Origin of the sequence: Butyrivibrio sp. INlla14 (genome assembly GCF_900102515.1) — a bacterium.
Taxonomy (GTDB): Bacteria; Bacillota; Clostridia; order Lachnospirales; family Lachnospiraceae; genus Butyrivibrio.
The window spans coordinates 115,343-173,013 of the sequence record NZ_FMVS01000002.1 but is presented as its reverse complement, the minus strand read 5'-3'; the positions used below and the strand labels follow the sequence as shown (position 1 = coordinate 173,013).

48 protein-coding genes (2 of these 48 running past the window's edge) are annotated in these 57,671 nt (G+C 40.0%); 43 read left to right on the top strand and 5 right to left on the bottom strand.

From position 1 onward, the window contains the following. The 3 genes in view from BLO53_RS00735 to BLO53_RS00725 are tightly spaced (at most 3 nt apart) and all read right to left on the bottom strand, a layout consistent with a single transcriptional unit that may run on beyond the window. Positions 1-291, bottom strand: partial view of an AAA family ATPase gene (locus tag BLO53_RS00735; protein WP_092058291.1) — the 5' end (the start) only. Its footprint begins 1,548 nt before the window's first position; the window shows 291 of its 1,839 coding nt (coding positions 1-291); its start codon is at positions 289-291; its stop codon lies off the left edge, out of view. Then, positions 284-751 (bottom strand): ABC-three component system middle component 2, encoded by a 468-nt coding sequence (locus BLO53_RS00730; RefSeq protein ID WP_092058290.1) that lies wholly within the window; start codon positions 749-751, stop codon positions 284-286. The genes BLO53_RS00735 and BLO53_RS00730 overlap by 8 nt, the downstream gene beginning before the upstream one ends. A 3-nt stretch (positions 752-754) precedes the next feature. After that, positions 755-1,693, bottom strand: coding sequence for an ABC-three component system protein (locus BLO53_RS00725; RefSeq protein ID WP_092058288.1), 939 nt, complete (start codon positions 1,691-1,693; stop codon positions 755-757). A gap of 455 nt (positions 1,694-2,148) precedes the next feature. Between BLO53_RS00725 and BLO53_RS00720 the strand changes: the two genes are divergently transcribed. The 8 genes from BLO53_RS00720 (at position 2,149) to carB (ending at position 10,677) form a co-directional block, all read left to right on the top strand. Continuing rightward, on the top strand, positions 2,149-2,793 hold the full coding sequence (locus BLO53_RS00720) for a Rha family transcriptional regulator (RefSeq protein ID WP_092058286.1): 645 nt from the start codon (positions 2,149-2,151) through the stop codon (positions 2,791-2,793). An 11-nt stretch (positions 2,794-2,804) separates the two neighbouring features. Next, positions 2,805-3,383 (top strand): hypothetical protein, encoded by a 579-nt coding sequence (locus BLO53_RS00715; protein ID WP_092058285.1) that lies wholly within the window; start codon positions 2,805-2,807, stop codon positions 3,381-3,383. 1 nt (position 3,384) lies between these two features. After that, positions 3,385-3,594, top strand: coding sequence for an excisionase (locus BLO53_RS00710; protein WP_092058283.1), 210 nt, complete (start codon positions 3,385-3,387; stop codon positions 3,592-3,594). A 110-nt stretch (positions 3,595-3,704) separates the two neighbouring features. Continuing rightward, positions 3,705-4,979 carry a site-specific integrase gene (locus BLO53_RS00705; protein WP_092058282.1) on the top strand — a complete coding sequence of 425 codons (1,275 nt, stop codon included), beginning with the start codon at positions 3,705-3,707 and terminating at the stop codon, positions 4,977-4,979. 174 nt (positions 4,980-5,153) lie between these two features. Next, positions 5,154-5,771: a low molecular weight protein-tyrosine-phosphatase gene (locus tag BLO53_RS00700; RefSeq protein WP_242875261.1), complete on the top strand. Its 618-nt coding sequence runs from the start codon at positions 5,154-5,156 to the stop codon at positions 5,769-5,771. 54 nt (positions 5,772-5,825) lie between these two features. Further along, positions 5,826-6,818, top strand: coding sequence for a radical SAM protein (locus BLO53_RS00695; RefSeq protein ID WP_092058280.1), 993 nt, complete (start codon positions 5,826-5,828; stop codon positions 6,816-6,818). A gap of 5 nt (positions 6,819-6,823) precedes the next feature. Next, positions 6,824-7,312, top strand: coding sequence for a hypothetical protein (locus BLO53_RS00690; RefSeq protein WP_092058278.1), 489 nt, complete (start codon positions 6,824-6,826; stop codon positions 7,310-7,312). Positions 7,313-7,428: 116 nt separating this feature from the next. Beyond that, positions 7,429-10,677 (top strand): carbamoyl-phosphate synthase large subunit, encoded by a 3,249-nt coding sequence (gene carB / locus BLO53_RS00685; protein WP_092058276.1) that lies wholly within the window; start codon positions 7,429-7,431, stop codon positions 10,675-10,677. Positions 10,678-10,953: 276 nt separating this feature from the next. On the opposite strand, the gene BLO53_RS00680 is transcribed toward carB, so the two are convergent. After that, positions 10,954-12,531: a helicase HerA-like domain-containing protein gene (locus tag BLO53_RS00680; RefSeq protein ID WP_092058274.1), complete on the bottom strand. Its 1,578-nt coding sequence runs from the start codon at positions 12,529-12,531 to the stop codon at positions 10,954-10,956. A gap of 524 nt (positions 12,532-13,055) precedes the next feature. On the opposite strand from BLO53_RS00680, the gene BLO53_RS00675 reads away from it, so the two are divergent. From BLO53_RS00675 to BLO53_RS00665, 3 genes are all read left to right on the top strand, one after another. Beyond that, a complete protein-coding gene (locus tag BLO53_RS00675; RefSeq protein ID WP_143003188.1) occupies positions 13,056-13,493 on the top strand; it encodes a hypothetical protein in 438 nt (145 codons plus the stop codon). Between the two features lie 432 nt (positions 13,494-13,925). After that, positions 13,926-14,690 carry a flagellin gene (locus BLO53_RS00670; RefSeq protein ID WP_176757093.1) on the top strand — a complete coding sequence of 255 codons (765 nt, stop codon included), beginning with the start codon at positions 13,926-13,928 and terminating at the stop codon, positions 14,688-14,690. A 303-nt stretch (positions 14,691-14,993) separates the two neighbouring features. Continuing rightward, positions 14,994-15,932 (top strand): hypothetical protein, encoded by a 939-nt coding sequence (locus BLO53_RS00665; RefSeq protein WP_092058268.1) that lies wholly within the window; start codon positions 14,994-14,996, stop codon positions 15,930-15,932. 64 nt (positions 15,933-15,996) lie between these two features. Here BLO53_RS00665 and BLO53_RS00660 read toward each other — a convergent pair whose 3' ends face one another. Further along, positions 15,997-17,940 carry an asparagine synthase-related protein gene (locus tag BLO53_RS00660; RefSeq protein ID WP_092058266.1) on the bottom strand — a complete coding sequence of 648 codons (1,944 nt, stop codon included), beginning with the start codon at positions 17,938-17,940 and terminating at the stop codon, positions 15,997-15,999. 184 nt (positions 17,941-18,124) lie between these two features. On the opposite strand from BLO53_RS00660, the gene BLO53_RS00655 reads away from it, so the two are divergent. The 32 genes from BLO53_RS00655 to BLO53_RS00505 form a co-directional block, all read left to right on the top strand. Further along, positions 18,125-18,352, top strand: a complete 228-nt coding sequence (locus tag BLO53_RS00655; protein ID WP_092058264.1) for a hypothetical protein — start codon at positions 18,125-18,127, stop codon at positions 18,350-18,352. A gap of 158 nt (positions 18,353-18,510) precedes the next feature. Continuing rightward, positions 18,511-20,154: a SulP family inorganic anion transporter gene (locus BLO53_RS00650; protein WP_092058262.1), complete on the top strand. Its 1,644-nt coding sequence runs from the start codon at positions 18,511-18,513 to the stop codon at positions 20,152-20,154. 272 nt (positions 20,155-20,426) lie between these two features. Beyond that, entirely contained in the window at positions 20,427-21,818 is a 1,392-nt protein-coding gene (locus BLO53_RS00645) for a PhoH family protein (RefSeq protein ID WP_092058260.1), read from the top strand. A 202-nt stretch (positions 21,819-22,020) separates the two neighbouring features. Beyond that, the gene (locus tag BLO53_RS00640) at positions 22,021-23,064 is read left to right on the top strand and encodes an ABC transporter ATP-binding protein (protein WP_092058258.1); all 1,044 of its coding nucleotides are present in this window, start codon (positions 22,021-22,023) and stop codon (positions 23,062-23,064) included. A 22-nt stretch (positions 23,065-23,086) separates the two neighbouring features. Next, positions 23,087-23,962 carry a carbohydrate ABC transporter permease gene (locus BLO53_RS00635; RefSeq protein ID WP_092058256.1) on the top strand — a complete coding sequence of 292 codons (876 nt, stop codon included), beginning with the start codon at positions 23,087-23,089 and terminating at the stop codon, positions 23,960-23,962. A 12-nt stretch (positions 23,963-23,974) separates the two neighbouring features. Then, positions 23,975-24,814 carry a carbohydrate ABC transporter permease gene (locus tag BLO53_RS00630; RefSeq protein WP_035789095.1) on the top strand — a complete coding sequence of 280 codons (840 nt, stop codon included), beginning with the start codon at positions 23,975-23,977 and terminating at the stop codon, positions 24,812-24,814. A 111-nt stretch (positions 24,815-24,925) separates the two neighbouring features. After that, a complete protein-coding gene (locus BLO53_RS00625) occupies positions 24,926-26,251 on the top strand; it encodes an ABC transporter substrate-binding protein (protein WP_176757092.1) in 1,326 nt (441 codons plus the stop codon). 151 nt (positions 26,252-26,402) lie between these two features. Then, positions 26,403-27,713 (top strand): MBL fold metallo-hydrolase, encoded by a 1,311-nt coding sequence (locus tag BLO53_RS00620; protein ID WP_092058252.1) that lies wholly within the window; start codon positions 26,403-26,405, stop codon positions 27,711-27,713. A gap of 241 nt (positions 27,714-27,954) precedes the next feature. Next, a complete protein-coding gene (locus BLO53_RS00615; protein ID WP_092058250.1) occupies positions 27,955-28,167 on the top strand; it encodes a FeoA family protein in 213 nt (70 codons plus the stop codon). A 124-nt stretch (positions 28,168-28,291) separates the two neighbouring features. Next, positions 28,292-30,283 carry a ferrous iron transporter B gene (feoB, locus tag BLO53_RS00610; protein WP_092058248.1) on the top strand — a complete coding sequence of 664 codons (1,992 nt, stop codon included), beginning with the start codon at positions 28,292-28,294 and terminating at the stop codon, positions 30,281-30,283. A gap of 39 nt (positions 30,284-30,322) precedes the next feature. Continuing rightward, a complete protein-coding gene (locus BLO53_RS18905; RefSeq protein ID WP_143003187.1) occupies positions 30,323-30,478 on the top strand; it encodes a FeoB-associated Cys-rich membrane protein in 156 nt (51 codons plus the stop codon). Positions 30,479-30,915: 437 nt separating this feature from the next. Further along, positions 30,916-32,319: an argininosuccinate lyase gene (gene argH / locus BLO53_RS00605; protein WP_092058246.1), complete on the top strand. Its 1,404-nt coding sequence runs from the start codon at positions 30,916-30,918 to the stop codon at positions 32,317-32,319. A gap of 4 nt (positions 32,320-32,323) precedes the next feature. Further along, the gene (gene asd / locus BLO53_RS00600) at positions 32,324-33,409 is read left to right on the top strand and encodes an aspartate-semialdehyde dehydrogenase (protein ID WP_026487969.1); all 1,086 of its coding nucleotides are present in this window, start codon (positions 32,324-32,326) and stop codon (positions 33,407-33,409) included. A gap of 77 nt (positions 33,410-33,486) precedes the next feature. After that, positions 33,487-34,863, top strand: coding sequence for an ATP-binding protein (locus BLO53_RS00595; protein ID WP_092058244.1), 1,377 nt, complete (start codon positions 33,487-33,489; stop codon positions 34,861-34,863). Further along, a complete protein-coding gene (locus tag BLO53_RS00590; protein ID WP_092058241.1) occupies positions 34,856-37,039 on the top strand; it encodes a DNA topoisomerase in 2,184 nt (727 codons plus the stop codon). Before BLO53_RS00595 ends, BLO53_RS00590 begins: the two co-directional genes overlap by 8 nt. A gap of 115 nt (positions 37,040-37,154) precedes the next feature. Next, on the top strand, positions 37,155-37,829 hold the full coding sequence (locus tag BLO53_RS00585) for a UDP-N-acetylglucosamine pyrophosphorylase (protein ID WP_092058239.1): 675 nt from the start codon (positions 37,155-37,157) through the stop codon (positions 37,827-37,829). Positions 37,830-38,306: 477 nt separating this feature from the next. Then, positions 38,307-38,810 carry an acetolactate synthase small subunit gene (gene ilvN, locus BLO53_RS00580; protein ID WP_026487965.1) on the top strand — a complete coding sequence of 168 codons (504 nt, stop codon included), beginning with the start codon at positions 38,307-38,309 and terminating at the stop codon, positions 38,808-38,810. Positions 38,811-38,894: 84 nt separating this feature from the next. After that, complete coding sequence (ilvC, locus tag BLO53_RS00575) at positions 38,895-39,938, top strand: ketol-acid reductoisomerase (RefSeq protein WP_255363856.1); 1,044 nt, start codon at positions 38,895-38,897, stop codon at positions 39,936-39,938. Positions 39,939-40,049: 111 nt separating this feature from the next. After that, positions 40,050-42,515, top strand: a complete 2,466-nt coding sequence (locus tag BLO53_RS00570) for a YfhO family protein (protein WP_092058237.1) — start codon at positions 40,050-40,052, stop codon at positions 42,513-42,515. 81 nt (positions 42,516-42,596) lie between these two features. Continuing rightward, positions 42,597-43,868 carry a 3-isopropylmalate dehydratase large subunit gene (gene leuC / locus BLO53_RS00565; protein WP_176757091.1) on the top strand — a complete coding sequence of 424 codons (1,272 nt, stop codon included), beginning with the start codon at positions 42,597-42,599 and terminating at the stop codon, positions 43,866-43,868. Between the two features lie 15 nt (positions 43,869-43,883). Continuing rightward, positions 43,884-44,375: a 3-isopropylmalate dehydratase small subunit gene (gene leuD / locus BLO53_RS00560; protein WP_026487962.1), complete on the top strand. Its 492-nt coding sequence runs from the start codon at positions 43,884-43,886 to the stop codon at positions 44,373-44,375. 20 nt (positions 44,376-44,395) lie between these two features. After that, positions 44,396-45,379: a glycosyltransferase family 2 protein gene (locus tag BLO53_RS00555; protein ID WP_092058234.1), complete on the top strand. Its 984-nt coding sequence runs from the start codon at positions 44,396-44,398 to the stop codon at positions 45,377-45,379. Positions 45,380-45,426: 47 nt separating this feature from the next. Further along, positions 45,427-46,236, top strand: coding sequence for an Mrp/NBP35 family ATP-binding protein (locus BLO53_RS00550; protein ID WP_026487960.1), 810 nt, complete (start codon positions 45,427-45,429; stop codon positions 46,234-46,236). 35 nt (positions 46,237-46,271) lie between these two features. Next, positions 46,272-47,696 carry an AI-2E family transporter gene (locus tag BLO53_RS00545; RefSeq protein WP_092058233.1) on the top strand — a complete coding sequence of 475 codons (1,425 nt, stop codon included), beginning with the start codon at positions 46,272-46,274 and terminating at the stop codon, positions 47,694-47,696. Positions 47,697-47,820: 124 nt separating this feature from the next. Further along, positions 47,821-48,852: a branched-chain amino acid aminotransferase gene (locus BLO53_RS00540; protein ID WP_092058231.1), complete on the top strand. Its 1,032-nt coding sequence runs from the start codon at positions 47,821-47,823 to the stop codon at positions 48,850-48,852. A 209-nt stretch (positions 48,853-49,061) separates the two neighbouring features. Further along, positions 49,062-51,539, top strand: a complete 2,478-nt coding sequence (locus BLO53_RS00535; protein WP_176757090.1) for an InlB B-repeat-containing protein — start codon at positions 49,062-49,064, stop codon at positions 51,537-51,539. A 117-nt stretch (positions 51,540-51,656) separates the two neighbouring features. Next, positions 51,657-52,289, top strand: coding sequence for a Holliday junction branch migration protein RuvA (gene ruvA / locus BLO53_RS00530; protein WP_092058227.1), 633 nt, complete (start codon positions 51,657-51,659; stop codon positions 52,287-52,289). Positions 52,290-52,349: 60 nt separating this feature from the next. After that, positions 52,350-53,381: a Holliday junction branch migration DNA helicase RuvB gene (gene ruvB, locus BLO53_RS00525; RefSeq protein WP_092058225.1), complete on the top strand. Its 1,032-nt coding sequence runs from the start codon at positions 52,350-52,352 to the stop codon at positions 53,379-53,381. A 54-nt stretch (positions 53,382-53,435) separates the two neighbouring features. Then, positions 53,436-53,849: a cell division protein ZapA gene (locus tag BLO53_RS00520; protein WP_026487955.1), complete on the top strand. Its 414-nt coding sequence runs from the start codon at positions 53,436-53,438 to the stop codon at positions 53,847-53,849. A gap of 59 nt (positions 53,850-53,908) precedes the next feature. Continuing rightward, entirely contained in the window at positions 53,909-56,206 is a 2,298-nt protein-coding gene (locus tag BLO53_RS00515) for a peptidase U32 family protein (protein WP_092058223.1), read from the top strand. A gap of 79 nt (positions 56,207-56,285) precedes the next feature. Beyond that, on the top strand, positions 56,286-57,662 hold the full coding sequence (locus BLO53_RS00510) for an FtsW/RodA/SpoVE family cell cycle protein (protein ID WP_242875260.1): 1,377 nt from the start codon (positions 56,286-56,288) through the stop codon (positions 57,660-57,662). Continuing rightward, positions 57,619-57,671, top strand: the beginning of a protein-coding gene (locus BLO53_RS00505) for a peptidoglycan D,D-transpeptidase FtsI family protein (protein WP_092058219.1). The gene runs 1,405 nt beyond the window's last position; 53 of the gene's 1,458 nt are visible here — the first part of the coding sequence; the start codon lies at positions 57,619-57,621; its stop codon lies beyond the right edge, outside the window. Before BLO53_RS00510 ends, BLO53_RS00505 begins: the two co-directional genes overlap by 44 nt.

Here is a 57,671-nt window from a genome sequence, read left to right as displayed (position 1 = left end):
ACCACTAACGTATATTCTGGGTTCCCCAATTGCTCTTCGTAGTGTGACATCGCCTTTTGCGGTTGATAATATTAGTGAAACGTTATCATAACCATTATTGTTTTCTACAATTGCTGATGGATTATTTGATTTAGGAGTAAAACCAAATACATAGTCTATGCAAGCCATTACAAGGCTTTTTCCGGTGTTGGAAGGACCAAGAATGAAATTAAGAGCAGGCCCAAATTCTATAATGGAGTCTTTGTGATTGGGACCGGAAACTATAAGCTTTTTTATATGAAATCTATTCATTTAATGTCATCTCCTTAGTAGAAAGGTTTATTATTCTGATTATTTCTTGGTACATATCTTTAAAATCAGCACCCTCAAACTGACCTATTACAGCTTTTACTGCTATAGCATATTCTTTTGCATAGTTGTTATGTATTTTGTGTATAAATGCTTTTCCTGAATCAGTAATAGCATAAGTGAATCCGGATGAATTAGCTGCAAGGGTTACATATCTGCATAGTATCAGTTGCTTTAAGGCATTTGATATGAGAGTTTTCCTTGCTGGGTATTCACTGAATCTATAGTTTCCATATCCGTGAAGGTTTTCATCGAGAATATTAAAATCTGCGGCGTATATGGATATGAAATCGATAGCGGCTATTTGGTGTTCATCCAACTGCATGTCTGAAAGCGTATTCAGCATTAGAAGAATGCGTTGTGATATTTCAAAAGTAGATCCTATAACAGTAGTTTCGTTCATTTCTTAATTATCCTTATTTTCTGATCTTACCCATTTGATTTTCCCATCGTTAACCAAGTGATGGCATACTCCCTTTTTGATTTTTGCGCTTATCCAGTATGGGGATTTACCAAGCAAATAGTTTTCTGAAGGTATTTTAACCGACTGCTCCATAACAGAGAGCATGCGTTCATAGCCGTCGGAATATTTCTTTTTGGCAGTGTCTTTTACTCCGTTATATGTTGAGTCTTTAAGAATATCAAATTGATCGGCTAAAGAAGGTGTTTTTAGTTCTTGGACACCACGACGTATTGATTCAGCAGCATAATAATCTATACGCCTTTCATCAAGGTCTTCAGCGTAATCTGGATACGAGGCAAGGTCTTCTCTTGTAAATGGAGTTATTTTTCCTGCATCTCCATAGGCTTTATAAAGTTCGTTTATGTATGGCTCCTCTTCTTTGGTGGCTTGAACTGGAACATCTACTTGAGTAGGAGCACGTAAAGTTCTTATCCTGTTTTCAATTTCTTCTATGAGCTTAAGGTCAAAATCATTTGTATCTTTGTTTGATGTGACTGCAGCTTTTTTATTTGCTATGCTTATAAGAATTTTTTCTAAAAGATTAGTACATTCTTTCTGTGGATCAATACCAGGCTGGCCATTATTGGTTAGCCAGTCACAAACAGCATCTACGGAGTCGCTTTCAAAAATTCTTTGATCAATCCATTTTTCAAATCTTGATAAATTGCGATTTTCATATATGTACTTAGCAAATTTTGGAGAGAGGTGGCGAGCGCCAACAACGTACCTGTACTGGGTATCGGGCTTCGTATTGAGAGGTTTGCATGCATCTATTGCAGATACTTTTATAAAGTGTCCGATCATTTCTGCGAAGTATTCAGATTCACTGACCCCATTTGAAAGATATGGATATAATCCATTTGCATAATCAGAAAAAGTCATAATACTTAAGCCTCCCCCAAAAAAAGTATTAGTCATTTTGTCCAGAAGCGTCCATGAGCGTCCGATCCGTCCGAAGTTTTAGTTAGACATTTTTATAAAATACAGATAAAGGTGACAGAAACAAGAATACAGCAATTCAATGTCACTAAAAGCAAAGGAACTGGAAGTAAATAATTCTAAAATTAATTTTATCATTGATGCTTTGGTAGCTCAACAATATCGATGATAAAGCATATTAGTACATATTTACTTCCAACAATAGTCTCATTGCCTGAGATGGCCATTAAGGCGGTGGGATGCAATAAGAAGCAGATATATGGAGAAATCTATTATCACTTCTTGAGCATCCACCGTAGCTTACTGTGCCATCTCTTTTTGTGCAAGTAATCGGTGGATATAAAAAGGCTCCTATTTGCATCCTGCCGCAGGTGGTCACGGGCGGAAAGGAAGGATAAATGAAAGATTTAGTACCCCGTAATCAATATGGTCTATTCGCAGACAAGAATGGAGTCGCAAGGATTGACAGCATGACTGTGGCAGAAATATTTGAAAAACGCCATGACAATGTAGTCAGAGACATCCGCAGTCTTGATTGCTCCAAGGAATTTCTGCTCCTCAATTTTGAGGAGCAGACCTACATTGACAACAACGCTCACAGACAGATCTGCTACAACATGACCAGAGACGGTTTTGTGTTCTTGGTGATGGGCTACAGAGGCCGAAAAGCAGCGGCTTTCAAGGAGGATTACATTCGCAGATTCAATGAAATGGAGCAATTCATTAAGTTTCTATTGGAGGCAAGGTCAGAGTTTCCACTCCTTACAGCAAACATACAGCTAATCGAGGAGAACCCAAAGCCTTACCACTTTTCTAATGAATGCAACATGCTCAACAGGATTGTACTTGGAAAAACCGCAAAGGAAGTTAGAGAGGAGCATGGCCTCAAAACGGGAACAAGTATCAGACCTTACCTGACAAAGGAACAGATAGAGGCAATAGACCTACTTCAGAGAGTAGATATTGGACTTTTGATTTCTACACCGGATTTTCAGCAGCGTAAACAGTACCTTGAGTGGTTTTACATGAAGAAGTTTTCTTGAGGAGGTGCTGTATGGCTTTGAAGATAAGAGAGACAGATTTGCTTAACAGCTACAAGAAAGCTTCCCCTGAAAAAAGATTATCGTTGATGTTTGAGTATTACAGGGAGTTTCCGGGAATGCTGAATAGGATTGAGAGCGAAACAAAGTATTATATCAAAAGCGAACAGCTACGTATCAGAAGTAAACGCCGGGCAGAGCTGGATATTAGAGTGCAGACATCAAATATAAGCAATCCAACAGCGGATGAAGCCATGAATAATGCGACGATTGATGAAGCTTTTAATACAGGTGAAATAGACATGGCAATACTTAAGGATATGCAGGGGGCAGCGGAATACGTAGAGACAATCATGATGGTAAGTGTCATGAAGATGGATTATCAGCTTCTGAATGATATTATCAGCGGATATATCGATGAGGATTCTGTGATTATTCAGAAACACTTGGTAGAAGGCAAATCCTATAATGCTATAGCAACCGAAAAAGAATGTTCAAGTGACAAGATAAAAAGAAGATTCACAAGAATCCGAGAGGAAATTTCAGAAGAAATGCTTAAATGCATCCAGATGAATTGCAGGGGAGGTAACTAAGATGTCTGAAGAAATGAAAGACATGCCGCTTAGTGAGAAATATACTCTCTCTGTTGATGAAGCAGCTCTTTACTTTGGAATAGGTCAGAAGAAACTTAGACGGCTTATCTCATTTAATCCTGGCGCTGATTACCTAATCATGATAGGGCAAAGAGTTGCCTTTAAGAGAAGAAAATTTGAACAGTTCATTGACGATGCAACCTGCATCTAAGCGGATAAATACTGACAGAATTGACGTTAATCAATGGCAGAAGGCTCCAGGTTATGGTATCATTTTAATTGCCATATTGGAGCCTTTCTTTTTGAAAGGAGTACCAATATATGAGCGGAAAAAGAAAAGACAGCCGTGGTCGTGTGCTACGAAACGGCGAGATACAAGAGAGCAATGGTCGATACAGATACAAATATGTAGATACTTTTGGGGAATCTAAGTATGTGAGGTCATGGAGGCTTGATAAAAATGATCCTATGCCTGCCGGAAAACCTTTTGAGATATCACTTAGAGAACTTGAAAAGCAGATATCTGCGGATCTCATCGATCAGATTGTTCCAGAAGGAGGCAAGCTTACAGTATCAGATTTAGTGGAGAAATATGTCTCATTGAGAAAAGGTGTACGCCCCAGTACAGAAGCTGGTTATAAGACTGTAATGAGTATCTTAAGAAAAGATCCATTTGGAACAAAGAGGATTGACAAGGTTAAAACTATAGATGCTCAGGAGTGGCTTATACAGCTTCAGAAAAATGGAAGAGGATACAGCTCTATCCATGTTATCAGAGGCGTTCTCAGACCTGCTTTTCAACTTGCGGTAGATAATGATTTCATCAGAAAGAATCCCTTTGGATTTGGTCTCAGCACTGTTATATATAACGATAGCGTGACTCGTGAGGCTATATCTCGTGATGATGAGAGGAAATTTCTTAAGTTTGTTAAGGAAGACAGGCACTTTTGCAAGTATTATGACGGTATTTACATTTTGTTTAATACAGGTCTTCGTATTTCAGAATTTGTAGGTCTTACATTTAATGATCTTGATTTTGAAAATATGAAGATAAATGTAGACCATCAGCTCCAGAGAAATAATGGTATTGGATATAACATCAGAGATACCAAGACTGAGGCTGGAGGAAGGTTCGTTCCGATGACTACAGAAGTAGCAGAGTGTTTCAAGCGCATCATTGCTAATCGCAAGACACCTAAAGTTGAGCCTATGGTTGATGGGTATGTAGGATTTCTTTTCCTTGATAAGGATGAGCATCCTATGGTGGCAATGCATTGGGAGAAGTATTTCCAGCATATTGTTGAGAAATACAACAAGATCTATAAGGTGCAGATGCCTAAGGTTACTCCTCATGTATGCAGACATACATTTTGCAGTCGTATGGCAGCTGCCAGAATGAATCCTAAGACTTTGCAGTACATCATGGGACATTCAGATATAGGTGTTACGCTTAACACATACACTCATCTGGGATTTGATGATGCTTTGGATGAGATGACCCGTATATCCAAGGAAAAGAATACCGCTAAATCTAAAAAAGATACTGATGTTTTAACGGATTTTTCTGAATATAGGGACAAGGCATCTAACGAATAAATGGCTTAAAAAAGTCGAGGTGCAAGTCAGAACGATTTGCACCTTTTTTTGCACCTTTTGCCGGTCAAAATATGCCAAATATTGCCAAGGATTGCCACGAAAATGAGAAAAATACGTTGGACAAAAATAGGCTTAAAGCCAGTAAATACGTGAGAATAGAGGTTTTTTACTAAGATGATAAAGATTTTATTCGTCTGCCACGGCAATATATGCCGTTCTACAATGGCAGAGTTTATTATGAAGGATATAGTTAACAAGCAGGGCCTGGCAGAGGCATTTCACATAGAGTCTTCTGCGACGCACACAGATGAAATATGGAATGGTGTTGGAAGCCCGGTGTATCCGCCTGCCAGAGCTAAGCTTAGAGAGCACGGGATCGGAACTGATGATAATGAGCTTGGAGTTAGTCAGAAGAGGGCAAGGCTTACTTCCAGAACTGACTATGATAAGTTTGATTTTATTATCGGGATGGATAGCGCGAATATAAGAAATCTTAACAGCTTATTTGGCGGAGATCCGGATAAGAAAGTATATAAAATGCTGGAATTTGCCGGTAGAGAAGGAGATGTAGCCGACCCATGGTATACAGGGAACTTTGATGCCACCTGGAGAGATTGCAGCGAAGGTTGTCATGGATTATTTAGACAGATATTGACTGATCCTAGATTTGTAGAGGTGCTGACGGGTTTTGCAGATGACGGTGAATTGAGCGACAGCATGATATCAGACTATACCGCCACCGATTCCGACCCCCGAAACAATCTAAAATATGACGACTTTCCAAGAGGTTGACAATCTAGTATAATACCACTGATTTTATTATTGATTATTAGATTGTGAGAAGTTATGCATTTTTATAGTGATTACAACAACTGGGCGCAGCAGTTGGCGGCTAGAACCAATATAGATATTACCCAGAGAGGTTACGGCAAATACCTTTCTTTTACACCATATATTTACAATGAGTGTAGTGCAAGCTGCAGATTCTGCTCTGAGAAACTCATCAGAGACGGCCAGGCCATGGTCTGTGAAGGTATCTGTGACGGTTACAGGGAGATGCTTGAGAAGGCCTTAGCCTATGCGGGAGATAGGGAGATTTTTTTATCATTGTCGGGAAAAGAACCCTCGGAGAGTCCACACCATCTCGAACTGATTGCAGAGGCTGTAAAAAACGCAGAGTGTAACGGCAGTGTGATCAAACCAAGGGTTATGTATTCTAATCTGTCGGGTTTTGTAAAAAACTGGGACAGACTGCTGAAGGTAATAAAAGCTCTTAATGTTACCAGAATTGAGTGTTCAAGGCATTTCTACGAAGAAGACAGAAATCAGAGAATTGTTCAGTTTAAATCCGGCGAGACAATAAAAGAGAATACGGTGTTCGAGGATGTGGTAAAAAGACTCGGGCAGCAGGTGCCTCTTAAGATGGTCTGTGTTTTCCAAAAAGGCGGAGTTGAGAACGCAGAGGATGTTGTGAGATATCTTGATTTTGCAAGGAGCCTCGGCGTTACGGGAGTGGTATTTCGTGAGCTCTCTGTATTCGCGGACGGCGTGGATGCAGGACCTGTTCAGCAGTATATTACCGACAGTCGAATTGAACTATTGGATATTCTTGAGAATCTACCTGAGAGTGAATTTGCCATTAGCTCAATAAACAGAGGCTATTACTATTTCTCATTCCAGTACTGTTACAAGGACATGGAGGTTTCCTTTGAGATGTCCGATTATGAGGAGATGATCAAGAACCATACAGGTGGTGAGTTACACAAGCTGATCTTTTATCCAAATGGAATGCTTTGCCGCGACTGGAATATGCAGGGCGAGATCAAGGACTGGAGGTGAGCTTCATGGATAGTGAAGAACAGCTTTTTCAAGAACGATATCCTGAAATGCTGAAGATGGCTCAGCTACTGACTTCGAAGACTGATGCAGTGCTGATTGGGAGCCTCGGTACCTACCTGACATATCCTCAGGTGCTAGCTGCCAGGCCTCATGACGTTGACCTTTTTGTGGAGGGAAGCTTTGATAATATCAAAAAAATCATCGCAATCCTTAAGGACAATGGCTACACTGTCTATTCCTGGCAGGATGAGATTAGTGAGAATTTTGACTTCAGCATTCTTTCGGGACGCTTTTATATTCGTGGTATCAAGGACGGTCTGTATATTGATGCTACCTATGAGATAGTAGGACTTGCCTTTGAAGAGATCAGAAAATATGTTGTTTCATCAGAAAACATCCTTGCACTTAACAAAGAAGGGCAGATAATAGTGCTTGATCTCTGCGATAGAGAGGACACAGCAAAAAGAGTGAGTCTTTTGAAAAAACTGATCTGACATAAATAGGATGATCCCGAATTATTTTTTGACTTTGTAAAAAAATTTCTTGTGTTAACAGGTGCCTGATAATAAAATGGTAAGGATGAAAAAATGAAAATATTTGGAGGAGTATCATGGCACAGAGAACTGATATACACAAAGTTTTGATTATCGGCTCGGGACCGATAGTTATTGGGCAGGCGTGCGAATTTGACTATTCGGGCACGCAGGCATGCAAGGCTCTTAAGAGTCTCGGGTATGAAATTGTTTTAGTTAACTCCAATCCTGCAACTATTATGACTGATCCGGAAATGGCGGATAAGACATATATCGAACCACTTAATGTGGACCGCGTAGCTGCAGTTATTGAAAAGGAAAGGCCAGATGCTCTATTACCTAATCTTGGTGGTCAGTCAGGCCTTAATCTTTGTTCTGAATTATACAAGGCCGGAATTCTCGACAAATTCAACGTAAAAGTTATAGGTGTCCAGGTTGACGCTATTGAGCGTGGCGAGGACAGAACAGAATTTAAAAAGACAATGGACATGCTTGGCATTGAAATGGCTCGTTCCAAGGCTTGTTACAGTATAGAAGAAGCTCTCGCAGAAGCGGATGAGCTCGGATACCCTGTTGTGCTTCGTCCTGCTTATACAATGGGAGGCGCAGGTGGCGGCCTTGTTTATAACAAGGAAGAGCTTCAGACAGTGTGCGCAAGAGGCCTTCAGGCGTCTATTATTCACCAGGTTCTTGTTGAGGAGTCAATTCTTGGCTGGGAAGAACTTGAGCTTGAGGTTGTTCGTGACAAGGACAACAACATGATAACTGTCTGCTTCATTGAGAACGTTGACCCTGTTGGCGTTCATACTGGTGATTCCTTCTGCACAGCTCCTATGTTGACTATATCTGAAGATCTGCAGAAAGAGCTTCAGCGTCAGGCCTACAAGATTGTTGAGCACATCGGCGTTATTGGTGGAACCAACGTTCAGTTTGCTCACGACCCTAAGACAGGCCGTATTATTGTTATTGAGATCAATCCACGTACTTCACGTTCTTCAGCCCTTGCAAGTAAGGCTACAGGCTTCCCTATCGCTCTTGTTTCAGCCAAACTCGCTACAGGACTTACTCTTTCAGAACTTTCTGATTCTAAATTCGGTACCCTTGATAAATACGTTCCAAATGGCGACTACGTTGTAGTTAAGTTTGCCCGCTGGGCCTTTGAGAAATTCAGAGGTGTAGAGGATAAGCTTGGCACACAGATGAGAGCTGTGGGCGAAGTTATGAGTATCGGCAAGAACTTCAAGGAGGCTTTCCAAAAGGCAATCAGATCCCTTGAAAAGGACCGCTATGGCCTTGGCTGCATCAAGAAGTTCGAGGATATGGACAAGAATGAGCTTTTAAGACTCCTTAAGGATGCTTCCTCAGAGAGATACTTCCTTATGTATGAAGCTATGAAGAAGGGCGTTACGACTTCTGAGCTTCATGAGATAACTAAGGTCAAGGAATATTTCTTAAATGAGATGAAGGAGCTTGTTGATGAAGAGAAAGCTCTTTTGAATGAGTTTAAAGGCACTGTTCCGGCAAAAGAAATACTGGTAAAAGCCAAGAAAGATGGCTTCTCAGATAAGTACCTCTCAAAGCTTCTTGGAGTGTCTGAGGATGATATCAGAAATAAGAGACAGGAAGCTGGCCTTTTAGAAAACTGGGATGGCGTTCATGTTTATGGCACAGATGGAAGTGCATATTACTACTCAACTTATCAGGATGAGAGCACACTTGAGCATCCAATGAAGCTGACAGAGGGTGATAACAAGAAAATCATGATACTGGGCGGTGGACCAAACAGAATAGGCCAGGGTATCGAGTTTGATTACTGCTGCGTTCATGCTGCTATGGCCCTCAAGAAGCTGGGCTTTGAGACAATTATTGTAAACTGTAACCCTGAGACAGTATCTACAGACTATGACACATCAGATAAACTCTACTTTGAGCCACTTACACTTGAAGATGTTCTTCAGATTTATCGCAAGGAGAAGCCTCTTGGCGTAATTGCTCAGTTCGGCGGTCAGACACCTCTTAACCTTGCAGCCAAGCTCAAGGAAGAAGGAGTCAACATTCTGGGCACTACTCCAGAAGTTATCAATCTTGCAGAAGATAGAGACCAGTTCCGCATGATGATGGATAAGCTTGGAATCCCAATGGCAGAGGCAGGCATGGCATCAGATGTAGAGGGAGCAAAAGAGATTGCGGCTCGCATAGGTTACCCTGTTATGGTTCGTCCTTCATTTGTATTGGGCGGCCGCGGAATGGAAATTGTAAGATGCGAAGAGCAGATGGAAGAGTACATGAGAGCAGCTGTAGGAGTAACTCCTGACAGACCAATTCTTATAGACAGATTCCTCCATAATGCTCTTGAGTGCGAAGCTGATGCTATAAGCGATGGACAGCATGCCTTTGTTCCTGCAGTAATGGAGCACATTGAGCTTGCAGGTATCCATTCAGGAGACTCAGCTTGTATTATCCCTTCCAAGCACATTTCTGAAAAGCACCTTAAGACAATTGAGGAGTATACCAGAAAGATTGCAGTAGAAATGAATGTAGTTGGTCTTATGAACATGCAGTACGCTATAGAGGACGATACTGTATATGTTCTTGAGGCTAACCCACGTGCGTCTCGAACAGTTCCTCTTGTTTCCAAGGTTTGCGGCATCAGGATGGTTCCTGTGGCAACCGATATCATTACATCTCAGCTTACAGGCAGACCTTCCCCAGTAGCTGACCTTATCGCCAACAAGAAGACAAGCGAGCCACCTTATTATGGGGTAAAAGAGGCAGTGTTCCCATTTAATATGTTCCCAGAAGTTGACCCTGTACTTGGGCCAGAAATGCGTTCAACAGGAGAAGTTCTTGGACTTGCAAAGACTCCAGGAGAAGCTTTCTTTAAGGCTCAGGAAGCAGCTGGTAGTAGACTCCCTCTTGAAGGCGCAGTTCTTATTTCACTCAATGAAGAAGATAAGCCTCACGCAGTTTGCCTTGCAAAGAGCTTTGTAAGGGATGGCTTTAAGATCTATGCAACAGGTAAGACCTATGAACTTATCACTGAGGCAGGAATTGAAGCAACAAAGATTTTAAAGAACTACGAGGGCGGAAGACCAAACGTAGAGGATATTATTAAAAATGGAGATGTTCAGCTTATTATCAACACCCCAATTGGCCGAGGCGCTGAGCATGATGATGGATACCTTAGAAAAGATGCCATAAAGGCCCGCATTCCATACATCACAACAGTTGCTGCAGGAAAAGCTGCTGCAGAAGGCATTCATGAGGTAAAAGAGAAGGGCTGCGGAAATATCAACTCCCTTCAGGAGTATCACGATAAGCTGTAACAGAATGTGTTGCTAGTCTGCAGAAATGCTTGTTTTCGTCTGCGTCGTAATTCATTAGAACTCATATACAAAGAACCATCTGACTTTCAACCTTGTTCAAAACAGTCAGATGGTTCTTATATATTGCAGAGCCGCTGATATGAAATATGTCAGCTAAGCTGACCAGCGGCTCGCAGACGAGTAGGAAGACTGACCGTCTTCTACTCGATTTGTTCTATGAATTATCTCCTCGTCCGAGAACTGCACATTACTGCACACTAGCAAACTCTTCAATTTTCAGGACTTGAAGAATGTTGAAAGGATTCCTCTTCCAAGGCTTGCACCAAGGTTTCCTCCAAGAGTCTTACCAAACTTACCGAATTTGCCGCCAACAGTTTTACCAACTTCGCGGCCTACAGTACCGGCAACTGCGTTTCCAACGCTCTTTGCAGCCTGCTTCTTTTTGCGAGCCTCCGCAGCCTCTGCCTTTTCCTTTGCCTTTGCAGCTGCGGCTTCCTCTTTTTCTTTTGCCTTGGCAGCTTCTGCCTCGGCCTTTAATCTCTCGGCTTCCTTGGCATCAGCAAGTCCCTTTCTCTCAAGGAACTCGTAAGCTGAATCAGGATCTACAGGCTCATAGTACTTGCTGTAGAGAACGCTTCCCTTGATTTCTTTGTCTCTTGTTGCAGAGTCAATACCGCCCATAAGAGACTGAGGTGGGAGAATTTTAACTCTCTGCACAACTGAAGGAGTACCATCTTCCTGCAGGAAGGATACAACAGCTTCGCCGGTTCCAAGCTCCTGAATAACATCAGATGTCTTAAATTCAGGATTTTCTCTAAAGGAGTCAGCAGCAGCTTTTACAGCCTTCATATCTGATGGAGTATAAGCGTGGAGCGCATGCTGGATTTTATTGCCCAGCTGAGCCAGAACACCATCTGGAATATCTCTGGGGTTCTGAGTTACGAAATAAATACCAACACCCTTGGATCTGATGAGCTTGACCACCTGCTCAATCTTGTCCATGAGAAGCTTAGGAGCATCATCAAATAATAGATGCGCTTCGTCAAAGAAAAATACCATCTTGGGTTTATCAAGATCCCCAACTTCAGGGAGAGTCTCAAAGAGCTCTGACATCATCCATAGAAGGAAAGTAGCGTAGAGCTGACCGTTATTTATAAGGCTTGTGCTATCGAGAATGTTGATCATTCCCTTGCCGCCTTCGCCTGTAGCAAACCAGTCTCTTATGTTCAGGGCTGGTTCGAAAAAGAACTTATCGCCGCCTGCAATCTCAAGGGCCACAATAGCACGAACTATGGCAGCAATAGACACCTTGCTGATATTTCCATAATCTGCAGCAAACTCCTTGGTGTTTTCTGAGATATAGTTGAGCATGGCCTTTAAATCCTTGGTGTCTACAAGGAGAAGGTTATTGTCATCTGCGATTTTGAAGGTTATTGATAAAATGTCACTTTGAAGGTCGTTAAGGCCAAGAATCCTGGATAAAAGAAGTGGGCCCATCTCTGAGACAGTAGTGCGAAGAGGAATACCTTTTTCGCCAAAAACATCCCAAAACACTGCAGGATATTTCTGATACTTAAAGCCAGCTTCCTCAAGACCAAATTTCTGAATTCTCTTTTGCATATCCTCTGAATCAGCGCCTTCGAGTACCATTCCAGACAGATCACCCTTGACATCAGCAAGAAATACCGGAACACCCATGTCGCTAAAGGATTCAGCAAGAACCTTAAGAGTTATAGTCTTACCAGTTCCAGTTGCCCCTGCAACAAGACCATGGCGATTAGCCATTTTTGGCAAAAGAAATACATTTTCCCCGTTTTCAGTGTTTGCCACCCAAACTTTACCGTCTTTATACATACCTTTCTCCATTCTGCCGCGTAAATACGGCCTTTATATAGAGATAATTATAATACTATTTTATTTGTTTATGTTGATTGATGTAGGAAAAATACGAAAAAAGAATTGTCTGAATTGACTTTTAGGGAGTGCCAGGGCTGTATGAGGTCAACCCTGGCTGGTGTAAAAAAGTTGTTATGAAAGTGTTTATCCTTTCTGAAGATTACTATACGATCTCAACCTAAAAATAACCTAAAAGAAATAAAGAAAATAAAATGCGATGAAAAAGTGCAACAGCTGTGCCAGTATAGATGTATTGTATTATGGCCATAAAAAAACCACCATTATAGGTGGTGTATTTTTGGGAGGAGGGGTTGCCCAGTGGGGAACCAGACAACCCGTGTATGAAAAAAAGTATTGTTGGGGGTTCAGAAGGTTTTATCCTTCTGATAGGATTATAATAACGGGAAAGTGTTGCCAAAGTGTGACCGAACTCTAAAAGAAATATGACCTATTCTAAAAAATGTATAGGAGAATAAGAAAAAATGTCAAAAAATAGTCGAAATAAAGAATATAGAAAATCCGCAAAACGCAGTAAAAACAGTGGTTTCGGGAAACTTATGATGTCACTTGTGATTTTAGGAGCTGTTATTTTGTTGTTCATAAATGTAGCTCTTCCTATGTTAAAAGAGTCTGTAAAAAAAGCTGCTGCTGAAAAAACTGTTGATATGATCACAGAAAATGCAGAAAAAATAGCTGCTGATAATCCTAAGGTTGCAGAAGTTTTAGAGAATATGACTGAGGAAGATAAGGAAGTTGTAACTGAGATAATTGAGAATCATATGGATGCAGAAACTGTATCTGAAGTGTCTGGATATGTAGCTGATGGAGATCAGGATGCGCTTATAAAGTATGCTGCAGAAAATCTTACACCAGAAGAGATGGCACAGCTTCTTGAACTGTATGGGAAGTACGGTAACTAATAAAAAATCCTCATATAACGCAAAAACACCCACGGGGGGACGTGAGTGCCTGCGATTTTCTTATGAGGGGGAGATAGTGATTAGGCTTCGAATAGATTCGTAAGCCGAGCTGCATCACTAACTTGATTATTATACTAAACCTAAATTGTGTTCAAAAAGTGAAAAAAATAATTTCAAATTGTGAATTATTATGCTTTTTTAGAACAAAGTTACGGAAATGCTCCTTATTCCTGAAATTCTGTGCCGTTTTTCCCTGGATTTAATACTTATTTAATAACCTTTTTGAAAACATGATGCTACTATGGCAGTAACAAAGGAAGGCACGGAGGCCTGTAGAGTTTGCAAGGATGCACTGGCAGGGATGCGACGAGTATTGCAAGGATGCAAGGTGTTTTCGCAGGGATGCGAGGGAAATTTCAAGGAGGTAGCAATATGAGTAGCATATCATCCGTAGGCGGATATTCAGATAATTCCGCTTATGCAACCATAGCAAGAGGCGGTACTATTAACAAAGCTTCTGAAGATGCGGCAGGACTTGCAATCCAGGAGAAAACCAAATCTCAGGTAAATGGTCTTGATGCAGGATCTGAAAATCTTACATCTGCCAAGTCAGCTCTTAATGTAGAAGAAGGAGCTATGGCAGGCATTGAAGATTATCTTCAGTCAATAAAAGAACTTTCAGTAAAAGCAGCCAACGGAACTCTTTCAGATGAAGATAAGCAGAGTATACAGGCTCAGATCAAGGAATACCTTGATGGAATCAATGAAACAGCCAAGGGTACAACTTTTAATGAAAAAGAACTCCTTACTAAAGAGGATTCTTTGGAAGTGGCTTCAGACGGTAATGGCTCTAGCGAAAAGGTATCTACATTCAATGCAACAACGGATGCTCTTGGAATCACAGATTATGATGTGACCAAGGACTTTGATATGAGTAAGATTGATAATGCTATAGATAAGATTTCAGGTATGAGATCTACTACAGGATCTGAAACCAATGGCGTTGATCATGCTCTTACCTATAATTCACATGCTGCCATGGAACTTAATGGCTATCAGATGGACAAAGAAGAAGACAATGCTGTAGAGGCTCTTCAGGAGCTCAAGACCAAGCAGGCTCTTGATTCTTATCAGGCAGTTCTTCAGAAGCAGCAACAGGAAGATAAACAGGCTCAGAATATGGCTTTATTCGTATAAAACAGTACTCGGCAAAGTATTAGATAAATATTATTGATAATAAGGGCTATGGCGGTCATTTCCGCTGTAGCCTTTTATTATTGAATAGGAAATTGCTTTCCTATTCAATAATAAACGCTCCGCTGTGGATGCGCACCTCGCGGAAATGAAGTTTATTGCTTCGCAATACCGCTCGGGCGCGAAAGAGCCGCTAGCGACTCTTTATTATTCCATTTTTATATGTTTTTGTTGTAAATATAGGTGGCAATCTATAAAATGATGGTGTATCAGCATTGACTATATATATTAGAAGTAAGGGGTAATATGTTCAGATATAAGATTTATGGCCTTAATATAGATTCAGAAGTTGAGTTAATACAGCTTGAAAAGGGAGATGAAGGTTCTTTTGCTGATGTCCTGATAAGACAGGGCGACTGTAAGAGCGAGGTTATAAGCTATCTTCAGGAAAAAGATGCCACGAAAAGGCGCTATGATATAGGGCTTGATTATTCTTGTTTTGAAAACAAAGGCGGCTTCTATGTAATAAGGGCTGGCCGTGAGATAATTTTTGAATGTAGAGAAGGGTATTCTCCAGCTATGGTTTCCGGATGGATCCTGGGCTATGCTATGGCAATGCTTCTTCTTCAGAAAAAGACTCTTGCTATTCATTGTAGCGGAGTGGTAATTCCTGATAAAGGAAACAATAACGAATTTGTACCTGCTGGAGCAGTACTTATTTCAGGCGTTTCAGGTGCGGGCAAGTCTTCGCTTACAAGAAAACTCTTAGAACGTGGCTACCGCATTATGGCTGATGATGTGGCAGCTGTGAAATTTGATGGAGAAAAAGATATGGTTTTTCCGGCATTTCCATATCAAAAGCTCTGCAGAAATGAGGTTGATAGCAGAAAGCTTGATCATGATGGCCTTATCTACATAGATGAGGACAAGGACAAATTCCTGGTTCCTGTAGGAGACGTTTTTGTTTCAGAACCACAACCTCTAAAGCTTATGGCATTTCTCACTGTGGGAGATGTAAAAGAAGTTACAATTAGAAAACTTACTGGTTTTGAGCAGTTCCTTGGCTTTAACAATAGTTTATTACTCAAGGTGCTAAAAGGACCATGGGAAAATTACCCGGAAGTAATAAATCTCTCAATGAAGCTTGCTTCCAAGTGCCCTGTGTATCAGATAGTAAGACCGTTTGAGGGAGATTCGCAGGATATAATCGCTGATAAATTAGAGACTATAATTAGCGAACTATAGGAAGCTATATCATTAAAAACGAGTAGGTTCTTGCCTACTCGTTTTGTTAAACTATAGAGAAATGCTACTTTATGTATTTCATAAATATATATGTAATAAAAAGATAGAGATATTCATTTTCAGTTTGAAGGTTGAAATCTTTTCTTTCATCCAAGAACTCATTTATTGCAGCCTTGTTCAGGTATTTATCCAAGTTTTCAGCGCTTGATCTTTCCTTTATATTGCTTAATATTTTGTCTTTTTCAGTTGTAAGCCTGTAGATCCAGTCGCTGCTCTGGATACCTGTTTTAAGGATTGGGTACAGAATGCACCGCGGCAAAAGATCCTTCATAAAACCACGGATCAGGTATCTGGGAGTTCCTTCGTAGCAGTAGTATTCAAAGGGAAAAGAGTTACAGAAGTTTAAAATTTCCATATCTCTTGTGGCGTCGCGAATGACAATTCCTGTATAGAGCCCAAGCTTAGTCTCCATGGCTCCGATATAGGAAAGAGCAGGAAGTGTATATATGACAGATGTAATTTTTTCCCTTTTACAGACAGGTTCTTCAGAAAAGTTAAGCGCTATGTTTGTCTGATTTCTTTTTCGCAGGCTGTAATCTGTTAAAAGATCTGAATTTACAAACTTATTTAATAATTCTTTAGTGAGTTCTTGCTGCCCACCATCTTCTTTATTCATAGCAGAGATTAGTTTTTGTGTTACTGAAAATGCGTGCGCTCTGCTGATTCCTGCCTCTTTGCAGTAATTACTTAAATATGTAAAGAGAGATAAATATCTTTTTCTTCTATATAGGTCATATATAGTATCCTCGATTGCACCAAAGGATACACTGGCATTGCCTGTCTGGCCATTCAAAAATACCTTGCAGCCTTTTTTGGCTGCAGACTTGTAGATTTCCAAAAGAAGAGGCATATTGACAAAAGCTTTAAATGGAATTTCCATTACATCAACCAGTTCGTCTACATAGCCATAGAAGCTCTTTCCGCCGTTGTCGGTGTAGGTGGGCTTTATATTTGGATACATCTTGACTATCTCATTTACATATCCGGACTCGTTTGTGATTTGGTTTTTAGGATAGAAACCGGACATATTGTAATGAGGAACATAAGTATATGAAAAAAGATCCTTATCCTGATACTGTAGTAAAGGGGCAGCAAGGGCTGCAACTGAGGCAGAATCAAAGCCGCCGCTTAGGGCTATTCCTACCTGTCCATTTGTTGTGACAGCTCTTTTAACGGCATTTTTATAGGTATCAAGAAAGATATTCTTTAACTTGTCTATGTCCTTTGGAAGGTTTATTTTTTCCGGAGCCCAGTATCTTGTCTGAATGCAGGAATCCTTTGTTATAGTTACGCTGCAGCCAGCTTCTACAATAAAAACGTTCTCCCAAGGAGTTTCTGTCGAAGATATATTTGGCATAAGGCCAGGGAGTAATAAAAAGTCCTTTAAATATGTCTCATTTCTTTTAAGCTCAGGATAGAGCATCTTTATTGGTGATATTAGTGTTGAGAAAACTACTGCAGATGGAGTTTTGTAGTAGTAAAGACATCTGCTGGAGGTTTTATCTGTAAAGATAAAGAGCTGCTCCTTGCATATGTCAAATATTGCAACTGAGTAAATTCCCTTAAGATAGTGCACTAGGTCTGTATTCCACTTCTTGTAGGCAAGACAAATAAGACGTCCATTTGAAATGGATGTGTCTTTGACATTTAAAAGCTCAGCAATAAGCTCGTCTCTGTTATCTATAATGCAATCAGCAACAATTATGGTTCTGTGCTTCTTTGGATCAGAGTCTGTATCCAGGATATTTCCATCAGTATCCAGAATGTAGGGCATGAGTTCTGTTTCATCCTCATTAGTAATTATTTGAAGACCAAAGCCAAAAAGGCTATTACCAGATTTGATTTCATTGATGCGGTCTAATTTGCATTTTCTTTCATATTCAAAAGACATGCTGTCTGTCTGACAGTTTTCTTTATCAAATTTTACAAGACCCCAAATTGCTGACATAAATTCCTCTTTCTATAGGTATAGATTTTTATGATATCAAGTTTCTTATAACAAAACGATAGTTAACAAGCGGATTGTACGGTATATAGTACATCTTACAATTATGATAGATTTCTTTACATGACTATAAAAATATCATATGATTAAGCGCGATTCAATTAGTAGAGAGGAGATATTTATCTGTATGAAGAAGTGGGAAAGAGCAGAAATTACTTGCCTGGATATCGCAGAGACAAGCCATGATTGGAAACCCCAGTTTTCTTTAGATGGCGCCTATTTAGGAGATGGAAAGGTTTCTGGATGGTTCGGAAAGCCAGATCCAGCACCATCATCTAATCCAACACCTGCACCAGCGCCAGCTCCAGAAGTTACACCAGACCCAGTTGATGATGTAATAGACAGACTTAGCTGATATTTTTGGACAATTATTTAGTAAAAATATGATCCCTGCCAGAAATGGTTAGGGATCTTTTTATTGACCAAGGCCATTTCGGGGGCTATAATTTCTTGGGTTTGAAATATCCTATAAATAAAATCGGTTTTATAGGCATCATTAATGTGGAGGAAATTATGGAAAACGAAAAACTGAAACCCATGCTGTTTACAGCTATGAAGGGCTACAATGGCAAACAGTTTGTCCAGGACTTTATTTCTGGAATAATTGTAGCCATCATTGCATTGCCTTTATCTATCGCACTTGCTCTTGCATCAGGTGTAGGACCTGAGGAAGGTCTTTATACTGCAATTGTTGCAGGCTTTATTATTTCATTTTTAGGCGGTAGCAGAGTGCAGATTGCTGGGCCTACTGCAGCTTTTGCTACTATCGTTGCTGGAATCGTAGCAACAAAGGGTATGGAAGGACTTGCGCTTGCTACTATTTTTGCCGGAGTTCTTCTTATTTTAATGGGTGTGTTCAAGCTTGGATTACTTATCAAGTTTATTCCTTATACTATAACAACAGGATTTACTGCTGGTATTGCTGTTACAATTGCAATTGGTCAGATCAAGGATTTTTTGGGACTTACATATCCTGCAGGAACTTCAACTGTTGAGACTATTGAGAAAGTAGAAGCTATTGGCAAGAATATAGGTACCTTTAATTATCAGGCACTTATTGTCGGACTTATCTGTCTTGTTATTCAGATTGTATGGCCCAAGATCAGCAAGAAGATTCCAGGCTCTTTAATAGCTGTAATAGTTGGAATCCTGATGGTAAAGCTTCTTAATATGAATGTTAATACAATAGGAGATCTTTATGAGATAAAGGGACAGCTCCCAGCTCTTAAGATTCCAACATTTAGCTTTGCAACACTTAGATCTGTAGCAGGAGACGGATTTACAATTGCTATTCTTGCTGCGATTGAATCTCTTTTGTCCTGTGTCGTTGCAGATAGTATGATTGACAGTAAGCACAGATCTAATATGGAGCTTGTAGCTCAGGGTGCTGGTAACATTGGTTCTGCACTATTTGGCGGTATTCCTGCAACAGGTGCTATTGCCAGAACTGCAGCTAATATCAAGAATGGCGGCAGAACACCAATAGCAGGTATGATCCATTCAATCTGCCTTGTACTGGTTCTTTTAGTACTCATGCCTTATGCAGCGCTTATTCCAATGCCAACTATTGCGGCAATTCTTTTCATGGTTGCATACAATATGTGTCAGTACAAGACTTTTATCCATCTTTTGAAGACAGCTCCAAAGAGTGACATTATAGTTCTTGTTACTACCTTTGTTCTTACTGTAGTATTTGACCTTGTTGTTGCTATCGAGGTTGGTATGCTCTTTGCCTGCGTTCTCTTTATGAAGAGAATGAGCGAAGAGTCAAGAGTTCGCGGCTGGAAGTACTATGATCCTGATGATGATCCTGATGGCCCTGGACTTAAGGACATTCCAAAGCATGTCAGAGTATATGAGATCAGCGGCCCTATGTTCTTTGGCGATGCTGAGCAGATAGCAGAGATTTCTTTTAAGGACTTTACAAGAGCTCTTGTTATCAGAATGCGTGGTGTTCCAGCAATCGATGCTACAGCTATGCATTCTCTTGAGGAACTGTACGATAGATGCAAGAAGAATAACGTTCAGCTTGTATTTTCACATGTTAATGAGCAGCCTATGAATACGATGGAAAAGGATGGATTCGTTGATCTTGTCGGACGAGACAACTTCCTTCCTCATATAAATGATGCCCTCAAGAGAGCGGCTGAAATCTAAATCATTCAATAAAGTTGATATATATTATTCTATTAAAATGACAGAATAAAAAAGAAATAAAGACATAAAACAGGAGACATTAGGCTAGATGCTTATGTCTCCTTTATTTATGAAATACACCATTTTTTATTGCAAAATATCATGTTCGACTGTACGTTTATGGATAAAATAAGCTGTTGATATATTATAATTTTTTTATTAATAATAATCTTTAAAATACAAGATATGGTATAATTTACTCATAAGTCATACAAATAGAGGGGGACCTACGCATGAAGAAGATCTACGTACTGGACACCAACGTTTTGATTCAGGCACCTCACGCTTTGAAGTGCTTTGAGGATAACGAGGTCGTTCTTCCGCTGGTAGTCTTGGAGGAACTCGACGGCCACAAGAGGGATGAAGGCGAGCGAGGTGCTAATGTGCGCGAAGCTATTCGAATTTTGGAGCAGCTACGAGGCGCAGGGGATTTGGTCAAGGGAGTTGAGCTTGACAATGGAGGGTTCCTTAGAGTTGAAAAGAATTTCAAGGATGTGGAACTTCCCAAGGATATGGCAGAATACAAGTCAGATAATCGTATTCTGAAGGTTTGTAAGGGACTTAGTGATTGCAGTAAAGAGCAGGTTATTCTGGTTACCAAGGATATCCTGATGAGAATCAAGGCGCAGATTCTTGGAGTTAAGTCAGAAGACTTTACTACTGAACAGGTTGCAGGTGAGGGAGAGCAGTATAGCGGCCGAAATTCTGTCTATGCGCCGGAAGATGCTTTTAAGGATTTCAAGAAAAAGGGCATTCCTGTAGATAAGGTGTATTGTTGTGATGAAGAAGGCAATAAGTATGCACCTGAGCTTTATGAAAATGAATTTATTGTAATAAGGGCTGATCAATCCACTAATAAGACTCAGATGGGCAGGGTGTGTGGAGGCTTTATCAAAAAGCTTGAATTTGAGAAGGCACAACCTTATGGAGTCAAGCCCAGAAACGCAGGTCAGTACTTCCTTCAGGAGGCGCTTATGCAGCCTGCAGAGGTGGCTCCTCTTGTAATAGTTAAGGGTATGGCAGGTACTGCCAAGACTTTCTATTCTCTTGCAGTTGGACTCGAGAAGATGATCAACAGGCCAACTGGGGAGTATCGCAGGATTTTAGTCTGCAGGCCCAATTCTCAGTTTGATGATGATATAGGTTTTTTGCCAGGTGATGAGCAGGAAAAGATATCTCCACTTATGAGGCCTATCATCGATAACCTTGAGCAGCTCATTGACTCCAATGAAGAGGAGAGGTATAAAGACGAGAAAGAACTACAGGGCAAGACAGATGAGGTGTTTGAAAGAGGTATTGTTCAGTGCGAGGCCCTTAACTTTATTAGAGGAAGGTCTATCCTTAAGACTTATCTTATAATTGATGAAGCTCAGAATATGACACCTACACAGGCAAAGGGCATTATTACGAGAGCTGGCAAGGATACCAAGATAATTTTATTGGGAGATCCTAATCAGATTGACAGACCTTTCCTTGATGAGAGAACTAATGGCTTGTCATATGCGGCTGAACATATGAAGGGGAGCCCGTTGGCGTGGCAAATATCACTTTCGGCTTCAGAATGCGAGAGAAGTAAACTTGCCATGGATGCAATAGGCAGAATGAAAGATAAAAAGGACTTTTAAAGGAAACGAAAATTTTTTGAAAAAATTTAGCTAGATTTTTCAAGGGCGGAGCCAAAGTGATGATTGCTCCGCCCTTATTTTATGGGCTTTTTGGCTACCTTGTGAAAAAGTTAATAAATATTTAATAATCTGTGAATATATAGTATAATCAAATTTGCGACTTTATTTACTTGTATTATTTTTAATCAATTAGAGGTGAAAAATGGATATTAGAATTGAGAATCTGACAAAGACTTATGGCAGCCTTAATGCGGTTGATCATATGAATCTTAACATCAACGACGGAGAGCTTGTTGGTCTTCTTGGTCCTTCGGGATGCGGTAAGTCTACTACGCTTTTTATGTTGTCAGGTCTTACAACCCCTACAAGCGGAAAGATATTCTTTGGAGACAAGGACGTGACTAATATTGCTCCAGAGGATAGAGAGATTGGTCTTGTTTTCCAGAACTATGCTCTTTACCCACATATGACAGTTATGGATAACATTACTTTCCCACTTATCAACCGTGGAATGAAGAAGGATAAGGCTAGAGAAGAGGCCCTTGAAATTGCCAAGGTTGTTAAGATTGACCAGTATATGAACAGAAAACCTAGTGAGCTTTCAGGTGGACAGCAGCAGAGAGTTGCTATTGCCAGAGCTCTTGTTAAGAAACCTCAGGTTCTTCTTCTTGATGAGCCTTTATCAAACCTTGATGCTAAGCTTCGTGTTGCTACAAGAGAAGAAATCAGACGTATTCAGCAGGAAGTTAAGATCACAACTATCTTCGTAACACATGACCAGGAAGAAGCTATGTCTATTTCTGATCGTATTGCAGTTATGAAGGAAGGCGTTCTTCAGCAGTACGAGGTACCTCAGACAATGTACCTTAATCCAGCTAATGAATTTGTAGCTAACTTCCTTGGAACTCCAGAAATCAATAATATAGAAGTTGATGTTAAGGGTGGCGTTATTTCTTGTGGTGATGTTGCTCTTAGAACAGGTGCTCAGCTTGCAGATGGCCATTATCATGCAGGTATCAGACCAGAGTCATTTACTCTTGATGACAATGGAATCTCTTTTGCAGTTGATAACCTTCGAATGACAGGCCGTGATCTTCTTCTGTTTTCAAAGCTTGGCGAGAGCAATGTTCGCGTTCTTGTACATTCTTACATGCAGGTTTCAGAAGGCGATGTTGTGAAGGCTGCTGTACGTGAAGGCCATATCCTTGTATTTGACAAGGATGAGAAGCTCATTGGAAGATTCTAATTAGGGTACAAGGGAGAACATTATGGATAAGAAGAGTTTTAAGGGATATTTATATCTCCTTCCATCTATTATTATTATGGCGGCTTTCACCATTTATCCGCTTATAAGAGCCATTATCATGAGCTTTTTGGGAAATTACAGTATTATTAATCACTCCTACAGCTCAATAGGCTTTGAGAATTACAAGGCTCTCTTTGCAGATCCTGACTTTGCGCTTTCATTGCGTAATACAAGTATTTACGTTATATGTGTTGTACCTGCTTCAATCTTTTTGTCACTTGTTATAGCAGTGCTTATCAACAACACAACGAAGACTAAGGCTTTTTTCCAGACAGTTTATTTCCTTCCTTATGTTACCAGTGTAATTGCTATCGGTATCGTTTGGAGATGGATGTTCAACAGTAATTATGGACTTATCAATTATTTCCTTGGAATATTTGGAATAGACCCTATTCCATGGCTTAATCGTCCTGAATATGCTATGCCTGCTCTTATCATATTTGCTATTTGGAAGAGTATGGCTTTCAACATTCTTATTTTCCTTGCAGGGCTTCAGACTATTCCTGAGGACCTTTACAGGGCGGCTAGAATTGATTCAACACCCAAGATCAGAGTATTTACCAAGATCACAGTTCCTCAGCTTGCTCCTATGATTGTTTATTCAAGCGTTATCGGAATGATCGGTGCGTTTAAGGTTTACAACGAGGTATTCTCACTGTTCCAGGGCAAGGCAGGCCCAGCCAACAAGGCTATGACTATTGTGTACTTCATTTATGACAAGTTCTACAATAGCTACAAGTATGGAATAGCTGCAGCCGGTTCTGTAGTACTGTTTTTGATCATTCTTGTAATGACTCAGATTCAGCTTCGAGTAACTGGTGAAAAGAAGAAAAAATAAGAGGAAATTAAGATGACACAGAAAAGAAAAATAGGAAATGTCATAGCTTCAATACTTAAATATGCGGTTCTGATCTTCGGAGCAATCTTTACAATCCTTCCATTTGTTTGGATGATTTTATCTTCACTTAAGACTCCATCAGAGCTTAATCAGATGCCTCCAGTATTTTTCCCAGCTGAGCCACAGTGGGTCAATTATCAGGAAGCCTGGAAGGCAGCTCCTTTTGCGAGATATTTTGTTAATACACTTATTGTTACAGCCTGCACTACATGTGGAGTTCTTGTAACTACAGTTCTTTCAGCATTTGCTTTTTCAAGATTGAATTTCCCAGGCAAGAAGACAGTGTTCTCTCTTTTCCTTGCAACACTGATGATTCCTGGAGAAATGCTTATCATCACAAACTATGAGACAATCATTAACCTTAAATGGATTGATTCCTACAAGGCAATGATCATTCCTTGGATTTCAAGTGCTTTTTACATTTATCTGCTGACACGTTTCTTTATGCAGGTTCCAGAGTCACTGTATCTGGCAGCCAAGGTAGATAAGTGTTCAGACTTCAAATATATGATGAAGATCATGGTTCCAATGAACAAGCAGGCTATTTTCTCTATTGCAATCCTTAATATCATCAGTTCCTGGAATGCATTCCTGTGGCCACTTCTTGTAACAAACTCACAGGAGATGAGAGTATTGTCAAATGGTCTTGTAAGATTCCAGACTGAGGCTGGTTCATCAACAGAGCTTATAATGGCAGCTTCATGTATGCTGGTTATGCCTATCATCATCATATATCTGTTCCTTAGAAAATACATCATTGAAGGTGTAACAAGGAGTGGACTTAAGGGATAACACTATGTTATACTGAAAGGCTGCATTAGGCAGCTCATCATTTTATGATCATAATGGCATCAGCCTTTTATGATAGAAACGCTTTTTTTCAAAGAAAGAGAGGATTATGAAATGAAGTTAAAGAAAATTGGTGCTAGCATCCTTGCAATGGCTATGGCAACATCCATGCTTGCAGGCTGCGGCGAAGCTCAGACAGAGGCTCCTGCAGAGGCTCAGTCAACAGAAGCTACTGAAACACCAGCAGCTGAGACATCTGCTGCAACAGAGGAAGCTTCTGCTACTACAGAAGCTAAGAACATCGAGGCTACAGAAATCACATTCTGGCACGCTATGAATGGAAACCTTGAGACAGTTCTTACAGAGATCACAGATGAGTTCAATAACTCAAACGAGTACGGCATCAAGGTTACTCTTGTTAACCAGGGTGGATACTCAGACCTTCAGACAAAGCTTCAGGCAAGTGCTGCAGCTGACGCTCTTCCAGACGTTGCTCAGGCTTACAACAACTGGCTCACACCTTACCTTGATAAGGTTGTTCACCTTGATGATTTCGTAGCTAACGACTTTGACAACTGGGATGACGTTGTAGAAGCATACAGAGATGAGTGCTCTGAGTTTGGTTTCGTACACGCTGTTCCTTACAACAAGTCAACATATGTTCTTTTCTACAACAAGACAATGTTCGATGAACTCGGAATCGAAGTTCCTAAGACATGGGCTGATGTAGAGACAGCAGCTAAGACTGTTTACGATGCAAAGGGCATTTCTTTCATCGGATTCGATGATCTTGCAGGTGTTGTTGAAGCTTCTCTTCACCAGAACGGTGTTGATTATGTAGATGCTACAGGTGCTCTTTTCAACAATGATAAGGGTCTTGAGACATTCACATACCTTTCAAACCTTTACAACAACGAGTACGCTCGTCTTGTTGGTGAGGATGGATACTTCTCAAACGTACTTAGCAATCAGCAGATCGCTTCTTACGTTGGTTCTTCAGCAGGCGTTTCTTATATCAAGGCTGAGGGATGGGAACTTGGCGTAGCTCCACTTCCAGGTAACGTTAATAAGGCAGCTAACATGGCTGGTACAAACATCGTTATGTTCGCACAGGATTCTAACAAGCAGCTTGCAGCTTGGGAGTACCTCAAGTACATCACAAGCACAGAGGCTATGACAAAGTGGGCAGTAGGAACTGGCTACCTTCCAATCAGACAGTCTTCTTATGAGACAGATGAGTACAAGGCATACATGGCTGAGAATGTTTGCGCAGCAGCATGCTATGAGCAGGCTAAGGACTTCTTCTTCTCACCTACATTCGATGCTTCTAACGATATCAGAAACACAGTTCCTGGTGTTGTAGAGCAGCTTGTATTTGACAAGGCTGATGCTCAGACTTGGCTTGATACTCTTACAGAGCAGATCAACGCTCAGTATTAATTTTATCAAGTAATTTTTTGGCGGGTAGAGAATTACCTTCTCTACTCGCTATTTTTTCTTTTGTACGATATTTTGATATAATGATACAGGTGTCATATGCATATATTGACAACTGATGAGTTTTGGATAGATAGAATTTTGCGAGGCGTTTATGACAAAACTTAAATTCTATAGTGGTCTTAAAGAGATTGGCGGAACAGTAGTTGCAGTTGAGACTGACAAGGCTATTTGTTTATTTGATTTTGGCTTTTCTTATGCAGACAGAATTGATAATAAGGTTCGAATGAGAAAAGGAAGCGAAGCTTATGACTACATAAGACTTGGGGTACTTAACGCAATTGATGGTATATATGACAAGGAACTAGCTGATAGGCTTGGAGTTAAGGCCTATGGAGAAACAGACAAGGAAATTTTTCTTATAATATCTCATATGCATATTGACCATATGGGAGGATTAGGTGCGCTTGATCAAAGAGTACCTGTCTATATGAGCCGTGATTCAAAGATTTTGTATCATGAACTCGGTGTGATGAATGAACTTGAAATTAGAGAACATGAGAATGTTCTTCCAATAGATTATGATGATTCAATAACTGTACAAGATATAAAGGTTACCTGCATTCAAGTTGACCATGATGTTATTGGCGCTTGTGGTTTCCTTATTGAAACGGAAGATGGCAAGATCTGCTATACAGGTGACTACAGACTTCATGGATATCATCCTGAGATCAGTCTAGACTTTGCAAATAAGTGTAAGGGCGCTGATCTTATGATCAGTGAGGGTGTTACAATAAGCCATAGTGATGTCGATATACTTGCACTTGAGGGGCCTGTAAGAGAGAATACAGAGCTTACACTTCTTGATAAGATGAAGTCCTATGCAGAAAATGAGCAGGGGCTTATTGTGATCAACAATTATAACCGTAATGTGGAGCGTGTTCATAATTTTGTAAGAGTTATAAAAGAGGCGGGAAGAGAACTGGTTCTTGATCCTGTTCAGGCTGAATATCTGGCTGCTTTCTATAAAGAAGATAAGTTTAGCGTTTATCTTCCCGAGGGTGGAAGTGTTAATGCTCCCCTTGTGACGGACTATCCGATTGTTACAAGAAAGGATATTCTGGCTAATCCTAAGAAATATGTCCTTCAGCAGGATTATAAAGACAGCTATGAACTGTTTGATATTGCCAGTGTTATTTCTATATATCTTCATATGGATGGAGCCCCACTTGGAGACTATGATCCATCCTATGAAAAGTTTTATACTATGCTTGGCGTTTTAGGACTCAATGCAGAAAGATGCGGACTTGGAGGTCATGCGGAGCCTTTTTATCTTAGAAACACAGTGGATATTATTGAACCTAAGATTCTTGTTCCGCTTCATAGTTTCAGGCCAGAGCAACTTAAATCAGAACATGCAGGAAAGATAATTCTTCCTGAGGTTTTTGATGAGATAACTCTTTAATATATGTAATAATCTTGTTAACCCTATTGACAATTCTTCTCAATAGGGTTATTTTTTATTATAGAAGTTAGCTATTGCTAACAAAATGCATTATAATAAATAGTTATAAAAAATATTTAGATTGTGCAAAACACTTTATTGACAACACTTTAAGGTTAGAGTACACTAACATTCGGTTAGCTAAAGATAACTACATTTAGCACGAAACGCAAGGTTCCCTGCGTGTAAAGGAGATGATAATATGACACTGAATGAAGCTCAGTTTGGCAATGAATATACTGTAGTGGATGTTGATACTCAGGGTGATAGCGATATGGAGAGTTTTCTCTTTTCACTTGGATGCTACAGTGGAGAGAAGATTACTGTAGTTGACAAGAAACGTAATCTCGTAGTAGCAATTAAGGATGCAAGATACAATATAGATCCAGAGCTTGCTGCTGCAATCAAGATTTGACAGACAGGAATTGTAATGAATGTACATTGATTTAGTCCGGATTTATTGTCCGGACTAAATTTAAGATACCATGTTAGCAATGGCTAATATAATATCAAAATAAAAGTATTTAGGAGGAAGTATTATGAGAATCGCAATGGCTGGTAATCCCAATAGTGGAAAGACTACCATGTACAATGCATTGACTGGCCGAAATGAAAAAATAGGTAACTGGGCAGGAGTAACAGTAGACAAGAAGGAAAGCCATATCAAGAAGAACTACTATGATGGTGATAAGGAACTTATCGCAGTAGATCTTCCTGGTGCTTATTCAATGTCTCCTTTTACATCTGAGGAGAGTATCACAAGCGGTTATGTTAAGAATGAGCATCCAGATGCTATTATCAATATTGTTGATGCTACAAATCTTAGCAGAAGCTTATTCTTTACAACACAGCTTTTGGAACTTGGGGTACCTGTAGTTGTAGCACTTAACAAGACAGATGCCAATGATAAAAAGGGAAACAGCATAGATGAGAAGAAGCTTTCTGAAAAGCTTGGCTGCCCTGTAATCAAGACAGTAGCTACTTCAGAAAAAGGACTTAAGGAAGTTGTTGAGGCTGCAGCCAGCCTTGAAGGAAAGGGCCAGAAAGAGGCTTACGTTCAGGGTGATGTAGATGTTCACAGTAAGGCTGCTGTAGAAGAAGCTGATAGAAAGCGATTTGAGTTTGTTAATAAGATTGTTTCTGAGGTTGAGAATCGTAAGGTACTGACCAAGGACAAAAACTTTGGAGACACAATTGACAATATCATCACTCATCCTGTTCTTGGTATTGCGATCTTTGCTCTTGTAATGTGGGCAGTATTTTATATTTCACAGACAACACTTGGAACCTGGCTCGCAGATATTCTTGTAGGATGGATTGAAACCTTCCAGGGCTTTGTTGGTGATAAGATGGCAGATGCTAATCCTTTATTATATGCCCTTCTTGTTGATGGTATTATCGGCGGTGTAGGTGCTGTTGTAGGCTTCCTTCCACTTGTTATGGTAATGTATTTCCTTATAGCTCTTTTAGAGGATTGCGGATATATGTCAAGAGCTACAGTTGTTCTTGATCCAATCTTTAAGAGAGTTGGCCTTTCTGGAAAGTCTGTAATCCCTATGATCATCGGAACTGGTTGCGGAATCCCTGCTATCATGGCTTGCAGAACTATCAGAAATGAGAGAGAAAGAAGAGCAACAGCAATGCTTGCAACTTTCATGCCATGTGGAGCTAAGCTTCCTGTTATAGCTCTTTTTGCTGGAGCATTCTTCCCAGAATCAAAGTGGGTTGGAGTAACATGTTACTTTGTAGGTATTGGTCTTATCCTTTTGGGAGCACTTCTTATCAAGGCTGTAACTGGTATGAAGTATAGAAAGTCATTCTTTATCATTGAGCTTCCTGAATACAAGGTTCCAAGTCTTGTATTTGCTGCCAAGTCAATGCTTGAGAGAGGTAAGGCTTACATCATCAAGGCAGGTACTATCATTCTTGTATGTAACACAGTTGTTCAGATCATGCAGACATTTAACTGGCATTTCGAAGTTGTAGAAGAGGGAATGGAGCATACATCAATTCTTGCAAGCGTAGCAGGACCATTTGCTTACCTCCTTGTTCCTGTAGTTGGTATTGTTAGCTGGCAGCTTGCAGCAGCAGCTATCACTGGTTTTATTGCAAAAGAGAACGTTGTTGGAACAATTGCTACAGTATTTGCTATTACTAACTTCATTGATACAGAAGAACTTGAACTTATCGGTGAAGGAAACGCAGTTGCAGCAGCTATGGGACTTACAAAGGCCGCAGCTCTCGCATATCTTATGTTTAACCTCTATACACCTCCATGCTTTGCAGCACTTGGTGCTATGAACTCTGAGATGAAGTCACAGAAGTGGCTCTGGGGCGCAATCGGCCTTCAGCTTGCTACAGGCTTTACAGTAGGATTTATTGTATATCAGTTTGGTACACTCTTTACAACAGGAGCTTTTGGAACAGGATTTGTAGCTGGTCTTATTGCAATTGCTGTATTTGCTGGTATCATTGGATTTATAATCTATAGAAATAACAAGGCTATGGCTTTGGAATACAAGCTTGATTAAGCCTTGATAATAAAGTTTTTATTTTGAAAGGAGGCTGCTATGACAAATGTAATAGCTTCACTGGTAATTCTGCTCATAGTTGGCTGGGCTGTAAGATATATATATAAGGCCAAAAAGAGTGGTGTAAAGTGCATTGGCTGTCCTAATGGAGGCAATTGCCACGGAGGATGCCAGAGCTGTAATAGTCAAAAATAATTGACAACTATCATTATGACGATAGTTTGAGCCTGATTTCATATAAAGACTGAAAATTTATATTTTATGAATGAACAAATACGAGGCAAATGTTCGCGAGAAACGGACATTTGTCTTTTTTATACAAAGAAATTGTGTAGTTACAAAAAGATTTGTGTAATATTTTGTTTGATTAGGGGGTTTTCACTATCTTGAGTTTGGATTATAATTCTTTATGACTTTAATACAAAAAAGTATAAAAGAATGTATATATATGCAAGTATTATTTGTATTATGCATTTGATATGCATATAATTTTCTTAAAGTATTCTTTACTTATAGGCAAATATTCATTTTGCTTTCAAAAGGTTTTTGTGATAATACCAAATGGATTTCTAATAATATATAGACTAAGGCGTCTGACAATCTTAGATGCTTAGACGATAGGAGAATTGGAAATGGCTCAGCTGTGGGGTGGTAGATTTACCGGTAGTATAAATGAACTTGCTTGGAATTTTAATGCGTCCATATCCTTTGATAAGAGGTTTCTGGAGGTCGATGTGGCAGGCAGCAAGGCTCACGCTACAATGCTTGCTGCAAAGGGCATAATCACTGAGCAGGAGAAGAATCAGATACTTGATGGCCTTGATTCAATCCTGAGGGACGTTCAGGCTGGGAATCTTGAGATAACAACCAAGTATGAGGATATTCATAGCTTTTTAGAAGCTAATCTCATAGAGAGAGTAGGAGATGCTGGTAAAAAGGTTCACACTGGCCGCAGCAGAAATGATCAGGTGGCTCTAGATATGAGGTTATATGCAAGGTCAGAAGTCTTGCATATGTCTGAACTTCTTTTAAATATGTTAAAATGCCTTAGCGGTATTATGAAGGATAATCTTACTACTTATATGCCAGGCTTTACCCACCTTCAGAAGGCTCAGCCAGTTACCCTTGCTCACCATTTAGGTGCGTATTTTGAAATGTTTAAAAGAGATGCTCTTCGCATGAAGGACATTTATGAGAGGATGAATTATTGTCCGCTTGGAGCGGGAGCTCTTGCCGGAACGACCTATCCTCTTGACAGAGAATACACTTCAGAGCTTCTTGGATTCTATGGACCTACATTAAATAGCATGGATTCTGTATCTGACAGGGACTATCTGATAGAGTTTATGTCAGCTTTGTCTACTATAATGATGCACCTGTCCAGATTTTCTGAAGAGGTTATAATCTGGAATTCCAATGAATATAGATTTGTGACTATAGATGATGCCTATTCTACTGGCAGTAGTATCATGCCTCAGAAAAAGAATCCTGACATTGCAGAGCTTGTAAGAGGCAAGACAGGAAGAGTATATGGTGATCTGATGTCTCTTTTGACAACAATGAAGGGAATACCGCTTGCTTACAACAAGGATATGCAGGAGGATAAGGAAGCTTTCTTTGATGCTATAGACAACACATCGAATTGTCTCGCACTTTTTACCGATATGTTGGCAACAATTAAGTTCAACAAAGATGCTATGATGGAAAGTGCCAAGATGGGATTTACTAATGCTACAGATGCAGCAGATTATCTTGTTAATAAGGGAATGCCCTTTAGAGATGCCCATTCAGTGATTGGAAGGCTTGTTCTTGGTTGCATCGACAAAAGTTGTGCTATAGATGATCTTAGCCTTGAAGAGCTAAAGAGCTATTCGGAGCTTTTTGAGGAGGATATATACGAGGCTATCAGTCTTGAGACCTGTGTCAATAAGCGAATCACGATTGGCGGCCCTAGTCCTATTGTGATGAAAAAAGTAATTGCTTCATATGATAAATTTATAGAAGAATATAGCGTAGGTAATGATAAGGAGGAGTAACATTATGAGCGAGAAACTTAAGGTAGCAGTTCTTGGAGGAACTGGAATGGTTGGTCAGAGATTTATCTCTATTTTAAATAACCACCCATGGTTTGAGGTAGCAACAGTTGCTGCCAGCCCTAGAAGTGCAGGACAGACTTATGAAGAGGCTGTAGCTGGAAGATGGAAGATGGACGAGGCTATTCCTGATTCTGTTAAGAACCTTGTTATCAAGGACGTAACTGATGTTAAGGCTGTATCTGAGGATGTTGATTTTGTGCTTTCAGCAGTGAACATGTCCAAGGATGAGATCAAGCACATCGAGGAAGAGTATGCTAAAACTGAGACTCCTGTAGTTTCAAATAACTCTGCCCATAGATGGACACCAGATGTTCCTATGATCATTCCTGAGATCAACCCTCAGCATATGGATGTTATCGAGTTCCAGAAAAAGAGACTTGGAACAACAAAGGGCTTTATTGCAGTTAAGCCAAATTGCTCAATCCAGAGCTATACTCCAGCTCTTACAGCATGGAAGGAATATGAGCCATACGAAGTAGTAGCTACAACTTATCAGGCAATTTCAGGCGCTGGTAAGAACTTTGATGAGTGGCCAGAGATGGTAGGCAATGTAATTCCTTTTATTTCAGGCGAGGAAGAGAAGTCAGAAAAAGAACCACTTAGAATCTGGGGTAAGATTGAAAACGGCGTTATTGTGCCAGCTGATGATGTAAAGATCACATGTCAGTGTATTAGAATCCCAGTACTCTATGGCCATACAGCAGCGGCTTTTGTTAAGTTTAAAAAGAATCCTACAAAGGAAGAACTTATTGAAAAGCTTGAGAACTTCTCAGGACTTCCACAGGAGCTTAAGCTTCCAAGTGCTCCAAAGAAATTCATCCAGTACATGCAGGAAGATAACAGACCTCAGATAACTCTTGATGTTAACTATGAAAATGGAATGGGAGTTAGCATAGGCAGACTTCGTGAGGATACAATCTATGACTGGAAGTTTGTAGGTCTTTCACACAATACTCTTCGTGGCGCTGCTGGTGGTGCTGTAGAATGTGCTGAGCTCTTAAAGGCAAGTGGCTATATCAACAAAAAATAATTGTGGCTAATTTAACAGTACTTGGGTTATACTATTAAATAGAGCACTATATTTTTGTATGATATGGAAGAGAGAGTATGGAAGAGAGCAGAAAGAGTGACCTGAACTTTTTGAACAGATACTACGATAGTGGGCTTTCCAATATTCTTGTGGTCTATGGCCACAAGAATATAGATCTTTCTGAACTTGGATTTAAGTTTGTCGAGAACAGAAAGTTTGTGTTCTATTGTGCCAGATCAGCATCTGAAAAAGAGCAGCTATATCTTTGGTCAAAAGAACTGCATGACAGGGGCTTTGATGTTAATATCAATTCAACTTACACTGAGATTTTTGAGGCTTGTCTAAAGTATGCTGAAGGTAGTCCTCTTATATTGATGGTAAGCAATTTCGAGAATATTGTGAAATTATCAGAGAAGTTTATGCAGGAACTTGCAGCGTTCGTTGAAACCAAGGGCAAGGAGAGACAGATTCTGGCTGTTCTTGTGAGCCACGATATCAACTGGGTTGAGAACAGTATGGTTGCAAACCTTGGTAAGCTTGCAGGTTCGATTGCAGACTTTAGGAAGATCAAGCCGGTTCCTTTTTCTGAAATGAGAACTCATTTTCCTAACATGTCTTACAAGGATGTGGTTATGTGTTATTCTATCCTTGGCGGACAGACGAGACTTTGGAAATACTTTAATGATAAATATGATTTCAGAGAGAATGTTTGCAGAAATATCATAGGAGATGCGGCTGTTCTTCGTGGTGAGGCTATAAGACTGACGGAGCAGAACCTTAGAGAAACTGCTGTTTATCATACTCTTTTAGCAGAGATGTCAAGAGGAGTTAATAAGCTTAATGACCTGTATCATGATACAGGTTTTTCAAGAGCCAAGATTTCTGTATATCTGAAAACTCTTATCCATCATGACTTCGTTTACAAGGCATATTCCTTTGGAAATGCTGGAAGAGAGAATGTCATGAAAGGCGTTTATAAGATAGCAAATCCTATGGTGAACTTTTTCTTTAGATTTATCTATCCATACGAAAGTGATATTGTTTTGATGCCCCCGGAGAAATTTTATGATATATTTATATCTGCGGGAATGCAATCCTATGCCAGCGAGTACTTTAAAATCGTCTGTAGGGAATATATCTTCAAATTAGAAGAGCGGGGTCAATTCCCTTTCCAGATTGGTGAAGAAGGCGAGTGGATAGGTAAGGAAGGCAATATCGATATTGTCACACAAAGTGAGACTGGGGAAACTGCTCTTGGAATGTGCTTCTGGGACAGAGCGGTAACCCATGCGGATTTTGTTAAATTGCATTCTGACGCTAGAAAAGCAAGACTTGAGGGAGATGTTATCTATCTCTTTTCAACTGAAGGCTTTGATGCGTGGCTTACAGATGCAGCCAGAAAATCGCCAGATAGCCTTAAGTTGATTGGAATAGATGAATTAATGAATGGCTAATAAATCAGTATATATCGCGGAGAAGCCTAGTGTTGCACAGGCTTTTGCCAGCGCTCTAAAAATTAATTTTTCCAGGAGAGATGGTTACCTGGAGTCCGACGAGGCAATTGTAACGTGGTGCGTAGGACATCTGGTAACCATGAGCTACCCGGAAGTCTATGATGAGAAATACAAAAGATGGGCACTAGATACCCTTCCATTTATTCCTACAGACTTCAAATATGAAGTTATCGGGAATGTCTCTAAACAATTCAAAATAGTAAAAGGGCTACTTAATAGAGAAGATGTTGAAACGATCTATATATGCACCGACTCGGGACGAGAGGGCGAATATATATATCGTCTTGTTGACATGCAGGCAGGTGTAAAAGGGAAAAAGAGAAAGCGTGTCTGGATCGACTCCCAGACTGAAGAGGAAATCCTCCGCGGAATTCGAGAGGCCAAGGATGACTCTGAATACGATAATCTTGGCGCTGCTGCTTTTTTAAGGGCTAAAGAGGACTACCTCATGGGAATAAACTTCTCAAGGGCACTGACTCTTAAATATGCTTATTCTATTAAGAACTATCTAAACACAGATAAATGTGTTATTTCTGTAGGACGAGTTATGACCTGTGTCCTTGGAATTGTAGTTGACAGGGAAAGAGAAATTAGAGAGTTTGTAAAAACTCCATTTTACAGGGTAATAGGCGGCATAGACATCAATGGTAAAAAATGTGATGCAGAATGGAGAGTGACGCAGGATTCAGTATTTGACGGTTCTCCTGAGCTATACAGCGAGAAAGGCTTTAAAACAGAAGATAGCGCCAAAAAACTTATCGCATCTCTTATTGGCACAAACGGAGCAGATATTTCTTTTAAGGGAGATGACAAGGTCCTATCTCTGCAAAATCCTATAGATGTAACTATAGAAAAGTGTGAAAAAAAGAAGGAAGTTAAGAATGCACCGCTTCTTTATAACCTGGCGGAGCTTCAAAATGACTGCTCCAGATTTTTTAAGATAAACCCGGATGAAACACTGGCTGTGGCGCAGGAGCTTTACGAGAAAAAGCTGACTACCTACCCCAGAACTGACGCCAGAGTTATGTCCAGCGCCATCGCCAAGGTTATTGACAAGAATATTTCAGGACTTACAGCTTATGAGCCTTGCAGCATTTTTGCCAAGTCAATCCTTCAGCATAAGGCTTATGAAGGAATTGAGAAGACAAGATATGTCAACGACAAGGCAATAACTGATCACTATGCTATCATACCAACAGGGCAGGGATTATCTGCACTTTCAAGTCTTAGTCCCACATCTGCTAAGGTTTATGAAATCATTGTCAGAAGATTTCTTGCTGTATTTTATCCGTCTGCTACTTACCAGAAGGTGGCACTGGAGGTTTCAGCTGTCAATATGGCAAGTGAAGAAAAAAGAGAGCACTTTTTTGCTAATTTCAAGATTCTTACAGGCAAGGGATATCTTCATGTAATGGATTATTCTTTCTTTAAAAAGAAAGAGGACAAAGCTAAAAAGACCGAGGATGAGGACGAGAATAGTGCGTCACAGGATAATGAAGAGGAAACAGTAACTGACGAAGAGTTGTTTGAATACCTTCAGAAGCTTAAAAAGAAGGATGTATTAAAGCTTTCTGAGTTTGCAATTAAGGAAGGAGAGACATCGCCTCCAAAGAGATATAATTCAGGAACTATGATCCTGACTATGGAGAATGCGGGCCAGTTTATAGAGGATGAGGAACTCAGAGCACAGATAAAGGGCTCTGGAATAGGTACGAGTGCCACTAGAGCAGGAATCCTTACTAAACTTGTAAATATCAAGTATCTGAATCTTAACAAAAAGACTCAGATCATTACTCCAACTCAGCTTGGAGAGATGGTTTATGAGACTGTTGCCTGTTCTATGAAACCTATGCTTAATCCAGCTCTTACTGCAAGTTGGGAGAAAGGCCTTACCGGGGTTGCTCAGGGAGAAATCTCTGAGGCTGAGTACATGGGTAAGCTTGATGATTTTGTTAGCAAGAGAACAAACCTTGTTAAGAGCAATGATTACAGGGGGCTTTTGAGGTCAAGATTTGATTATGTGTCTGCTAATTACAAGGCTGCACCGGCTAAAAAGACTTCATCCAGAGCAAAGAGCAGTGCGACCAAGACTTCAGAAGTTGCAAAAGAAAAATAAAGTAATATAATACAAAAGTCGAATTGAATGTAGATTAGATTTCTGCATTGAATATAGGCTAGAAACTTATTAAAGAGGATAGTGATTCATCTACATGAATTGTGAGGAATTGGATATGGAAGAATTTAGAATTTCAAATATGTATGACCTTAATGAGACTATTGCAGCTGACTATATGAAGACCAAGGAGTATCCGTGGGAACTTCTTGCAGGTATCAAGGACTATATCATAGAACTTGGCAATAAACTTCCTGCAGATAAATATGAGAAGAGAGGCGAAAATGTCTGGGTTGCCAAGAGTGCCAAGGTGTTTGACTCTGCTTATATCGGAGGACCTTGCATTATCGACGAGGATGCTGAAATCAGACAGTGTGCATTTATCAGAGGAAGCGCAATTGTTGGTAAAGGGGCAGTAGTTGGTAATTCAACTGAGCTTAAGAATGTTATTCTCTTTAACAAGGTTCAGGTGCCTCACTATAATTATGTTGGCGATTCTATCCTGGGATTTAAGGCCCATATGGGAGCTGGCTCAATCACATCAAATGTTAAGAGTGATAAAAAGCTTATCGTAGTTAAAAATGGCGCTGATGACCAGGTCGAGACGGGTCTTAAGAAGATGGGAGCTATGCTGGGGGACAACGTAGAAGTTGGCTGCAACAGCGTATTGAATCCTGGAACTGTTATAGGAAGATGGTGCAATATCTATCCTCTTTCTTCAGTTCGCGGATGCATTCCGGAATACCATATCTTCAAGGACAAGGATCATATTGTCAAGAAGACTGAAGATTAACTAAATATTTAGGCTTATCAGGTAATATAGCCGAATAGTACTTATGACAGGTGAGATTATTTCTTGCCTGTCTTTTTAATTGAATAGGAAATTGCTTCCCTATTCAATTAAAAACGCTCCGCTGTGGATTCGCACCTCGCGGAGATGAAGTTTATTGCTTCGCAATACCGCTCGGGCGCGAAAGAGTCGCTAGCGACTCTTTATTCTTGCGCAAGACATGCAAGGGAATGGCTGTTTTAAAACAAATCCCCTCACACTTTAACACTGTAAATAATTGAGAGTTTAAAGTCAAAAAGAAAAAATGTTGACATGCGAGTTTCTGGTGGTATAATTTGATTTAAATTAGTTTAAATTCAGCAACTAATATTCAAAATAATAGTTTAAAACCCAATAATATCTCAACACATAATGCAGCACTTTAAAGTGCAAAAGTCAATAGATAAATAAAGGGTTTGAAACTGCTCAGAGGAGAGCAAAATGCAGAAAAAAGTCTTTCAATTGTTGGTTGATAATACCTCTGGTGTATTATCTAGAATTTCTGGTCTTTTTTCCAGAAGAGGATATAACATCGAGAGTATTACAGCGGGAGTAACGGCGGATCCCAGGTTTACGAGAATTACTATTGTGGCTTCCGGAGATGATGTGATCCTGGATCAGATTGAGAAACAGGTGGCCAAGCTTGTAGATGTCAGAGATATTCATGAACTTGAGCCTGATGAGTCTGTATACAGGGAACTTGCACTTGTCAAGGTAAGAGCTGAAGCTGACGACAGGCAGAGTATACTGGCAACAGCAAATATCTTTAGAGGCAATATTGTAGATGTCAGCCCGGATTCACTTATCATCGAGATTACAGGTAGCCAGTCCAAGGTAGACGCATTTTTAAGATTGCTTGAGGGCAGAGAAATCTTAGAACTTGCAAGAACTGGTATTGCTGGTCTTGGAAGAGGTACAGATCATATTATTTATCTTGATGAATGATATGGCTGATAGCTATTTATTTGGAGATGTAAGAGCTTATACAGCTCTTTTACATTAATGAGGAGAAAACTTAGATTAGAATTAATGGAGGGAAATCAAATGTCACAGGATGCACGTATTTTTTATCAGGAAGATTGTAACTTATCTCTTTTAGAGGGCAAGACTATTGCCATTATCGGTTATGGTTCACAGGGCCATGCACATGCTCTTAACCTCAAGGATTCAGGATGCAATGTTATCATTGGACTTTACGAAGGATCAAAGAGCAAGGCCAAGGCTGAAGCTCAGGGACTTAAGGTCTACAACACAGCTGAGGCTGCCAAGATGGCAGATATCATCATGATCCTTATTAACGATGAGAAGCAGGCCAAGATGTACAAAGAGGACATCGAGCCTAACCTTCAGCCAGGCAACATGCTTATGTTCGCACATGGCTTTAATGTACACTTTGGACTTATCAAGGCTCCTAAGGATGTAGACGTTGCAATGATCGCTCCTAAGGCACCTGGACATACAGTTCGTTCTGAGTATCAGGCGGGTAAGGGAACACCTTGTCTTGTAGCAGTAGAGCAGGATGCTACTGGTAAGGCTCTTGATCTTGCGCTTGCATATGGCGCTGGTATTGGTGGTGCAAGAGCAGGTCTTCTTGAGACAACCTTCAGGACAGAGACAGAAACAGACCTTTTTGGAGAGCAGGCTGTTCTGTGCGGCGGTGTTTGCGCACTTATGCAGGCTGGTTTTGACACACTTGTAGAGGCTGGATATGATCCAAGAAACGCATATTTTGAGTGTGTACATGAGATGAAACTTATTGTTGACCTTATCTATCAGTCAGGCTTTGCCGGAATGAGATATTCTATCTCTAACACAGCTGAATATGGCGACTATGTAACAGGTCCTAAGCTCATCACAGATGAGACTAAGAAGACAATGAAGAAGATTCTTGCTGATATCCAGGATGGAACATTTGCCAAGGAATTCCTTCTTGATATGTCAGAGGCTGGCGGTCAGGTTCACTTCCAGGCTATGAGAAAGCTTCACGCTGAGCATCCATCAGAAAAGATTGGTGAAGAAATCAGAAAACTATACAGCTGGAACAACGAATCAGACAAGCTTATCAATAACTGATTTTTTGATTATTACGGGCTGATTTTTCGGAGCAAAGAGTCATTTTGTGACTCTTTGCTCTTTTTATGATAGAATGAGTGATGGGAAAATAATAATCTAAGGGAAAGAACAATGTCCGAGACTAGTATAAGTAGAAAAAATAAAGAAAACAAAGTGTACGCACCAGTAATAATGTTTGCTAGTGCTTTTTTAATGTATGTATTGGCGGCGCTGCCTATCTTTATAGGAAGGGGACTGCCTTTCTTTTATTATGGTGATTACAATGTCCAGCAGATTCCGTTTTATCTGGCTGCTCATAGGGCAGTAGAGAATGGAGAATTTTTCTGGAATTGGAATATTGATCTTGGAGGCAGCATGGCTGGTGACTTCTCCTTCTACCTTTGGGGAAGTCCTTTCTTTTGGGTAACAATGCTGTTTCCAGAAAACTATATACCTTACCTTATGCCTTTTCTTATGGCTCTTAAGTATGCTACAGCTGCTTGCTGTGCTTATCTTTACATAAGGCGCTATGTCCATAAATACAGCTATGCGATGATTGGAGGATACTTATTTGCGTTCTCTGGTTTTAATGCCTGTAATATAGTATTTAACCATTTTACAGATTCAGTGGCCTTTTTCCCGCTTTTTCTTTTGACTTTTGAAAAACTCATGGCTCAGGATGATGAGAATGCAGCTGATTGCGACAAGGATCCCTTTAGCTTTATTTACTTTGCCTGCATGACGGCTTTTATGTCTGTTGTAAATTACTACTTCTTTTTTGGACAGGTTGTATTTCTGATTATCTACTACATTGTAAGGTATGGCAGAAATAACGGTGTTAAAGCTAATCTCAGGATGTTTAACAAGGCTCTTTTTGGCGGAATTACAGGAGTTTTGCTGGCAGGATTTTTCCTGATGCAGGCTTATGCAGGAATTAAGGGGAATACAAGACTTGATAATTATATAAACGGCTATAATATGCTCATATATCCTAGTGAGAAACTCCTCTGGGATATTGTTAAGAGTGTTTCTATGCTGCCTGACATTATTGGCAAAGGAACTTTGTTTTATACAGGAACTGTCAAGAATGCATCTCTTGCAGCTTATATTCCTATGTTTGGTATATCTGGAGTAGTAGCTTACTTCCTTCTTAACAAGAAAAAGAAAAACTGGGAAAAGACAATGCTGATAATTTGCGGTGTGATTGCCTTTTTACCAGTATTTAATGCTGCTTTTTCCATGTTTAATTCATCCTACTATGCAAGATGGTATTACATGCCAATTCTTTTGATGTGCCTTATGACAGCCCAGGTTACAGAAAGAGGCAAGTCTCCTCAGCTTAAAAAGGGTGCTATAGTAGCCGTTATCATGTTTTTATTTTTCCTATTGGTATACCTTCTTCCATCCAAGAATGATGACGGGGAAATGGTGTTCTTTAATATGACAGAGAATAATACTATTTTTCTGAGAGATGTGCTTGGTACAGCTATTTTGTGTCTGATGCTTCTTGCGGTAGTATTTGCCCTTCCAAGAAATTTCAAGGGAAAGCTTGCTGGAAAGAACGAGAATGGCCACTACAAGACAGGCCTTAGAGATGGGATCATTTTATTTGCTGTTATCATAAGCTGTATCATTTCTACATTTGTTCCTCTAAAAAATGGCAGTGGTATTATAAGCAACAGAGGAAAAGAAAAATGGCAGGAGCAGATGCTGTTTAACAAAGTCAATGTTGACCAGAGTAAGTTCTGCCGAGGTGAAGTTGACAGTACCTCTACTAATTACGATATGGCCTGGGGAATCCCCTCAATTCATTGTTTCCTTAGTACAGTGCCTTCTGAGATATTTGATTTCCTCTATGGAAGCTGCGGTATCACAAGAACTGTTGAGACCAATCTTCCTGTGGACAGATGCGGAGCAAGGGCTATTCTTTCTGGCAGATATTATTTTGAAAATGCAGATATCAGCAAGAACAGAGTATTTCATGAAGGTGAGGGCACGGATGGCTACTTCTTTTTAAAGAATGAGAATGGCTTTGATGTATTTGATAATTTGAATTTTATTCCTATGGGCTTTACTTTTGATTACTACATTACCCAATCTGAATGGGAAGATCTTGAGGCCAAGGAACACGACTACGACCTTGCAAGAGTGCTTATCATTTCAGATGAGGATGCACTAAAGCTTGGAGATTCCATTGCAATGAAAGAAATGACTGCTGAGGATATCCTTAACAATGAGATGTCTTATCTTGAGTTTTCTGATGAATGTAAAAAGAGGGCAGCAACTTCTTGCTCGGAATTTACGACAGATACAAGAGGCTTTACTGCGACAACAGCAATGCTTAAGGACAGCACTCTGGTCTTTTTCTCTGTTCCATTTACAGAGGGCTTTAGCTGCATGGTTGACGGGCAGGAGACAGAGATGATAAAGGCTGATTATGGTCTTATGGCGGTGCCTGTATCTGGCGGAGTCCATGAAATCAGAGTGACTTATGAACCTGAAGGCTTTACACAAGGACTTGTCATGAGCATAGCTGGAATCTTTATTCTAGGAATATGCTTTGTATATACATTAAAAAAGGTCAATAAAAACGATTAAATTTGTTATGTTTTTTTAGTCAGATTACTATGTTATATTTGCATAAAATAATTTGATTTATATTAAGGAGACATAAAGACTATGAGCAAGATGACCATGAGCCAAAAGATTTTGGCAGCACACGCACACCTGGATGAGGTTTTTGCAGGACAGCTTATTGAGGCTGATCTGGACCTGGTACTCGGCAATGATATTACTAGCCCGGTGGCGATTGCAGAGCTAAACAAATTCAGCAAAAAAGGAGTTTTTGACAAGGATAAGATAGCTCTGGTTCCTGATCATTTTGTTCCTAACAAGGATATTAAGTCAGCTGAGAACTGCAAATGTGTAAGAGAGTTTGCCATAAAGAATAAGATCACTAACTATTTTGAAGTCGGAAAAATGGGTATCGAACATGCTCTTTTACCTGAGCAGGGGCTCACAGTAGCTGGAGACCTTATTATTGGAGCTGATTCTCATACCTGTACCTATGGAGCTCTTGGGGCTTTCTCAACAGGAATCGGTTCTACTGATATGGCAGCTGGAATGGCTACTGGAAAAGCCTGGTTTAAGGTGCCTTCTGCTATCAAGTTCAACATAGTTGGCAAGCCTTCAAAGTGGGTCAGCGGAAAAGATGTCATCCTCCATATCATAGGTATGATCGGTGTTGATGGAGCTCTTTATAAGTCAATGGAATTTGTGGGAGAGGGCATCAGGAATCTTTCTATGGACGACAGGTTTACTATTGCTAATATGGCAATAGAGGCTGGTGGCAAGAATGGAATCTTCCCTGTGGATGATATAGCGCTTGCTTATATGAAGGAGCATGCACCAGGCAAAAAAATTACTGTATATGAGGCTGATGAAGATGCTGAATATGATGAGGAATATACAATTGATCTTAGCACTCTAAAGCCCACTGTGGCATTTCCGCATCTCCCAGAGAATACTCATACCTTTGATGATATAGAGAACATTAAGATTGACCAGGTTGTGATTGGATCATGTACCAATGGTAGAATAGATGATCTGAGAATTGCAGCAGAAGTGCTTACAGACCATCACGTGGCAGAGGGAGTTAGATGTATTGTTATCCCTGCTACACAGAAGATATATCTTGAAGCTATGGAGGAAGGACTTATAAAGACCTTTATCGAGGCTGGCGCAATTGTTTCTACTCCTACCTGCGGCCCTTGCCTTGGCGGATATATGGGAGTTCTTGCTTCCAAGGAAAGGTGTGTTTCTACCACAAACAGAAACTTTGTTGGAAGAATGGGAGCTATAGATTCAGAGATTTATCTGGCATCCCCTGCAGTTGCGGCTGCAAGTGCGGTTACAGGTAAGTTATCACAGCCAAGTGAGCTGGGACTTTGATGGAGGAGAAAGAGTATGAAGGCAGCTAAGGGAACAGTTTTTAAATATGGTGATAATGTAGATACAGATGTAATAATTCCGGCAAGATACTTAAATAGTACAGATGCTTCTGATCTTGCTAAGCACTGCATGGAGGATATTGATAAGGACTTTGCCAGCAAGGTAAAGGCTGGAGATATCATTGTTGCAGATAAGAACTTTGGGTGTGGATCTTCCAGAGAGCATGCGCCTATAGCCATAAAGGCCAGTGGCGTAAGCTGTGTTATTGCAAAGAGCTTTGCCAGAATTTTTTACAGAAACAGCATAAATATCGGTCTTCCGATCATCGAATGTGAAGAGGCTGCAGATGCAATAGGAGCTGGAGATACTGTTAGCATTAACTTTGATACAGGCATGATCACTGATGAAACAACGGGTCAGAGCTTTAAAGGACAGGCTTTTCCTCCATTTATGCAGAAGATTATTGATTCTGAGGGGTTAATCAATTATATTAATTCTAAGGATTAATTTTGGGAGGATAGTTTTTAATGAATAGGTTGTTCTGCGTCATTCCATGCTATAACGAGGAGGCAGTGCTTCCAGAGACGTCAAGGCGCCTTCAGAATAAGATGGAGAGTCTTATAAAGAGCGGGAAGATCTCTGAAGATAGCAGAGTAATATTTGTGAATGATGGTTCAAAGGATAATACCTGGAATATGATAAGTGAGCTTCATGACAAGAACCCACTGTTTCAGGGAATTAATTTATCCAAAAATATGGGACATCAGAATGCTCTATTGGCAGGACTTATGACAGCCAAGGATCTGTGCGATGCAGCTATTTCAATGGATGCAGATCTTCAGGATGATATTGATGCTATTGATGAAATGGTAGAGAAGTTCCTTGCTGGAGCTGATGTTGTTTATGGTGTACGTTCTAAGAGAACTACAGATACCTTCTTTAAGCGGTTTACTGCAGAGAGCTACTACAAGCTTGTTAATGCCCTTGGGGCCAAGACAGTTTATAATCATGCAGATTACAGACTCATGAGCAGACGTGCACTTTTGGGACTTTCTGAATTTGGAGAGGTCAATCTTTTTCTTAGAGGAATAGTTCCTATGGTAGGCTACAATGTAGACTATGTTTACTATGAGAGAGCTGAGAGATTTGCAGGAGAGAGCAAGTACCCTCTCAAGAAGATGCTGAGTTTTGCTATTGAAGGTATCACAAGCCTTAGCACCAAGCCAATCAAGATAATCACTGGACTTGGAATGTTTATCTTTTTTGTGAGCATTGTGGTACTTATATATAGTCTTATCAGACATTTTACAGGTAATACAATCCCTGGATGGACTACTACAGTTCTTTCTGTTTGGGCTATTGGTGGACTTATCATGATATCTCTTGGAGTTATTGGTGAGTATATTGGTAAGATTTATCTTGAAACCAAGAACAGGCCAAGGTTTATAATTGAATCATATATAGCTGATGAAAATGATGAGGCTGTATTTAAAAAAAATGAGCACAGATAATAGCTGTGCTCTTTACACGTTACAATAAAGTTAGGAGATTATTTAAAATGGCAAAGAAACCAGAAGATTTTAAAAAGCAGATGGAGGAAAATTTCAAGGTTGCTCCTTCAGAATTTTCACATGTAAAAAAGGTGATTGGTATAGTAAGCGGAAAGGGCGGCGTTGGAAAGAGTCTTGTTACTGGCCTTTCTGCTGCTATCATGAATAAAAAGGGCTACAAGACAGCTATTATGGATGCTGACATTACAGGTCCTTCAATTCCTAAGATGTTTGGTATTGGAAAAGCTAACTTCGCTGATGAGAATCAGCTCCTTATTCCAGCAACTTCCGAGGGCGGCATAAAGATCATGTCCCTTAATATGCTAATGGACAATGAGACAGATCCAGTAGTTTGGAGAGGTCCTGTTATAGCAGGGATTGTTAAACAGTTCTGGGCAGAAGTAAATTGGGGCGATGTGGACTTCATGTTTGTAGATATGCCTCCAGGAACAGGAGATGTTCCTCTTACAGTTTTCCAGTCACTTCCTGTTGATGGAATTATTGTGGTATCAACGCCTCAGGAGCTGGTTGAGATGATCGTGGAAAAGGCTATTAATATGGCCAATCTCATGAACATTCCAGTTCTTGGTATCGTAGAGAACATGAGCTATATGAAGTGCCCTCACTGTGGAGAGCCTATTAACATCTTTGGAGAGAGCAAGATAGAGAGTTATGCAGCCTCCAAGGGGCTTGATATCCTGGGCAGAATTCCACTTGATCCGGCTGTAGCAGGCCTTTGCGATGCTGGTAAGGCAGAGGATATCGAAAATGACTTTATGGACAGCCTTGTTTACATTCTTGAGGGAATGATAGATTGATCTTTACTGACAATAAGTAATTGGATGGTGAGCATATGAAGATTAAACCTGAAAAAAACCAGATAACCTGGGGGATAACTATATTTGTAGTTGCTGTGGCACTGCTGTGCGTTTATTATCTGATGTTTCACTGGTCCAGCGCTCTGGCTTCAATCAATACAATAATCAATGCTATTTCAGGAATCATAATTGGAATAGGCCTTGCTTATGTCCTTATACCTGTTCTTGATGCAGTGGAGAGAAGGATTCTTAAGCCTATATATGTAAAAAGAGGATACGATGTATCTTTTTCCAAGGATGCCAACTGGAAAAAGAGAAAGCAGATGAGAGCAATCGCTGTTCTTATCACTATGTGCATCTTTCTTTTGATGGTATATAGCCTTTTTAGTACAATCCTTCCTCAGCTGGTAAACAGTATCAGGGAGATATCTGATAAGCTGCCGCAATATGTCAGAAATCTTGATGTTACAGCTAACGCCTGGCTTGAGAACAATCCGGATCTGCAGGAACTTTCTAATGTGTTTATTAAGGGGTATTATGCGACCTTAAGTGATTACGTTTTTCAACAGCTTCTGCCTTCTCTTCCTGATGAGAATACTCTGCCAAGACTAGTATCTAGAAGTTTCATGACTGTAGTGAATGTATTCTTTGATGTTTTGGTAGGTGTTATTGTTGCTATCTATATCCTTAATTCTAAGGAGAGGTTTACAACAAGAGGCAAGAAAATGGCATATTCTCTCTTTAGAGAAGACTTTGCCAACGAACTGATTGGTGGCTTTAGATTTGTAAATAAGACCTTCAAAGGCTTTATTGGTGGCAAAATCCTTGATTCCATTATAATTGGAATCCTGTGCTATATAGGCTGTATGATACTTAAAATCAATTACCCTTTGCTTATTTCTGTAATTGTTGGTGTTACCAATATTATTCCATATTTTGGACCTTACATTGGTGGAATCGCAGGAGCTCTTTTGCTGGTGATGATCGACCCTATGAATGCACTTGAGTTTCTTATTTTTGTTATAGTCCTTCAGCAGTTTGATGGGAATATCCTGGGGCCAAAGATTCTTGGAGGGTCAACTGGGCTTTCCAGCTTCTGGGTTATTTTTGCAATTACCTTCTTTGGAAGCATTTGGGGAATAGTTGGACTTTTACTGGGAGTGCCGGTTTTTGCAGTTATCTATGCCTTTTTCTCAAGACTTACAAATCACTTCCTTGCAAAAAAGAGCCTCAGTACCTTTACAGGGGATTATTACGATCTTGCTTATATTGAAGGCGGTGAATATAAAAAGCTCAGTGATCCATCAAATACTAAGTATAATTCTGCTAGAAGAGAGTCCTCCTTTAGAAATTTGTTTAAGAGAAGAGTGAGTACTACTGAGCAGTTTTCCGCTGATAAAAAGGATGGTTCAGAAGCAGAGCAGAATAAGCCTGATGAAAAGAAAGACCTGGAAGTTTAAATGGTTTTGTACTTGACGGATTTTGATTATGAATTATAATGTTACTAATTAGTGCTTTGAAGTGTTAAAGTGCATTTGATAATTCTGGATGTGTATGCATCTAAGTTTTGGAAGGGGATATAAGATGAGCAAAAAGAATCTTGATTGGGCCAATATTGGATTTGGCTACATGGTTGCAGATAAGCGCTATGTTTCAAATTATAAGGATGGAAAGTGGGATGAGGGTACTCTTACCACAGATTCAACAGTAACTCTTAGTGAGGATGCTGGAGTTCTTCATTATGCACAGGAGTGCTTTGAAGGACTTAAGGCATACGAAACAGAGGATGGTAAAATAGTCACTTTCAGACCTGACCTTAATGCTAAGCGTATGGTTGATTCTGCTGAGCGCCTTGAGATGCCTTCTTTCCCAGAGGACAGATTTATAAAGGCTGTTGAAGAGGTTGTTGCAGCCAATAAGGACTGGGTTCCTCCATACGGAAGCGGTGCAACACTTTACATTAGACCTGTTATGTTTGCTACAGGAAATGTAATTGGAGTTAAACCTGCTGATGAGTATCAGTTCAGAATCTTCGTAACTCCTGTAGGCCCATACTTCAAGGGCGGAGCTAAGCCAATCGTTGTTAAGATTTCAGATTATGACAGAGCTGCTCCTCACGGAACAGGTAATATCAAGGCTGGTCTTAACTATGCTATGAGTCTTCATGCTATTGTAACTGCTCATGAGGAAGGCTTTGCAGAGAATGTTTATCTTGATGCTGAGTCCAGAACATATATTGAGGAAACAGGCGGAGCGAATATCATCTTTGTTACCAAGGATGGAGGACTTGTTGTTCCTAAGTCACATACAGACTCAATTCTTCCTTCCATCACTAGAAGATCTATTGTATATGTTGCAAGAGAGATTCTAGGTATGAATGTAGAGGAGAGACCCGTCAAACTGTCAGAAGTATCTGACTTCGTAGAAATGGGCCTCTGCGGAACAGCAGCTGTTATCAGCCCTGTTGGCAAGATCAACGACCATGGCAAGGAAATCTGCTTTGCAAGTGGAATGGATGAAATGGGACCTGTAATGAAGAAGCTTTATGATACACTTACAGGAATTCAGATGGGAACTGTTGAAGCTCCTGAGGGATGGATTCATGTAATTGAGTGATAAACTGAAGCTGATAAGAAGAAATGTGTAAATAGTTAATAGAGAAAAATGTGGCGCTGTGATTAAGTTCACAGCGCTATTTTTATGCAATTAATTAAGTATTCTTAATTGCGCAAATTGTTGAAAAAATTCTGGCTATACAATAATATATAAAATAGGAAACGCAAAAACGTATATTGTATTCAGGGAAAATGGAGGAGGATACAGATATGGCTAAGGATTATTTCTTGAAGACAGAAAACAACACTAAACTATCCATTGCAGATCTTGAAGAACCAGTGAGGGAAAATTATCACGAATTTTTTAGTCCTCTTGGATGTAGATTTAGCAGAGTATATTTTGGCTGGAATCATGGTAAACCGCTGTTGTGGAGAGTTCTTAAGAAGGAATGTACAGACTTTAATGGCGAAAAATTTGGTGATAGGAAAACTTTACTGATTGATTGCGACTCTGTAATATCAAAAGGTATTTATGATTCCTCCAAAAAAGACAAAGGACAGCTTTCAAGATGGAGAAATTGCTGGCTGAATAGTTTTCTTAATGGGGAATTTTATGCTGACAATGTAAAATTGAAAAATTATATTGCGCCAAGCTATAAGAGAGAAAAGAATAGTTCAGACTATAATACTGTGGCTGTTAATTTTGAACCTCTTGAAGGTGAAAATTTCTTTGTTCTGGATTGTTCTGAGATATTAAATAGTGGGTACTATGGTGGCACTCATGGCATGTGGGATTCAAACCCACAATTTGCAAAGCGCTTTGAAAAAGAGGTTACGAACTATTGGCTTCGCTCATACACAAATGATACTACCGCAGTTTATATGTATTTTTTTAATCATGGTAATGGGGATGATTATCAATTTGAAAATGCCGATAAAACCGCTTCGATTGGAATAAGCCCGGCTTGCAATATTGATATGTCTAGTATTTTATTATCTTCAGAGGTAAAAGCTGGGTGTTATAAGTTGACTTTTATAGATAAAAATAGATCGGTTAAGCTTTCGCCAAGCAAAAAACCAGAAGTAAAAGGCAATACTGTTACAATTAATTATACTGTTTCTGGATTAGAGAATAGTAATTCGTTTGCCTTGATGATTTTGGATAAGGAATATACATCCCAGAACACTAACAATGCTTCTATTTTGTACTATGAGCAAGTAGATATTAATTATACTTCAGGGCGTAGAGGAAAATCAGAATTCAATTTACCTGGAAAGTTTAATATTGGTGACTGGGGCGAAAACTACAGAGTTTATATGATGGTAGAAAGCGCCAATTGGGATTATGAAAGCGACTATGCTTCTATGCCTGTAGAAATTAAAAGTAGTGACCTTGGCCTGGATAGTTTTAGTATTAGCTTTGATCTAAATGGAAAGAATGGTAATGCACCAACAACCCAGACAGTTAAAAAAGGCGGGGTTGCCACGGAACCAGAATACCTTGAGATTGATGGCTACTACGTAGAAGGCTGGTACGATGGAAAGACTTGTTTTGATTTTTCAAAGCCAGTTAATAAAAATTATAAGCTTGTAGCTAAATGGGTAAAGGCAGATAATGCCGGTATTTGGGTTGATGGAAGACGCTTACCTAGTAAGGGAGCAACTTTAGAATTAAAACAGGGAAAAGTTGTTTTTTCTCCTGGTGCAAAGGCGAATAAGTTAAGATTTATCAATGCACTTGTAACAAGGTGTTCTAAAACCAAACAAGGAAGATCAGCTGGAATATATGTCTCAAATATGGCGGTTACTATAACAGGAGATGTAGAAATAAACGTTCCAGATGCTGACCATTCCATTTTTGTAGATAGAACTGACAATAAAAAAGAAGCTTCAATTACTTTCGATGCTTCTTCTAGTGTTGCTACATCGGTTACAACAACAGGAAGCAACTTTGCGGTTATGGCAGAAAATGCAAAGGTTATTTTTTCCTCTGCAAATGTAATGATAAAAGATGCTAATAGGAGGGCGCTTGTAGCAGTTGGTGGAGGAAAACTAATCCTGGAAGATGATGTTTCGCTTGTGTCTCCTAGAAATTCTTTCGTTAGAAAAGTAGATGATGACAGTGTTTTATATGAATCAGACGGAAGGACACCGGCAACGACTGCCTATATTGTTGGCCATTATGAGGGCGTTTATGATATTTGGGTTGGCGAAAGTCAGGTTAATTTCGGTAAGCCAAATAGAAAGATAAAGTGTGATGAAGGAGAGGCAGAATTTGATCCTAAGACAAGGACACTTACTTTCTATAATGCAAAGATTAAAAAGGGTTACCAGATCGATGGCGGCAGGTGTGTTGGCATTTACTCAAGAAACGAGAACCTCACTATCAAAGGAGATCTGACAATTGATGATCCATCTTTAGAAGCAGGCATTCGCTGTGATGATTTTACTGTGTCTGACAGTCCACTTAAGATTGAAGGATATATTAAGATAAATGCAGGCAAATATGGCATACAGACACATCTAAAGGATGTTACCTTTGGAAAGGGAACATTTGATATTAATACATCTGATGATAAGGGATCTGCACTATACGTAAACGGCAAGACCGACCTTAAGTCATCAGGAGCTAAGATTACCTCTCCTAAGGGTGGCGCAAACATATATGATAACAATACGGGATATAGTTTTGTGTATGATACTCCAAATGGAGAAAAGATTTCGTCTGATGTTGTTATAAAAGCATAACTAAATAGATGCCTGGAGGGTGGTAGAAATACCACCCTCTTAACACATCAGTTGCAAGCAAACCTTTGTTCCATTATTATATTTATAGTGAAAAAAGTAATGAAGTGGGGATTATAAATGATTGCATATGTAAACGGAATCCTTGAAAACATCGAGGAGGGGCTTGCCGTCATTGATGTTAATGGAATTGGAGTAAATGTATTTATATCAGGCTCTACTATGGATAGAATGCCTGGAATTGGTGAGGCAGTTAAACTCTACACCTACACCAATGTCAAAGAGGACTCTTTTACCCTGTTCGGGTTTTTATCAAGAGATGAACTTAATCTTTTCAAGATGCTGATAACTGTAAATGGGATAGGTCCTAAGGGTGGACTTTCTATTTTGTCTGTCATGACACCGGATGATCTTAGATTTGCAATTCTTGCAGGAGACAGTAAGAGCCTTTCTAAGGCTCCTGGCATAGGTAAGAAGACTGCTGAGAGAATCACATTGGAACTTCGTGATAAGCTCAAGGTCTCTGAGGATGAACTTCTTGGAGGCGGCGCTTTAGCTACTTCTATATCTGGTGCAGCAGGCGAATCTGATGGTGTTAACCCTGCAAGAGACGAGGCTGTTGCAGCTCTGGTTGCCCTTGGGTACAACTCTACGGATTCTATGAAGGCAGTAAGGAAAGTTCTGGCATCAAGCCCTGAAGCTGGTGATGATACAGAAAGACTCCTCAAGCTGGCATTAAAAGAAATGTTCTGAACACTTAGGCAACAACTAAAGTGAATTGAAATTAGATAATAAAGCAAATGGTATAAAAACATGGAAAAGCGAAAGATAAATACCACCGCTCGAAGCGTGGATACAACTGAAAAGGCTGAGGATGCCAGAATTGAAGGTTCCCTTCGCCCCAAACGCCTTGATAATTACATAGGGCAAAAGAAAATAAAAGAGAGCCTTCAAATCTATATTGAAGCTGCCAAAAAGAGAGGAGAGTGTCTGGATCACCTTCTCTTTTACGGACCACCTGGTCTTGGTAAGACTACTCTTTCTGTAATAATTGCAGCGGAGATGGGGGTAAATATTAAGATAACAAGCGGACCTGCTATAGAAAAGCCTGGAGATATGGCTGCAATTTTAAACAATCTTCAGGAAGGAGATGTACTTTTTGTTGATGAGATACACCGCCTTAACAGACAGGTAGAAGAGGTCCTGTACCCGGCAATGGAGGACTATGCTATTGATATCATGATAGGTAAAGGCCCTACAGCCAGATCTATAAGACTAGACCTTCCGCATTTTACCCTGATTGGGGCAACCACAAGGGCTGGAATGTTATCGGCACCACTACGAGACAGATTCGGAATGGTCCACAGGATGGAATTTTATGATCTTGATGAGCTTAGTACAATCATCATGCAGTCTGCAAAAGTTCTAAATGTAGAGGTAGATGAAAAGGGAGCTTTGGAAATGGCAAGGAGAAGCCGCGGAACCCCTAGACTTGCAAATAGAATACTGAAGCGAGTAAGAGACTTTGCAGAGGTTAAGTATGATGGCAGGATCACAGAGAATGTTGCTATTACAGCACTTGACCTTATGGATGTTGATAAAATGGGACTTGACCATACTGACAGAAATTTACTTATGACGATGATAGGCAAGTTTTCAGGCGGACCTGTTGGACTTGATACACTTTCTGCTGCGATAGGAGAAGATCCTGGCACTATAGAGGACGTATATGAGCCTTATCTTATAAAGAACGGCTTTATCAACAGAACACCCAGAGGCCGCGTGGTTACTGAGGCTGCATATCATCATTTAGGGCTTGAAATGCCGGAGTCTGGTGAAGTATAATGTGAATGATATATTTTTGGGTCTATTGTAGTTATTAAAGGCGAGGGGAGTAATATGGCATCTAAGACAGATACAGAGGTAATAATCGGGGGAAAGGTTTTTACCTTAAGTGGATACGAAAGTGAGGAGTACCTTCAGAAGGTAGCCTCCTATATCAATAACAAGATTGCTGAATACAACAAGATAGATGGTTTTAAACGTCAGCCTATCGATACTCAGAACGTTCTTTTGCAACTTAATATTGCAGATGATTATTTTAAGTCCAAGAAGCAGATAGAACTTATGGAGGAGCAACTCTCTGAGAAAGAGAAGGAACTCTATGATCTGAAGCACGAACTTATAGCCACACAGATCAAGCTTGAGAACACTGAGAAAAATGGCAAGAATCTTCAGACCAAGCTTGATGATTCTTCCAAGAAGATAATTCAGCTTGAGACCCAGATTAAGGGAACAGGTAGTAAGAAATAATGATTAGGGCTGCTGTACCAGCAGCCTTTTTAAGTTTTTAAGTCTTTAAGGTTTTGATCATGAATAAAAAAGTTGAACTTTTGGCGCCAGCTGGCGGATACGAGACAATGGTAGCTGCTTTTAATGCAGGAGCAGACGCGGTATATCTTGGTGGTTCCAAATTTGGAGCAAGAGCTTATGCCGACAATTTTGACACTGAGCAGGTACTGGATGCTATCAGATATGCCCATTTACATGATAAGAGAATTTACATGACAGTTAATACCCTGGTAAAAGAAAGAGAGTTTAGCCAGGTCTATGACTTTATGGTACCTTTTGCTCAGGAAAGGCTTGATGGGGTAATAGTACAGGATCTTGGTGTCATGCGCCTTATTCGGGATGAGTTTCCTGATATTGAATTACATGCCAGCACTCAGCAGACTGTTACTGGAGTCTATGGAGCCAGGCTCTTAAAGGACCTTGGATGCTGCAGAGTAGTGCCAGCCAGGGAACTTAGCCTTATGGAGATGAAGGCTATTAGAGAGAAGGCCGATGTTGAGGTTGAGGCCTTTATTCATGGAGCTATGTGCTATTGCTATTCAGGAGCATGTCTTTTTAGCAGCATGGTCGGAACAAGAAGTGGTAATAGAGGAAGATGTGCGCAGCCCTGCAGGCTACCATATCAACTAAAGGGAACTTCGGCGGGAGGCGAAACCTATCCTCTTAGCCTTAAAGATATGTGCACCATAGGCATTATTCCTGAACTTATTGAGGCGGGAATTGATTCCTTCAAGATAGAGGGCCGCATGAAAAAGCCTGAATATGCTGCAGGTGTAACAGCTCTTTATCGTAAATATATTGATAGATATTATGCTGACAGAAAGAGCGACATGACAGTTTCAAGAGAGGATATGGACATCCTTAAAGGCTTATATCTTAGAACTGGCATCAGCGAAGGGTATTACCATCAGCATAATGGAAGAGACATGGTGACCATCACATCACCAGCTTACAATGGAACCTCTGATAAGGTTCTTAACATGGTAAAAGAGAAATATCTCACAGGCGAAAAGAAGATTGATTGCAGGCTGGATGCATATCTTACTCTTGGAGAGCCCATGGTTCTTACTATGGCTGTCAAGAAGAATGGCGAAGAAATCTATGAAACTGTCACAGGAAGTGAAGTTCAGGCTGCCAGCAAGAGACCTATGGATGAGGCATCAATCAGAAAACAGCTTGAAAAACTTGGGAATACACCATTTGTGGCCAAAGATATAAATATTTCAATAGAGGATCTTGGACAAGGCTGTGGGATATTTGTTGCTGTCAGCGAGCTGAATGAACTTAGAAGAGCCCTTGCTGAACAGATGTTGGACAAATTGACAGATAAAGGCCAGAAAGAAAGCTTTCAACATAAAGAATCTTATAATGATCGTGCTGATGCTCAAAAAGGTGAAGAGATTAGTACAGATTGTATTGATAAGACGGGTTTATTCCACGTTCTTGTGAATACAAGCGAGCAGCTTGAAGCTGTAATAGAGACTATTAAAGACTATACTGAGAAAATAAGAGTATACGTTGACAGTGATCTGTTTTTTAAGCTATCAGACTGGGCGGCGTCAGAGATAAAAGCTTTTAAGGAAGAAGAAAAGGCTGAATTTATTGTGGCTCTTCCATTTATGACGAGACAAGAGAAGCACGACGGAACTAGAGATATTGAGCAGATAGCTAGAGCCATGCAAGATGGTCTGTTCTCCGGAGTTCTAGTAAGAAATCTGGAGCAGATAGGTTTTTTGAGAGATATCTCTTTTGATGGCAAGGTAATACTTGATTACGGTGTATACATGTGGAATGGCCAGGCAGCTAATATGGCTATGGAATTTGGGAAAGAGGACTTTAAGATCAGAGAACTATCGATTCCGCTTGAAGTAACATTCCATGAAGCCAAGGAGATTGCGGATTCTATTATTGAAAAAACTGGTGCTATAGTATCTTACAATGTGTACGGCGCTGCACCTATGATGATCAGCGCAGGCTGTGTCAAGAAGACACTTGATAAGTGCAGCGGAAGATTAAATGAGTTTAACAGGGAAAAGATGACTCTTGTAGATAGAATGGGCAATAACCTTCCTGTTACTACAAACTGCCGTAACTGCTATAATGTGATCTGGAATGCACATCCGACTTCTCTTCACAAGAAGCTTGAGAGTATTAGAAATTCAGGGAAATTTGATCATTTAAGGATTGACCTTACTACGGAAAATAAGAAAGAAAGTATTGAAATCTTAAGTGCCTTTTTATACGGGGATCAGGATGAACTTAGAAATCTTGATGATAAGGGTTATACAACAGGTCACTTTAAGCGGGAAGTAGAATAGACAGATGGAAATTTATGTGACGGAAATATCTAAATATGTGATCACGCTGTTACTTTTTTTGTATACCTTGGAAGCCTTTTTGGTTTTCATAAGAAAGACGGAAGAAGACAGAAAAGGCGTGTACATAAGACAGATAATCTTAATGTTTGCAGTACAGATAGCGTGCTTTGTCCAGATCCTTGCAAGGACTGGCAAGGCCCAGTACGCATTTTTCTTTGCATTTCAGATAATTATTTTCGCATCTGTGCTGACACTTTTTTATTTGATTTATCCTGAGGGGAACAGGTTACTGATAAATAATAGCTGCATGCTTCTTATGATAGGAATGATCATACTTACAAGACTTTCCTATGATAAGGCTATCAAGCAGTTTTTTATAATTACAGCGTCTTTTGTTGTGGGATTCTTTGTTCCTGAGCTTATCTTCAGGTTTAACTTTCTCAAGAAATTTACTTATGTATATGCAGGTGCTGGAATAGTTGCTATTGGTGCCGTTCTCATACTTGGAGCAGCTACGCATGGCTCCAAGATCAGCTATACGATAGCCGGAATCACTTTTCAGCCCTCGGAATTTGTAAAGATAGTCTTTTTGTTTTTTATGGCAGCGGCCCTTTATAAATCAGAATCAATATTGGAGCTTTTTTTGACTTCGGTGATCGCGGCGGCACACGTTATAATTCTTGTTTTATCAAGGGACCTTGGAAGTGCGCTTATCTTTTTCGTGATTTATCTGGCACTTATTTATATTGCAACAGAAAATATTGGATATCTGGCTATAGGCCTTTCATTTGGCGTATTGGCAAGTGTGATCTCCTACAAGCTCTTTACACATATTCAGGTGAGGGTGCAGGCGTTTTTGGATCCTTTCAGCGATATAGAAAGGACGGGCTACCAGATTTCGCAGTCCTTGTTTGGAATCAGCAGCGGTTGCTGGTTTGGACTTGGGCTTTATGGGGGCTCGCCCCAGTCTATTCCTTATGTTGAAAGAGATTTTATTTTTTCAGCAATAGCAGAAGAACTTGGAGTATTATTTGCTATTTTTATGGCTCTTATCTGTGTCAGTACCTTTATTATGCTGATGGTTGAGGGCTATTATATAAGAGATAAGTTCTACAGGCTCATAATTACTGGAGTTGCAGTGGCGTATATATTCCAGACTTTCCTCACTATAGGTGGCGGAGCTAAGTTCATACCTCTTACAGGAGTTACTCTTCCTCTTGTGAGTTATGGAGGAACATCTGTATTTGTTACTGTTTTTATGATCATGATATCAGAAGGCGTGTGCATGATCAGAGTGGATGAGGAATATGAACTTGAGGAGAGAAGACGCAAAAGAGCAAGACAGCAAAGGCGACTTGACAGAGACCAGACTTACAGGAAAGAAACTTACAGACAAGAGGATACAGGCAGAGATGGAAGATCTCAGGAATATACCAAGAGACAAAAGACAAACTAAGAAAAAAAT

What these genes read in the sequence shown, in the direction of transcription:
- BLO53_RS00695 (WP_092058280.1), top strand. Translation starts at nt 5,826, where the DNA reads ATGCATTTTTATAGTGATTACAACAACTGGGCGCAGCAGTTGGCGGCT.
- ilvN (WP_026487965.1), top strand. Translation starts at nt 38,307, where the DNA reads ATGCAGAAAAAAGTCTTTCAATTGTTGGTTGATAATACCTCTGGTGTA.
- BLO53_RS00550 (WP_026487960.1), top strand. Translation starts at nt 45,427, where the DNA reads ATGGCAAAGAAACCAGAAGATTTTAAAAAGCAGATGGAGGAAAATTTC.
- BLO53_RS00700 (WP_242875261.1), top strand. Translation starts at nt 5,154, where the DNA reads ATGATAAAGATTTTATTCGTCTGCCACGGCAATATATGCCGTTCTACA.
- BLO53_RS00670 (WP_176757093.1), top strand. Translation starts at nt 13,926, where the DNA reads ATGAGTAGCATATCATCCGTAGGCGGATATTCAGATAATTCCGCTTAT.
- BLO53_RS00680 (WP_092058274.1), bottom strand. Translation starts at nt 12,531, where the DNA reads ATGTATAAAGACGGTAAAGTTTGGGTGGCAAACACTGAAAACGGGGAA.
- BLO53_RS00540 (WP_092058231.1), top strand. Translation starts at nt 47,821, where the DNA reads ATGAGCAAAAAGAATCTTGATTGGGCCAATATTGGATTTGGCTACATG.
- BLO53_RS00515 (WP_092058223.1), top strand. Translation starts at nt 53,909, where the DNA reads ATGAATAAAAAAGTTGAACTTTTGGCGCCAGCTGGCGGATACGAGACA.
- BLO53_RS00625 (WP_176757092.1), top strand. Translation starts at nt 24,926, where the DNA reads ATGAAGTTAAAGAAAATTGGTGCTAGCATCCTTGCAATGGCTATGGCA.
- ilvC (WP_255363856.1), top strand. Translation starts at nt 38,895, where the DNA reads ATGGAGGGAAATCAAATGTCACAGGATGCACGTATTTTTTATCAGGAA.
- BLO53_RS00665 (WP_092058268.1), top strand. Translation starts at nt 14,994, where the DNA reads ATGTTCAGATATAAGATTTATGGCCTTAATATAGATTCAGAAGTTGAG.
- BLO53_RS00660 (WP_092058266.1), bottom strand. Translation starts at nt 17,940, where the DNA reads ATGTCAGCAATTTGGGGTCTTGTAAAATTTGATAAAGAAAACTGTCAG.
- BLO53_RS00555 (WP_092058234.1), top strand. Translation starts at nt 44,396, where the DNA reads ATGAATAGGTTGTTCTGCGTCATTCCATGCTATAACGAGGAGGCAGTG.
- BLO53_RS00710 (WP_092058283.1), top strand. Translation starts at nt 3,385, where the DNA reads ATGTCTGAAGAAATGAAAGACATGCCGCTTAGTGAGAAATATACTCTC.
- BLO53_RS00645 (WP_092058260.1), top strand. Translation starts at nt 20,427, where the DNA reads ATGAAGAAGATCTACGTACTGGACACCAACGTTTTGATTCAGGCACCT.
- ruvB (WP_092058225.1), top strand. Translation starts at nt 52,350, where the DNA reads ATGGAAAAGCGAAAGATAAATACCACCGCTCGAAGCGTGGATACAACT.
- BLO53_RS18905 (WP_143003187.1), top strand. Translation starts at nt 30,323, where the DNA reads ATGACAAATGTAATAGCTTCACTGGTAATTCTGCTCATAGTTGGCTGG.
- BLO53_RS00595 (WP_092058244.1), top strand. Translation starts at nt 33,487, where the DNA reads ATGGAAGAGAGCAGAAAGAGTGACCTGAACTTTTTGAACAGATACTAC.
- feoB (WP_092058248.1), top strand. Translation starts at nt 28,292, where the DNA reads ATGAGAATCGCAATGGCTGGTAATCCCAATAGTGGAAAGACTACCATG.
- BLO53_RS00690 (WP_092058278.1), top strand. Translation starts at nt 6,824, where the DNA reads ATGGATAGTGAAGAACAGCTTTTTCAAGAACGATATCCTGAAATGCTG.
- BLO53_RS00730 (WP_092058290.1), bottom strand. Translation starts at nt 751, where the DNA reads ATGAACGAAACTACTGTTATAGGATCTACTTTTGAAATATCACAACGC.
- BLO53_RS00615 (WP_092058250.1), top strand. Translation starts at nt 27,955, where the DNA reads ATGACACTGAATGAAGCTCAGTTTGGCAATGAATATACTGTAGTGGAT.
- argH (WP_092058246.1), top strand. Translation starts at nt 30,916, where the DNA reads ATGGCTCAGCTGTGGGGTGGTAGATTTACCGGTAGTATAAATGAACTT.
- BLO53_RS00620 (WP_092058252.1), top strand. Translation starts at nt 26,403, where the DNA reads ATGACAAAACTTAAATTCTATAGTGGTCTTAAAGAGATTGGCGGAACA.
- BLO53_RS00705 (WP_092058282.1), top strand. Translation starts at nt 3,705, where the DNA reads ATGAGCGGAAAAAGAAAAGACAGCCGTGGTCGTGTGCTACGAAACGGC.
- BLO53_RS00635 (WP_092058256.1), top strand. Translation starts at nt 23,087, where the DNA reads ATGGATAAGAAGAGTTTTAAGGGATATTTATATCTCCTTCCATCTATT.
- BLO53_RS00715 (WP_092058285.1), top strand. Translation starts at nt 2,805, where the DNA reads ATGGCTTTGAAGATAAGAGAGACAGATTTGCTTAACAGCTACAAGAAA.
- BLO53_RS00655 (WP_092058264.1), top strand. Translation starts at nt 18,125, where the DNA reads ATGAAGAAGTGGGAAAGAGCAGAAATTACTTGCCTGGATATCGCAGAG.
- leuD (WP_026487962.1), top strand. Translation starts at nt 43,884, where the DNA reads ATGAAGGCAGCTAAGGGAACAGTTTTTAAATATGGTGATAATGTAGAT.
- BLO53_RS00535 (WP_176757090.1), top strand. Translation starts at nt 49,062, where the DNA reads ATGGCTAAGGATTATTTCTTGAAGACAGAAAACAACACTAAACTATCC.
- ruvA (WP_092058227.1), top strand. Translation starts at nt 51,657, where the DNA reads ATGATTGCATATGTAAACGGAATCCTTGAAAACATCGAGGAGGGGCTT.
- BLO53_RS00725 (WP_092058288.1), bottom strand. Translation starts at nt 1,693, where the DNA reads ATGACTTTTTCTGATTATGCAAATGGATTATATCCATATCTTTCAAAT.
- carB (WP_092058276.1), top strand. Translation starts at nt 7,429, where the DNA reads ATGGCACAGAGAACTGATATACACAAAGTTTTGATTATCGGCTCGGGA.
- BLO53_RS00520 (WP_026487955.1), top strand. Translation starts at nt 53,436, where the DNA reads ATGGCATCTAAGACAGATACAGAGGTAATAATCGGGGGAAAGGTTTTT.
- BLO53_RS00675 (WP_143003188.1), top strand. Translation starts at nt 13,056, where the DNA reads ATGTCAAAAAATAGTCGAAATAAAGAATATAGAAAATCCGCAAAACGC.
- BLO53_RS00630 (WP_035789095.1), top strand. Translation starts at nt 23,975, where the DNA reads ATGACACAGAAAAGAAAAATAGGAAATGTCATAGCTTCAATACTTAAA.
- asd (WP_026487969.1), top strand. Translation starts at nt 32,324, where the DNA reads ATGAGCGAGAAACTTAAGGTAGCAGTTCTTGGAGGAACTGGAATGGTT.
- BLO53_RS00650 (WP_092058262.1), top strand. Translation starts at nt 18,511, where the DNA reads ATGGAAAACGAAAAACTGAAACCCATGCTGTTTACAGCTATGAAGGGC.
- BLO53_RS00585 (WP_092058239.1), top strand. Translation starts at nt 37,155, where the DNA reads ATGGAAGAATTTAGAATTTCAAATATGTATGACCTTAATGAGACTATT.
- leuC (WP_176757091.1), top strand. Translation starts at nt 42,597, where the DNA reads ATGAGCAAGATGACCATGAGCCAAAAGATTTTGGCAGCACACGCACAC.
- BLO53_RS00545 (WP_092058233.1), top strand. Translation starts at nt 46,272, where the DNA reads ATGAAGATTAAACCTGAAAAAAACCAGATAACCTGGGGGATAACTATA.
- BLO53_RS00640 (WP_092058258.1), top strand. Translation starts at nt 22,021, where the DNA reads ATGGATATTAGAATTGAGAATCTGACAAAGACTTATGGCAGCCTTAAT.
- BLO53_RS00590 (WP_092058241.1), top strand. Translation starts at nt 34,856, where the DNA reads ATGGCTAATAAATCAGTATATATCGCGGAGAAGCCTAGTGTTGCACAG.
- BLO53_RS00720 (WP_092058286.1), top strand. Translation starts at nt 2,149, where the DNA reads ATGAAAGATTTAGTACCCCGTAATCAATATGGTCTATTCGCAGACAAG.
- BLO53_RS00570 (WP_092058237.1), top strand. Translation starts at nt 40,050, where the DNA reads ATGTCCGAGACTAGTATAAGTAGAAAAAATAAAGAAAACAAAGTGTAC.